Source organism: Epilithonimonas sp. JDS (assembly GCF_021261315.1).
Classification (GTDB): Bacteria; Bacteroidota; Bacteroidia; order Flavobacteriales; family Weeksellaceae; genus Epilithonimonas.
In genome coordinates this window covers 57,672-115,342 of sequence record NZ_JAJSAX010000004.1, presented here as the reverse complement: position 1 = coordinate 115,342, position 57,671 = coordinate 57,672, and the positions used below count along the sequence as shown (strand labels likewise).

The 57,671-nt window shown below is 37.5% G+C and carries 51 protein-coding genes (2 of these 51 cut by a window edge); 18 read left to right on the top strand and 33 right to left on the bottom strand.

What is annotated here, in order from left to right:
• Nucleotides 1–1,540, bottom strand: partial view of a SusC/RagA family TonB-linked outer membrane protein gene (locus LUD75_RS12695; RefSeq protein ID WP_232706073.1) — the 5' portion only. The gene continues 1,421 nt to the left of window position 1, outside the view; only the first 1,540 of its 2,961 coding nucleotides appear in the window; its start codon is at nucleotides 1,538–1,540; its stop codon lies off the left edge, out of view.
• A 700-nt stretch (nucleotides 1,541–2,240) separates the two neighbouring features.
• Between LUD75_RS12695 and LUD75_RS12690 the strand changes: the two genes are divergently transcribed.
• Nucleotides 2,241–2,474: a helix-turn-helix transcriptional regulator gene (locus LUD75_RS12690; RefSeq protein ID WP_232706072.1), complete on the top strand. Its 234-nt coding sequence runs from the start codon at nucleotides 2,241–2,243 to the stop codon at nucleotides 2,472–2,474.
• 113 nt (nucleotides 2,475–2,587) lie between these two features.
• On the opposite strand, the gene LUD75_RS12685 is transcribed toward LUD75_RS12690, so the two are convergent.
• Together LUD75_RS12685 and LUD75_RS12680 are read right to left on the bottom strand one after the other, a co-directional pair.
• Nucleotides 2,588–3,559, bottom strand: coding sequence for a hypothetical protein (locus tag LUD75_RS12685; RefSeq protein WP_232706070.1), 972 nt, complete (start codon nucleotides 3,557–3,559; stop codon nucleotides 2,588–2,590).
• Between the two features lies 1 nt (nucleotide 3,560).
• Entirely contained in the window at nucleotides 3,561–4,148 is a 588-nt protein-coding gene (locus tag LUD75_RS12680; protein WP_232706068.1) for a hypothetical protein, read from the bottom strand.
• Nucleotides 4,149–4,195: 47 nt separating this feature from the next.
• On the opposite strand from LUD75_RS12680, the gene LUD75_RS12675 reads away from it, so the two are divergent.
• The 3 genes from LUD75_RS12675 (at nucleotide 4,196) to LUD75_RS12665 (ending at nucleotide 6,184) form a co-directional block, all read left to right on the top strand.
• Nucleotides 4,196–4,747 (top strand): alpha-ketoglutarate-dependent dioxygenase AlkB, encoded by a 552-nt coding sequence (locus LUD75_RS12675; RefSeq protein WP_232706067.1) that lies wholly within the window; start codon nucleotides 4,196–4,198, stop codon nucleotides 4,745–4,747.
• Between the two features lie 104 nt (nucleotides 4,748–4,851).
• A complete protein-coding gene (locus LUD75_RS12670; RefSeq protein WP_232706065.1) occupies nucleotides 4,852–5,091 on the top strand; it encodes a DUF2188 domain-containing protein in 240 nt (79 codons plus the stop codon).
• A gap of 85 nt (nucleotides 5,092–5,176) precedes the next feature.
• Nucleotides 5,177–6,184 (top strand): hypothetical protein, encoded by a 1,008-nt coding sequence (locus LUD75_RS12665; protein ID WP_232706064.1) that lies wholly within the window; start codon nucleotides 5,177–5,179, stop codon nucleotides 6,182–6,184.
• 306 nt (nucleotides 6,185–6,490) lie between these two features.
• On the opposite strand, the gene LUD75_RS12660 is transcribed toward LUD75_RS12665, so the two are convergent.
• Together LUD75_RS12660 and LUD75_RS12655 are read right to left on the bottom strand one after the other, a co-directional pair.
• Nucleotides 6,491–7,036 (bottom strand): hypothetical protein, encoded by a 546-nt coding sequence (locus LUD75_RS12660; RefSeq protein WP_232706063.1) that lies wholly within the window; start codon nucleotides 7,034–7,036, stop codon nucleotides 6,491–6,493.
• A 6-nt stretch (nucleotides 7,037–7,042) separates the two neighbouring features.
• Nucleotides 7,043–8,233, bottom strand: a complete 1,191-nt coding sequence (locus LUD75_RS12655; protein ID WP_232706062.1) for an ImmA/IrrE family metallo-endopeptidase — start codon at nucleotides 8,231–8,233, stop codon at nucleotides 7,043–7,045.
• A gap of 383 nt (nucleotides 8,234–8,616) precedes the next feature.
• Between LUD75_RS12655 and LUD75_RS12650 the strand changes: the two genes are divergently transcribed.
• The 4 genes from LUD75_RS12650 (at nucleotide 8,617) to LUD75_RS12635 (ending at nucleotide 11,869) form a co-directional block, all read left to right on the top strand.
• Complete coding sequence (locus LUD75_RS12650; protein WP_232706061.1) at nucleotides 8,617–9,024, top strand: hypothetical protein; 408 nt, start codon at nucleotides 8,617–8,619, stop codon at nucleotides 9,022–9,024.
• A 391-nt stretch (nucleotides 9,025–9,415) separates the two neighbouring features.
• Nucleotides 9,416–9,847, top strand: coding sequence for a RidA family protein (locus LUD75_RS12645; protein WP_232706060.1), 432 nt, complete (start codon nucleotides 9,416–9,418; stop codon nucleotides 9,845–9,847).
• Between the two features lie 228 nt (nucleotides 9,848–10,075).
• Nucleotides 10,076–11,047, top strand: a complete 972-nt coding sequence (locus tag LUD75_RS12640; protein WP_232706059.1) for an aldo/keto reductase — start codon at nucleotides 10,076–10,078, stop codon at nucleotides 11,045–11,047.
• A complete protein-coding gene (locus LUD75_RS12635) occupies nucleotides 11,048–11,869 on the top strand; it encodes an AraC family transcriptional regulator (RefSeq protein ID WP_232706058.1) in 822 nt (273 codons plus the stop codon).
• Between the two features lie 86 nt (nucleotides 11,870–11,955).
• On the opposite strand, the gene LUD75_RS12630 is transcribed toward LUD75_RS12635, so the two are convergent.
• The 4 genes from LUD75_RS12630 to LUD75_RS12615 all read right to left on the bottom strand — a co-directional run bounded on the left by LUD75_RS12630 (nucleotide 11,956) and on the right by LUD75_RS12615 (nucleotide 17,063).
• Complete coding sequence (locus LUD75_RS12630; protein WP_232706057.1) at nucleotides 11,956–14,079, bottom strand: type IA DNA topoisomerase; 2,124 nt, start codon at nucleotides 14,077–14,079, stop codon at nucleotides 11,956–11,958.
• A 76-nt stretch (nucleotides 14,080–14,155) separates the two neighbouring features.
• On the bottom strand, nucleotides 14,156–15,610 hold the full coding sequence (locus LUD75_RS12625) for a DUF3945 domain-containing protein (RefSeq protein ID WP_232706056.1): 1,455 nt from the start codon (nucleotides 15,608–15,610) through the stop codon (nucleotides 14,156–14,158).
• Nucleotides 15,611–15,708: 98 nt separating this feature from the next.
• Nucleotides 15,709–15,990, bottom strand: coding sequence for a helix-turn-helix domain-containing protein (locus LUD75_RS12620; RefSeq protein WP_232706055.1), 282 nt, complete (start codon nucleotides 15,988–15,990; stop codon nucleotides 15,709–15,711).
• A gap of 257 nt (nucleotides 15,991–16,247) precedes the next feature.
• Nucleotides 16,248–17,063 carry an SDR family oxidoreductase gene (locus LUD75_RS12615; protein WP_232706054.1) on the bottom strand — a complete coding sequence of 272 codons (816 nt, stop codon included), beginning with the start codon at nucleotides 17,061–17,063 and terminating at the stop codon, nucleotides 16,248–16,250.
• Nucleotides 17,064–17,139: 76 nt separating this feature from the next.
• Between LUD75_RS12615 and LUD75_RS12610 the strand changes: the two genes are divergently transcribed.
• Nucleotides 17,140–17,484, top strand: a complete 345-nt coding sequence (locus LUD75_RS12610) for a helix-turn-helix domain-containing protein (RefSeq protein ID WP_232706053.1) — start codon at nucleotides 17,140–17,142, stop codon at nucleotides 17,482–17,484.
• 234 nt (nucleotides 17,485–17,718) lie between these two features.
• Here LUD75_RS12610 and LUD75_RS12605 read toward each other — a convergent pair whose 3' ends face one another.
• Nucleotides 17,719–18,510, bottom strand: a complete 792-nt coding sequence (locus LUD75_RS12605; protein WP_232706051.1) for an alpha/beta fold hydrolase — start codon at nucleotides 18,508–18,510, stop codon at nucleotides 17,719–17,721.
• Nucleotides 18,511–18,608: 98 nt separating this feature from the next.
• On the opposite strand from LUD75_RS12605, the gene LUD75_RS12600 reads away from it, so the two are divergent.
• Both LUD75_RS12600 and LUD75_RS12595 read left to right on the top strand, forming a co-directional pair.
• Entirely contained in the window at nucleotides 18,609–18,995 is a 387-nt protein-coding gene (locus tag LUD75_RS12600; RefSeq protein ID WP_232706050.1) for a helix-turn-helix domain-containing protein, read from the top strand.
• A gap of 484 nt (nucleotides 18,996–19,479) precedes the next feature.
• Entirely contained in the window at nucleotides 19,480–20,193 is a 714-nt protein-coding gene (locus LUD75_RS12595; protein WP_232706049.1) for a transporter, read from the top strand.
• A 733-nt stretch (nucleotides 20,194–20,926) separates the two neighbouring features.
• On the opposite strand, the gene LUD75_RS12590 is transcribed toward LUD75_RS12595, so the two are convergent.
• Nucleotides 20,927–21,097: a lmo0937 family membrane protein gene (locus tag LUD75_RS12590; RefSeq protein WP_232706048.1), complete on the bottom strand. Its 171-nt coding sequence runs from the start codon at nucleotides 21,095–21,097 to the stop codon at nucleotides 20,927–20,929.
• 186 nt (nucleotides 21,098–21,283) lie between these two features.
• Between LUD75_RS12590 and LUD75_RS12585 the strand changes: the two genes are divergently transcribed.
• A complete protein-coding gene (locus LUD75_RS12585) occupies nucleotides 21,284–23,041 on the top strand; it encodes an FAD/NAD(P)-binding protein (protein ID WP_232706047.1) in 1,758 nt (585 codons plus the stop codon).
• Between the two features lie 188 nt (nucleotides 23,042–23,229).
• Here LUD75_RS12585 and LUD75_RS12580 read toward each other — a convergent pair whose 3' ends face one another.
• Entirely contained in the window at nucleotides 23,230–23,595 is a 366-nt protein-coding gene (locus LUD75_RS12580; RefSeq protein WP_232706046.1) for a helix-turn-helix domain-containing protein, read from the bottom strand.
• A gap of 104 nt (nucleotides 23,596–23,699) precedes the next feature.
• Between LUD75_RS12580 and LUD75_RS12575 the strand changes: the two genes are divergently transcribed.
• Nucleotides 23,700–24,329, top strand: coding sequence for a nitroreductase family protein (locus LUD75_RS12575; protein WP_232706045.1), 630 nt, complete (start codon nucleotides 23,700–23,702; stop codon nucleotides 24,327–24,329).
• A 229-nt stretch (nucleotides 24,330–24,558) separates the two neighbouring features.
• On the opposite strand, the gene LUD75_RS12570 is transcribed toward LUD75_RS12575, so the two are convergent.
• Entirely contained in the window at nucleotides 24,559–25,170 is a 612-nt protein-coding gene (locus tag LUD75_RS12570; protein WP_232706044.1) for an alpha-ketoglutarate-dependent dioxygenase AlkB, read from the bottom strand.
• Between the two features lie 59 nt (nucleotides 25,171–25,229).
• Nucleotides 25,230–25,985 (bottom strand): helix-turn-helix domain-containing protein, encoded by a 756-nt coding sequence (locus LUD75_RS12565; protein WP_232706043.1) that lies wholly within the window; start codon nucleotides 25,983–25,985, stop codon nucleotides 25,230–25,232.
• An 82-nt stretch (nucleotides 25,986–26,067) separates the two neighbouring features.
• On the opposite strand from LUD75_RS12565, the gene dinB reads away from it, so the two are divergent.
• Both dinB and dnaE read left to right on the top strand, forming a co-directional pair.
• The gene (dinB, locus tag LUD75_RS12560; RefSeq protein WP_232706041.1) at nucleotides 26,068–27,213 is read left to right on the top strand and encodes a DNA polymerase IV; all 1,146 of its coding nucleotides are present in this window, start codon (nucleotides 26,068–26,070) and stop codon (nucleotides 27,211–27,213) included.
• Nucleotides 27,214–27,225: 12 nt separating this feature from the next.
• Nucleotides 27,226–30,294, top strand: coding sequence for a DNA polymerase III subunit alpha (gene dnaE / locus LUD75_RS12555; protein ID WP_232706039.1), 3,069 nt, complete (start codon nucleotides 27,226–27,228; stop codon nucleotides 30,292–30,294).
• Nucleotides 30,295–30,384: 90 nt separating this feature from the next.
• Here the strand turns inward: dnaE and LUD75_RS12550 are convergent, their stop codons facing one another.
• The 3 genes from LUD75_RS12550 to LUD75_RS12540 form a co-directional block, all read right to left on the bottom strand.
• Nucleotides 30,385–31,278 (bottom strand): AraC family transcriptional regulator, encoded by an 894-nt coding sequence (locus LUD75_RS12550; protein WP_232706038.1) that lies wholly within the window; start codon nucleotides 31,276–31,278, stop codon nucleotides 30,385–30,387.
• Nucleotides 31,279–31,369: 91 nt separating this feature from the next.
• Nucleotides 31,370–32,206 carry an SDR family oxidoreductase gene (locus tag LUD75_RS12545; RefSeq protein ID WP_232706037.1) on the bottom strand — a complete coding sequence of 279 codons (837 nt, stop codon included), beginning with the start codon at nucleotides 32,204–32,206 and terminating at the stop codon, nucleotides 31,370–31,372.
• 294 nt (nucleotides 32,207–32,500) lie between these two features.
• Nucleotides 32,501–32,842 carry a helix-turn-helix domain-containing protein gene (locus LUD75_RS12540; protein WP_074234333.1) on the bottom strand — a complete coding sequence of 114 codons (342 nt, stop codon included), beginning with the start codon at nucleotides 32,840–32,842 and terminating at the stop codon, nucleotides 32,501–32,503.
• Nucleotides 32,843–32,930: 88 nt separating this feature from the next.
• Between LUD75_RS12540 and LUD75_RS12535 the strand changes: the two genes are divergently transcribed.
• Complete coding sequence (locus tag LUD75_RS12535; protein WP_232706036.1) at nucleotides 32,931–33,725, top strand: SDR family oxidoreductase; 795 nt, start codon at nucleotides 32,931–32,933, stop codon at nucleotides 33,723–33,725.
• A gap of 199 nt (nucleotides 33,726–33,924) precedes the next feature.
• Here the strand turns inward: LUD75_RS12535 and LUD75_RS12530 are convergent, their stop codons facing one another.
• Nucleotides 33,925–34,863: an aromatic alcohol reductase gene (locus tag LUD75_RS12530; RefSeq protein WP_232706034.1), complete on the bottom strand. Its 939-nt coding sequence runs from the start codon at nucleotides 34,861–34,863 to the stop codon at nucleotides 33,925–33,927.
• A gap of 271 nt (nucleotides 34,864–35,134) precedes the next feature.
• On the opposite strand from LUD75_RS12530, the gene LUD75_RS12525 reads away from it, so the two are divergent.
• Entirely contained in the window at nucleotides 35,135–35,551 is a 417-nt protein-coding gene (locus LUD75_RS12525) for a helix-turn-helix domain-containing protein (protein ID WP_232706033.1), read from the top strand.
• Nucleotides 35,552–36,076: 525 nt separating this feature from the next.
• Here the strand turns inward: LUD75_RS12525 and LUD75_RS12520 are convergent.
• The 10 genes from LUD75_RS12520 to LUD75_RS12475 form a co-directional block, all read right to left on the bottom strand.
• Nucleotides 36,077–38,668 (bottom strand): T9SS-dependent M36 family metallopeptidase, encoded by a 2,592-nt coding sequence (locus LUD75_RS12520; protein ID WP_262908206.1) that lies wholly within the window; start codon nucleotides 38,666–38,668, stop codon nucleotides 36,077–36,079.
• Between the two features lie 10 nt (nucleotides 38,669–38,678).
• Nucleotides 38,679–39,995 (bottom strand): T9SS type A sorting domain-containing protein, encoded by a 1,317-nt coding sequence (locus LUD75_RS12515; RefSeq protein WP_232706032.1) that lies wholly within the window; start codon nucleotides 39,993–39,995, stop codon nucleotides 38,679–38,681.
• Nucleotides 39,992–41,383 carry an ELWxxDGT repeat protein gene (locus LUD75_RS12510; RefSeq protein ID WP_232706031.1) on the bottom strand — a complete coding sequence of 464 codons (1,392 nt, stop codon included), beginning with the start codon at nucleotides 41,381–41,383 and terminating at the stop codon, nucleotides 39,992–39,994. The genes LUD75_RS12515 and LUD75_RS12510 overlap by 4 nt, the downstream gene beginning before the upstream one ends.
• A gap of 15 nt (nucleotides 41,384–41,398) precedes the next feature.
• Nucleotides 41,399–42,724, bottom strand: coding sequence for an ELWxxDGT repeat protein (locus LUD75_RS12505; RefSeq protein ID WP_232706030.1), 1,326 nt, complete (start codon nucleotides 42,722–42,724; stop codon nucleotides 41,399–41,401).
• Between the two features lie 373 nt (nucleotides 42,725–43,097).
• Nucleotides 43,098–44,171 (bottom strand): hypothetical protein, encoded by a 1,074-nt coding sequence (locus tag LUD75_RS12500; RefSeq protein ID WP_232706029.1) that lies wholly within the window; start codon nucleotides 44,169–44,171, stop codon nucleotides 43,098–43,100.
• Nucleotides 44,168–45,628: a helix-turn-helix domain-containing protein gene (locus LUD75_RS12495; protein WP_232706028.1), complete on the bottom strand. Its 1,461-nt coding sequence runs from the start codon at nucleotides 45,626–45,628 to the stop codon at nucleotides 44,168–44,170. Before LUD75_RS12495 ends, LUD75_RS12500 begins: the two co-directional genes overlap by 4 nt.
• 149 nt (nucleotides 45,629–45,777) lie before the next feature.
• Nucleotides 45,778–47,184, bottom strand: coding sequence for an MFS transporter (locus LUD75_RS12490; protein ID WP_232706027.1), 1,407 nt, complete (start codon nucleotides 47,182–47,184; stop codon nucleotides 45,778–45,780).
• A gap of 37 nt (nucleotides 47,185–47,221) precedes the next feature.
• Nucleotides 47,222–47,866, bottom strand: coding sequence for a hypothetical protein (locus LUD75_RS12485; protein ID WP_232706026.1), 645 nt, complete (start codon nucleotides 47,864–47,866; stop codon nucleotides 47,222–47,224).
• Between the two features lie 11 nt (nucleotides 47,867–47,877).
• The gene (locus tag LUD75_RS12480) at nucleotides 47,878–49,017 is read right to left on the bottom strand and encodes a glycoside hydrolase 100 family protein (RefSeq protein WP_074234355.1); all 1,140 of its coding nucleotides are present in this window, start codon (nucleotides 49,015–49,017) and stop codon (nucleotides 47,878–47,880) included.
• Between the two features lie 167 nt (nucleotides 49,018–49,184).
• A complete protein-coding gene (locus tag LUD75_RS12475; protein ID WP_175565880.1) occupies nucleotides 49,185–51,596 on the bottom strand; it encodes a TonB-dependent receptor in 2,412 nt (803 codons plus the stop codon).
• Nucleotides 51,597–51,851: 255 nt separating this feature from the next.
• On the opposite strand from LUD75_RS12475, the gene LUD75_RS12470 reads away from it, so the two are divergent.
• A complete protein-coding gene (locus LUD75_RS12470; RefSeq protein ID WP_074234357.1) occupies nucleotides 51,852–52,787 on the top strand; it encodes a LacI family DNA-binding transcriptional regulator in 936 nt (311 codons plus the stop codon).
• A 301-nt stretch (nucleotides 52,788–53,088) separates the two neighbouring features.
• Here LUD75_RS12470 and LUD75_RS12465 read toward each other — a convergent pair whose 3' ends face one another.
• The 5 genes from LUD75_RS12465 to LUD75_RS12445 all read right to left on the bottom strand — a co-directional run.
• On the bottom strand, nucleotides 53,089–53,847 hold the full coding sequence (locus LUD75_RS12465; protein ID WP_221408301.1) for a LytTR family DNA-binding domain-containing protein: 759 nt from the start codon (nucleotides 53,845–53,847) through the stop codon (nucleotides 53,089–53,091).
• Nucleotides 53,844–54,935, bottom strand: a complete 1,092-nt coding sequence (locus LUD75_RS12460; RefSeq protein WP_120214046.1) for a histidine kinase — start codon at nucleotides 54,933–54,935, stop codon at nucleotides 53,844–53,846. Before LUD75_RS12460 ends, LUD75_RS12465 begins: the two co-directional genes overlap by 4 nt.
• Nucleotides 54,936–55,051: 116 nt before the next feature.
• Nucleotides 55,052–55,642, bottom strand: a complete 591-nt coding sequence (locus tag LUD75_RS12455) for a cytochrome b (protein ID WP_074234364.1) — start codon at nucleotides 55,640–55,642, stop codon at nucleotides 55,052–55,054.
• Nucleotides 55,643–55,644: 2 nt separating this feature from the next.
• Nucleotides 55,645–56,745, bottom strand: a complete 1,101-nt coding sequence (locus LUD75_RS12450; protein WP_232706025.1) for a catalase family peroxidase — start codon at nucleotides 56,743–56,745, stop codon at nucleotides 55,645–55,647.
• 663 nt (nucleotides 56,746–57,408) lie between these two features.
• A protein-coding gene (locus tag LUD75_RS12445) for a hypothetical protein (protein WP_232706024.1) crosses the window boundary here: on the bottom strand, nucleotides 57,409–57,671 show its 3' portion. It continues 112 nt past the right edge of the window; the window shows 263 of its 375 coding nt (coding positions 113–375); its start codon lies off the right edge, out of view; its stop codon occupies nucleotides 57,409–57,411.

Genomic DNA, 57,671 nt, shown 5'->3' with positions numbered 1-57,671 from the left:
CCAATCGTTTTTCATAATTCAGCTGAGGCTCCAAAATCCAGCTTTGGTTCATCTTCTGTCCTTTTCGTATCGATGAATTACTACTGCCTATATTACTGGATGGATTATAGGTCGTCTTGGGAAAAATCTTCTGGTCATTACTGTTGTAGGTGCTGTATCCGCTATTAAGGTTGATACTAAAGCCGCTTCCAAAATTATAGCTTGAAGTGATGTTGGCATTGAGGCTTTTGGTCTTTACTGAATAGGTCTGTGTTGCAGGTCCTATCGGATTGGTAAAGGTGTTGCTCTCCCAGTTGATCATTCCATTGGGCATATAGAGGTCAGGCGCATTTGGTGCTAGCGAAGCGTACACTAAATTGAAATCAGTTGGCGGCAGAACATTGTTTTGCAGCGCAGCAGTCCCGTTAAATCCAATCTGAAACTTCCGGTCTGCACTGGTGTGGTTTAGGTTGACTCCTAAATTATTTCTTGTATACCTGTAATTTCCGGGGAATACAGTCGTTTCTTCGTTATGACCTCCCGATATTGAGAATTGTGTATTGCCGCTTCCACCGGAGACACCGAGTTGTACATCTGAATACTCTGCTGTATTTCCCACAAAGTATTTTTGCCAGTCGGTGGTTTTTATTGAGCTCCAGACCCCATTGATGTCATAGGCATTGGAGGGGACGGCTACCCCATCATTGGCAAAAGCCAGTTTTCTCACGGCGATATACTCATTAAGAGTCATCATCTTTGGTAAGTTGGTCATCTGCCCAATTCCATAACTTGTTCTCAGATTGACTTCAGTTTTTTCTTTTTTACCTTTCTTGGTGGTAATCAATACAACACCATTGGCTCCCTTACTTCCATAGATCGCAGTTGCATCTGCATCTTTCAGTACTTCCAGAGATTCGATATCATCGGGATTGATGGAGTTTAAAGGATTGGATTCGCTGTACGGCAGTATCGTACTTGCCATCCCCGTGTTGAAATCATTAACTTGAGGTAAAGGAACACCATCGACGATATACAAGGGCTTGTTGCCGTCATAGCCCGTCGTGGCATAAGTTCTTAAACTGTTTCTTCCCCTGATCTGCACATCAAATCCTCCTCCGGGGACACTGGAAGTCTGTGTAATACTGACACCCGGCATACGTCCTTGTAAAGCTGAAAGGACGTTATTGACAGGTTGATTTTCTATTTCTTTTGCTGAAACTCTGGCGATACTACCGGTTCTTTCTCTGTCTTTAACCTTGTAGTAGCCGGCGTTGAGAATAACTTCTTCGATTCCCTTTACTTTTTGTTCTAAGTTGATATTAACGACCGTCTGATTAGTGAGTGTGACTTTTTTTTCTGCATAATCAGGATGTCTGAACAATAGGATGGGATTTTCTGCTGAAACCTTTATCGTGTAGGTTCCGTTATTAGCGGTCATGGTTACCTGATCACTACCCTCTTGGGAGATAATGACTCCCGACAATGGTTTATTAGATGAGGTGACGGTACCGGAAATTGTGCGAGTTTGGGCTTTTGATTGAGTGCTGACACCGGTCAGCATAAGGCCAAAGAAAATACCTCCTATATGGTAATAGGAATTTTTCATAGATTTGTAAAGGTTTTTAATTTTCTAAAGATTAATTACTGAACTACGCTCTTTCCTGATGTTTTAGGCGACTGACAGGAAGGGGCTTTTTACATTTTCTGTTTTAAGTTGAGTAGTTTTTTTGATTCTTTTTTTAGTAAAACTTTCCTGATGCCCTTTGGTATGAAAAAGGACTGGTGAGGTTCTGTAAGCAGTGACCATAAGGCACCGGAAAGAATTTAATATGAATGAATCTGTGTCCCGTGTAAGCTTTTTAAAGCCGCAATAGGTTGTACCCTCCTATTGTATCGTGTAGTCTGATACTATGTTTTAGGAAGCGGGCTTAGATTATAATGTTGAGATAAAGCGAACTGCATTGGAAAAAGACGGCATGGGTACTCTACATATCTGATTCGAGGCACTGGTATACCCATCCCAAGATAAGAGAGACCCACGCCTAGGTCGTGAGCCGCTTACTTATTATCTCAGGGATTTAAAAATTACCAGTTTTCGAACCGAGACTCTAAGCAATAGCTTCTGTATTTCTTTGAAGTATCGCAAAGTTACATTACTGTAACCTATTTTACAAATATAACAAAAGTTTTCATTTGTAGGTTAATTCAACTACAAATAATTGTTAAAATCTTTACAAATTGCCTTCTGAATGCTGATTTCAATGGATAGAGTTGAATTTCGAATAGCTTTTGGTAAGCAAGTTGAAAAGTTTAGGACAAAACTAGGCCTAAGCTATCGTGTATTAGCTCAAAAATGTGATGTCGATCATAGCAATATCAGTAAGATTGAAAAAGGAGAAGTTGATATAAGAATGTCCACAATACAAGAACTATCAAAGGGATTAGAAGTTCATCCTCAAGAATTATTTAATTTTAAAATAAATGAAAAATCCTAACTATTAAGTTAGGATTTTATGTTAAATATATTAGCGTGGTTTGAACACGTTAGTATTAATAAATAAAGATCATCCAATAGCTATAAAATCGCAGACCAGAATAAAGATTAATATTATGGCTTGAGAAATTCTAAATGACTACTGAAATATGGGTCTTCGCATCCGAATTTTATAGCTAATTTTCTATGTTTTTCTAAAGTTCTATAATAACCTTTAAAATTTTCATAATGGCTGTAATAAGATATTTTTACGTCTTGGCAATTATTTAAAATGAAATAGCCCTCCTTATCACTACCTATTCTATTACTTCTTTTCAAAGGAGCAATCAGCCAAGATTTTATATTATGATCTGTCAGTTCATTACTTCTTATCCCCATACGACGTAATTTAATAATTATCTCATCCGCTGTTGTAGCTTTATTGCCAAAGCTACTATTTTCATCAAGAATTTGGATTATAGTATTTCTTAAACCAAGAAGATCTCTGACAAAGCCATAATTGTAGTCATTCCTGCTTCCTTTACCAATAATATTTATTTTTTTATCAGATATATCAACACTATCATTACTAACTATAGAAAATCCTAAAGAATTTAGTTTTTCTGTATCTGTTGAAAAAGTATATAAAACTTCATCTTCAACTAAAATATTTTTAGCGTCTTCCCACGGATTAAAATAATTATCCTTATTTTCAAAAAAATTAAATTTTAATGCTAGAAGAGTATCATGTACTGAATTATCAATCATTAGGTTTAATGCTTCACTTCCATTATAAGCATTTCCTAAACTCACTTTAATTCTTTCATATAAGATATCTTCTAAGTTATCAAACTCGTTCAAAATCTCAGAGTCGGTTATAGTGTCTAACTTTTCAAGAATGTACCCTTGTGATTCCCAATACATCTTGTCGGTAAAGTCTATATGCTTATTTGTTAACACACTATTTTCCTCTGCTAATTGAATGGTTGTATCGACAAGTATAGCTAAATGTTTATCAAAATTTTTGGTAAACTTTTTACTTCGGTAATTATCAGTTAAAGTAATTTTCTCAAATTTTTCTCGAGCATTACGAAGAATATTATCCATCTTAATTTATTTTAACTATTTTATACATCTCATTAACAATTGTCGTTTCCGTTACCACTACTTTTCGAAAAGTATGGTTAGTACGATAGTGATGATTTTCATCGATTGTAGTTAAAGGTAGCAATTGTAAGTTATAGTCTAGATTTCCTTCACTTTGTAATTGCGATAACCACTTCTCAGCATTTCTATATTTTGACCATGCATTAGCACTATTTCCTAAAACTAAAATCTCCCCACCATTACGTAAAACTTGTCCTGATTTATTTAAAAATTTTTTACTATTCTCTTTACCTCTAAAACCAAATCCATATGGATTGCAAAAAATTGCTAAGTCAAAATCACGATCTATTTTCAAGTTGTAAAAATCTCCAACAAAATCTAAAAAATGTGAATTTGTTTCATCATAGTCTAATTTTTCATAAAAATGTGGAAATGCTGGCTGTTCCTTATCTGTTAAATAACACGCTGGATAAAATTTTTTTCCAAAACAATTTATACTTGCCCCAACTTCTAAATGGCGAATCTGCTTATTATTAGGAAAGTCGTCGTGATAAATTATTTCATTTTTATTAATATCAAGTACTGGCATCGAATCAATTTGCTACAAATCTATAAAATATGATTATATTTACTATTATGAATTACATCAATGATTACAAAATATTAAATGATGGTATTATCTTAATATCTAATTTCGAGGACAAAGGTGATATTTTATTTACAAAAATCAAAAATCATACTGATTGGGATAATAGTATTAAGTCAAGAAAAACTGCAAGTTTTGGTATGCCTTATAATTACAGTAACTTAAAATATGATTTTTTAGATTTTCCAGATTATATTTTAAAAATTATTGATCGATTGGAAAAAATTATTGATTACAGACCAAATAATTGCCTCATAAACTATTATTACGATAATCTATCAAAAATGGGTTACCATTCGGATCAAATCGATATCCTTGATTCAAATACTGGCATTATAATAATTTCATTAGGAGGTAAAAGAATAATGAGATTTAAAAACAAAATAAATCTCGAGCTTTTTGAAATCGTTTTAGAGCCAAACAGTTTGTTATACATGACTCAAGAAATTCAGGAGAAGTGGATGCATTCAATTCTATCTGAACAGGAAAATGAAGGGGAAAGAATAAGTATTACACTGAGAAAAATAAAATCTGAATTATAAAAAGCATAAGATTAAGATATACTTGGGACATGATTATAGTACTTTTTATATCTGCGTTTCAAACAAAAAAATATCCTTAACTTTATATTATAAAAAAACAAGTTATGGCAGAAAAGAAAGACGTACATGTTGTACCCAATCCAGACGGAGGCTGGGATGCAAAACGAGAAGAAGCGGAACGAGCTTCTAAGCACTTCGACAAAAAAGCTGACGCAGTAGAATATGGAAAAAATCTGGCAAGAAAGGATAAGGTTGAGTTTGTCCCTCATGGTAAGGACGGAAAAATTCAAAATCCCAACAGCTATGGAAGAGATCCTAACCCTCCTAAAGACAAAAAAAAATAGTTTATAAAACCGTCAAAAAAATATGACGGTTTTTTTTGACTTAATACCAAGTTTTATTTTGCCAATTAATATATACCAAAATTTTATGAGAACTGAAAACCCAGAATTAGCAAAGATTTTTACCGACTGTGCAAAAAAAGCAAAAGAACAGACAAATCTATGCATGTATCCTGGTTGTAGTGAGAAAGCAATAAATTCTCATATTATGCAAAAAAATGGAATCCTTTCATCACTATCCAATGATCAACATCTATGGGAATCTGCTGTAGACCATTTCAACGCAGAATATATTGGATTTAAAAGAAAAGGCATTAATAAAATATATACTTTTTTAGGTTTTTGCAATACCCACGATACTTCTGTATTTCAAAAAATAGAATCAAAAGATAAAATTGATTTTAATGATTATGAGTCATGTTTGCTATTTGCATTAAGAACAGCTTGTAATGAATATCGTATTAAAGAAATAGTTATTAAACAGCAAGAATGTACTTTAAATCATCCTGATACAGTTTCAAATGGAATGGTAGAAATTTCAATTGAACAAAGTAAAATTGGCCTACGTGACTTATCTTTTTTAATTAATTCCATGTGGAATGATCTAAAAAACAATACTGAAACATTTGTTTTTGAACATAGAGAGATTGAATTATTTGAATTATGCCTAAATTCAATTTATACTTATGATACATCTCAAGAAATACAGGATCACATAATTAGGTATGGAAAAGATATGGACAGAACTTCAGAAATTTTCATTTCATTATTTCCCTATAGAGGAAAATCAGTTTTGTTAATGGGTTACCATAAAGAAGATCAATTAAAAGTTAAATCTTTTGTAAATTTATTTTTCAAGGAAAATGAAAAGAGGTTAAGAAGAAGACTTTCGAGTCTAATTACTTTTAATTGTGAAACTTGGGTATGCTCTAATAATTTATATAAAAGTAAGTTTGAAGGTTTAGATTCTGAATTTTTTAAAACAATGCTTTTTTCAGGACAAAATGGAAATGAACGCAAAACTTTTAATGTAAATATTTTTGCGAAGGGTTTTAAAGAGGAGTTTAAAAATTTTGTAAAAAAAAACATAGGCTAATATTCTATGTTGCTAGGTTTGCTGAATAACTAACCATTGAAACATCATCATTGAATTTTATTTCTCATTACCACTAGCGATTACCAAAAAAACACAAGTGAACGCCTAATATAAAGTCCAAATTCATTACACATTGCTAATCAATAATTTACATTTCAAATCATCCCTATCAAAGCATTATTATTGTAAATTCTAATGATATTGACCATGTTTTTCAATTAGTTTTCATATATAGTTTATTGACAAGCCAATTTTTTGAAGCTATTCAATTTAAACAATAAAGGGTCCCATTTTTGGGACTCTTTATTATTTTTGAGCTAATTCTAACATTGCATTTGCCACACTTCTTGTTGTCTCATCATACACCTCATGACCATAATTATGTTTTTCATTTAATTCATAAAATGCTCTGTATATATCAAATGGATTTTGAGATTCAGAAACCCACTTGACTATAATATCAAGAATTTCATTCATTACAGGCTGGTAAGTCATTCGTCCATCTGATTTTCTTATTCCTTTATTGTCCGATTTCTTTTTTCCTAAATTTAAGAAGACATTCTTTTCATCATAAATAATGTCTCGAACCTGTTTGAAATCTTTCCCTTTCGGTAAAAAATCCATCAACAATTTTCTAATTCCCTTATAGTAAAGATTATATTTTTCTTCAGGATCTTCAAAATCTTTGCTGATCAAACTGCGTAATTCATCAAATTCTTCAACATTCCCGGTCTCGGAATTGATTGAAAGCTGTCTTCCTACTTTTTGGTTTGCTTCCTGTAGTAATTCTAATCTCTCAATATCAGCTTGAGATAACTCTTCTCTTTGCTGTGTTTTTTTATTATTTTCCATTTGCTATTATTTTAGTTCTAATACTTTTTTAATTTTTTCACTAGCTTCTTTTAAACTGACCTCGTCCCAAGAAATTGGATTCAGCCTCCTAACTGCGACTGAATAGTCTGGGTAAAATTCCTTAAAAGCCGCATGATAGTTTTTCCCGTATAAATCTTTTTGATACCAAGTAAAAAAAGAATATACTATGGCAGGATGAACCTCGATTTCTTCAGAGAATTTATTAACCAAATATGGATTATTTATATATTTTTTTATATAATGAAATCGATCTTCGGACATGAAAAAATTTCGAGCAAAAGTGTCAGCCTTATCCTCTATCAGAAATAAATCAGAATTATCAGATAGATGAAAACTACTCGTTTCAATGGATTCAAAATCAAATAAAACATGGTTCAACTCATGAAGAAGTGTAAACCATAAAGTCGCATAATTTTTATTAAAGTCTGTAATCACTACACACGGTTTTCCTTCCATAATAAATGTAGCACCTCTGACCTGTGTTGTAGACAGATAGCTTTGAAATATTACCGTTACTCCAACATTATAAAGTGCTCTGCAAACAGTTAATAATCCGTTAGAAACATCTTGTGAATATGGCTTAATTTTAACAATGAGTTCCTTCAGTTTATTACGATTATATTGATTCTGATTATTGATAACCTTAAAAGTTTGGTACGCGGATTTTATCCAAAAATCCTTCATTTTATCAGAATGCAACTTTTTAACTCTGCTATAAAGGGGTTCCTCGAGCTGTTCTTCAAACTCAAGAATTGAATCGTATCCAAAATACGTCAAAACTTTTCCAACTAAAATATCTGTATCATCTGATTGCTCAAAAAAACCAAGCTTAGTTAAGGCTTTGACATCAAAATTCTTCACTAGGAATGTTGCTTTTCTGGCTTTTTCAATAGCCCCAACATTTTCTAAACTCTGATTGCTTAATACTATTTTTATGAAATTATTGACATCAAAATCTAAAAACTCAGCAATTTTAATAATATGAATTAAATTTGGTTGCTTCGCCGTCCCGCTAACAATTTCTTCAAAAACATCTTTATCAATATTTAATAGTTTTAATGCTTTTGTTTTGCTCAGATTATATTCTTTTATTTTTTCATCGAAAACAATCCTGATATCTACTACATCTTCATCAAAGATAGATTTAAGTAATAAATTTATATCCGTTTTACTCATATTTAAAGTAATTTACCCTCGCAAATATACATAAATTTAGACATAAAAATAACTTTTGAGGGAAATTACCCTTTTTTTTAAAAAATTAATATTTTGCTTTATCAAAATATTAATTATCTGTGTGCAATTTCCGACTTACGGAGCTTTGAGCTACTTTAGATTCATGTTTGAGAATATTGTACAAAAAGAGAATTAATAAAAATAGAATCCTTTTATTAATTTAACTCCAGCCTTTGATTCAAATCTAAAATTGTAAACATTAAGAATCCAAAGCAATTTTAGTGGGATTTTATTAAAAAACTCATTATAAAATTAGGGTTATGGTTTTCCGTAAAAAATTCTGTAAAAGTAATTTTAAATTTGAAAATTAAAATTTATTTACAATGAAAAAATCGCTACTTTATCTCGTATTACTACTCTCAGTAATTTCCTGTACAAATTATTACACTGTCCTACTACAGGAAGATACACCACTCTACTCAAGCAGTAATACCGAAACTTCTACAACAGTTATTCCCAGAGGTACAGAGGTTTATTTGTCATCAAAACCCAACAGGAAAAATTACAGAAAGATTAAATGGGGAAATTATTACGGCTGGGCAAATAATCCTCAGCATTCAACATACAGCACCTATACCAAGACATCAACCTATACTTCTCCAACAGTCAGCTCAGGTTCCAGCTATAATTCAGGATCAAGTTCCGGAGGATCGGTAAGTGTTAAGGGCTATACCCGAAAGGATGGTACGTATGTTCGACCGCATACCAGAAGTGCTCCGAGAAGAAGGTAATATTGAATCAAGGCTTATTTCCCAGAAAGTTTCTTATTCTATTATTTCAATAATGTCAATACGGTTTTCCGTAATGAATTTATAGAATGGTGTTTTAGTTTTGAAGTTGATATTAATCTGTTTTAATATCAGAAAAAAGTATTAACCAATTCATTTTGCTATGAGCACAATCGAAGCTATCAAGCCGGGACCTAAACCGAAAAAACCAGATGGTGAGCCCGACAGAAGGAGGAGAGTCACTCCTCCCAATCAACCTAAACATCCGAAATTGAAACCTCATGAACATGAGAAAGGTGATTAATTAGGATGGATGGAATTAGCAGCTTTAGGGCTGCTTTTTTTTGTTACATTTTAAACATAGATATGCTTAACTTGTACGGAAATATGAACTATGAGAAATATCCTAATGATTAGCTTTTTTATAGCTTTCTGCAACGTGTTTTCACAAGAAATTAAAATTCAGAAAGAGAAATGGCATTGGAATAATAAAACACAGGACAGCATTGCGGGATACGCTCAGGCTGTTAAAGTGGACAATGTAATCTATATATCTGGTGTGGTAACCAGTAATATAACACCAGAGGGGATTACGTCGGTCTACAATAATTTAAAAGCGGTGCTGGCAAATTATGGAGCCACGTTTGACAACGTGGTCAAAGAAAACCTGTACACTACTGATATTGAGGCAATAAAGAAGTATAATGATGTCCGTAAGAAATTTTACAGCAATGATTTCCCTGCTGCAACATGGGTACAGGTTCAAAGATTATATATGCCGGATTCTAAGTTGGAAGTTGAATTGGTTGCACATTTACCCAAGTAATTTATGTTATGAGATAGATTTTTTTATCTAAAATTAAGATAGCCTAAAAGAATATATTCGTGAAAAGAAACTAAACTCACAGACTGAATAGTGGTTTAAGAATAATTATCATATAAACTCTTTTTTCTATTTTTACTTTGAACCGTACAGGTAAATAAATTGAACCGTAAAGGAAAGTTAGTTGATTGATAAATGGAGATCTTTGTCTTATTATATTAAATCAATTACATGTCAGAAATTACAAAAATTCAGTTGGGTCAAAATGGACCTATGGTATCTAAGCTGGGTCTTGGATGTATGCGGATGTCCTCGATCTGGGGTGGGCCGACACCGGATGAAAAAGAAAGCATTGCAACCATTCATCAGGCTTTGGATAACGGAATCAACTTCCTTAATACAGGAGATTTTTATGGTGCAGGTCATAATGAAATGCTAATTGGAAAAGCGATCAAAGGAAGACGGGATGATGCCTTTATCAGCGTGAAGTTCGGAGCAATCTTCCACAATGGTCAATGGATCGGACTGGATCTTCGTCCGGTAGCAATCAAAAACTTTGTCAATTACTCTCTGACCCGCCTGGGCATTGAAACGATCGACCTGTACCAGCCAAGCAGGATGGACGGAAGTGTTCCGATCGAGGACATTATCGGAACGATCGCAGGCTTGGTGGAAGAAGGAAAAGTACGCCATATTGGTGTATCGGAAATTAATGCTGATCAGCTTCGGAAAGCCAGTAGCGTTTATCCAATCAGTGCATTGGAAATCGGTTACTCTCTAGCAGACCGTCAGATTGAAGCTGAGCTGTTGCCTACTGCCAAAGAATTTGGGATTGGTATCGTAGCATTTGCCAATACGGCGGAAGGTCTTTTGACGGGTGATCTCAAAGCACCTATTGCTGCGGATGACCACCGAAATCACTTTTCCCGTTTTCAAGGTGACAATCTGATCCACAATCTTGAAAAAGTTGAAGTGTTAAAAGAAATGGCTCGAATTAAAAATGTTACCCCGACACAGCTTGCCATTGCCTGGGTCAAAGAGCAAGGCGACCATATTATGCCATTGGTAAGTATGAGCCGTAGGTCAAGACTGCCTGAAAACATTGCTGCGATGGATATTGTATTTTCGTCTGAAGAAATGAACTTATTAAACAGTACATTTGCAATAGGTGCCATAAAAGGCGGCACTTACCTACAAAGATAAATGGAAAGTCCAGCAGAAATTCTTCCGGGTGTTATATTCTATTCCTACCTTTCTTCAGAAAGGAAGGAAAAGGCCTGTGTCTGGAATCACCACACACTGGTATTGCAGGTCTCGGGACAGATGATTCTGGAGACTTCGGAGCAGAATATTAACATCTCTGCGGGCAATGTATTGTTGATCCATAAGAACCAGCTGGGAACACTAACCAAAACACCGGGACCAAATGGGCATTATGAAACCATCGTCATCTCCCTCCAAGAGGATCTGATGCGCCAGATCGCATTGGAAGAAAAACTGGAAGCTGATGGTAAATATACCGAAATGCCGAATCTTACCCTTCCGAATAATGATTTTCTTCAAGGTTATTTTCAGTCGATTGTTCCGTATGCCAGAAGCTCCGGTGCTGAAATGACCGACGAATTGGGACTGTTGAAAGTAAAGGAAGGCATCAAGTTAATGTTGCTTGCCGTTCCTGAGCTGCGAAATTTTCTGTTCGACTTTTCAGAGCATCATAAGATAGATCTTGAGAAATTTATGTTAAGTAACTTTCACTTTAATGTACCGGTTGAGAAGTTGGCTCAATTGACAGGAAGAAGCTTATCAGGATTTAAAAGGGATTTTCAGAAGACATTCGGAATGCCTCCACGCCAATGGCTGCAAGACAAAAGGCTGAATGAGGCAAAACATCTTATAGAAAGTAAAAAGAGAAAACCTTCTTCTTTCTATCTCGATCTTGGTTTCGAAAGCCTGTCACATTTTTCTTATGCCTTTAAGAAGAAATTTGGAAATGCGCCAACCGAGGGCTTGGTAAATAGTGATTAAAAAAAAGTCCGAAGAATAAATGATTCTTCGGACTTTTTTAATGATAGAGCTTATCACGGGTTTTATACTATTTAATTTTATCTATTTTATGGAAATTCAAAGATTGTTTCGCATTTATCTGAGAGAACCAAAAAGGCATCAAACTTTTTCCCACTTTTGGCCTTCATATTTTTGATGAGTGGTGTTTTTCCTGTTTTTATGAGGGAAGTGATATGATCATTGCTGAGCTGTACGCCGCATATCGTTCGGAATAAAATCCATTGGCATTGCTCATCCGGGCATTTAACGATTTTGTCTTTAATGATGGGATTATACTTCTGGCATTTGGGACATTTGATTTCTGGGATGTTTTCTTGGGGAATGTTGAGTGATAGCAGTTCTTGAGTGATTTCATTAGTGTAGTTTTTGATGTCTGTGATGAATTGTTTTGAATCGATTTCTTTTGTTTCAATTTGATGGAGTGTCATCTCCCACTCTGCGGTCATCTGGACATTGGCAATCTTTTGGTCTTTGATGAGATCATAGACCTTTTGGCCTTTATCAGTTGGGATCAGTGTTTTGCTTTTTCTAGTGATGTAGTTTCTTGTGATTAAGGTTTCAATAATGGATGCTCTGGTAGCAGGTGTACCAATACCGATGTTGGCTAAAGCTTTTTGCTGTTCCTTATCGTCAATATGTCTGCCTGCATTTTCCATAGCAGAAAGAAGGTCAGCTTCCGTGTAGAGTTTGGGAGGGTTGGTCAGTTTTTCCTGGAGTTCGGCTGATGAGATTTTAAGTTCATCGCCTTTTTTGAATTCTGGAAGTTCAATGAGTTGTGGTTGTTGTGTCTGGGTATGATCGCTATTGTTCTTGCTGGTATTATCTTGGTTTGGGTACGCTTCATCAGACAATAGACCTTTGATGGCTCGCCATCCTTTGCTGAGTATTTTGGAACCTCTGATAATGAACTCATAATGATGGACTTTGATGGTGATGTGGCTGACTTCTTTGGAGCAGTGTTCTGATAAGGATTCTAGTAGGCGGTAAACGATCATCTCGTAAATTGCTTTTTCACTGGCAGATAAAGCGGATGGAATTTTAGTAGTCGGTAGAAGACCATGATGGTCCGTGACCTTGAGATCATTGACAATGCGTTTATTGAAATTGCCGAACTTGAGTGTAGATATCGCTCGTTTGAATGGATCGGTTTGACTGAGTATTCTTATGCGTTCGGGGATTTCTGACCAAAGGTCTTCGGGAATGTATTTGCTTCCGGTCCTGGGATAGGTGATGAACTTCTTTTCATACAGGCTCTGCGCAGTCTGTAAAACCTCATCCGCAGATAGTCCCAGCTTTCGGTTGGCTTCCTTCTGAAGTTCTGTCAGATCGAACAATAATGGAGACTGTTCCTTTACATTATTAATGGAAACATCTTCTACGGTGGCTCTACCCTCCCGCTCTATGGCTTTTAAGATCTGCTCTGCCTGTTTTTTGTCTTCCCACTGCTGGTTGGAAAGACTGGCGAAATTTAAATAGTCCTTGCGATGTTGTAATTGGATCTGCCAGTATTTCCTTTGTTTAAAATCTTTATTATCTTGAAATCTCTTGCAGATCAATGCTAATGTCGGGGTCTGAACTCTTCCCAGGCTATAGACATCTTCGTTTGCTGCTATGCTTAATGCCTGGGTAGCATTGATACCTACCAGCCAGTCGGCTTCGCTTCTGGCTTTTGCAGCATCATAAAGTCCATCGAAATCTAAACCGGGTTTAAGGTTTTTAAAGCCTTCCTGTATCGCTTTTTCTGTGAGTGAGCTGATCCAGAGTCTTTCAAATGGTTTGCTGCATTGGAGGTGATCATAGATATAGCGGAAGATCAGCTCGCCTTCTCTTCCTGCATCGGTCGCAACGATAATGCTTGCGCATTGACTGAAGACATTTTTAATGATCTTAAGCTGCTTTAAGGCAGAGGGGTCTGGCTTGTAGTTTTTTGAGTTGGCTGCTTTTGTTCTTCTTGGAGTGAGGATGAAAGGATCGGGAAAGATAGGCAGAGAGGCTTTGTCAAAGCCCCTTATGCCATAATCTTCCGGCATTCCTAATGATACTAAATGACCCAATGCCCAGGTCACGCAGTACCCGTTTCCTTCAAAGTAGCCGTCTCTTCTGTTGTTGGCATCGAGTATTTGGGCAATTTCTCTGGCAACACTTGGTTTTTCTGCAATAATGGCTTTCATAGATTTTGGATTTGATGATGGTTATGGTTGATTTATACTTGAGAGATTGAAGATTCTGAATTGAATGGAGTTTACATTACATTTTCCTTCCTCTTGATCTGGCAGGTTTTTTCTGCTGCTCCTGTTGCTGCTTGTTGGCAGGTTCCTGCTGTTTGGACTGAAGCGGTTCTTTGATGTTCTTCGTCGCTTCGTTGGTCTTGCTGTCCGTATTGACCGCCGTCTGGGTTTTATGGGATTCTGATGGCTGGGCTTTTTCCCTGAGCTTGTTAGGATTGGTAAATGAGAAGTCGGTCTTGGCAGTCTCTTTATTGAACGTGATGTAGCCTTGGTATTCTTTGCCTTTACTGTCGGTTAAACCGCTGACATACACCGTCTCACCTGCCTTGAATTTCTCATATTGCTTGTCATCCAGTTCCTTATCCCTGAAAACTCTTGGAGGTTCGCTGTTTTTATTTTGATTTTGGCTTGGTTGATTGCTTTCTTTTTGAGACTGGCTTTGCTGCTGCTTTTGGTTGTTGTCAAATATGAATTCGACATAGCGCTTATCTGCATTGAACTGCACGGTAGCATCGAAGCTGGTTCCCTTAGTAGAGGTCATCCCTTCGAGATAAAGAGGCTTGCCTTCTAGCAGGGTTTGTTTTTGATGCTCGTCTAATTTGATTCCTTTGATTTCGTCAGGGATCTTCATATACTCAGCTCTGTAAGCCACCAGTTCATTGGTCAGGCGGTCACGGCTGATGATGGAAGGAATGATCTCATCGGTCTTAGGGTTGACCAGATCCACTACTCTTCCCATATTGCCACTCTCCATCAGGTTCTTTTTGTCTTCTTCGCTAAACTCGTGTCCCAAGAACTTGAGGTTAAGATTGGGTTCTCTGCGGATGCTGTGAAGCTTAATGCCGATATCCCCTGTATCGCCTTCCTGTAAAGATAGCCTGACGTCCATTTTGCTCACAGCAGCGCCGAGATTAATGGTAATAGGGATCAAAGTATTGGTCTTGTAGCCTCTCAATAGAGGATCCATAGCATTCATCTTTTCAAGCTTCTCCTGGGTAAGCCCGAATTTTTCCATCGTTTTCCAGTCGATCTGCTCCGGCTGGAAACGGTATTCCTGATTTTCTGTGTTGTTTTCCATTGTTTTCTGATTTTTTAATGGGTTGTTATCTTTGGGTAAAATTTCATATTCCTTGAGCTTTTCTTTTTCTTCAGGGGATGCCTGATCGACATAGTTCTGAAGGTCCTTTGCGGTATCGACAGCATCGTACTCCGAAACTTTGAAGAAGTTGAAATGGGTAGGATTTTTAAGCTGCCGGTAAAAATTGGAAAAGAAGTTGGAGAATACATCTCCGTGCTTATCGACCCTGATGAGCTGGTCGTTCTTTTTCCTTTCTTCCGGCGGTACTTTTTGGAGATTTCCTTCTTTATCGATTCCCTTGACCATCTCTATCCTGTTGTTATGGATATTCAGAACCAATAGGGTATCTGAAGCGGGTTTGATTTCATTGTTTATGTTGGGTTGGTTATCTTCCATCGCTGATCATTTTAACAGGATGAAAATAGACCGGCTTATGGTTAACCAATTGAAATAAGAGCGGTGTCGATCGATTTGGCTGTGATTGTCCTTGTTTTTTATTTGTTCAGACTGCTTCTGATGAGCTGGTGCACATCGGACAGCTTATAGTAGAGCTTACCGCTGATGGTATAATAAGGGAGCTTTTTATTGGTTCGGTATCTCTGAAGAGACCTGGAACTTATTTTAAGAAGCTGCAAGACGTCCTGGTTGTCGAGCAGCTGTTCGCCGTCAATCTCGATGTACTTGGATTGTTTTGCTGCGATGTGTTCTTTGAGGAGGTCGAATCGTTCCATGATCCTTTCCATCCATGCGGTAAATTCTGTTCTTTCAATATTCATAACCGTGATTTTTGATGTTAAAATGATATGAACAGCTGATCAGCTCTGTTGGTGTAAAGTTGAATATTGGAGCTGAGATAAAATCACTACTTTTTCGTAGTACCGAAAAGATTTTTTATCATTTTTAAATGTCGTATGATAAAATTTCGGCTGTAGGTGCTTATAAAAATAAAGAGCATTGATTTGACATTCAGTCAAATCAATGCTCTTTTAATCAAAGCTGAAATCTATACCCTTATCAGACTAATTTACAGCCATTAAACAGTAGGTGCTGAACCGCCGTCTACAGAAATATTGGCTCCTGTAATATATTGAGCTTCCGAAGAGGCTAGAAATGCTACGATGCTGGCGACTTCCTCAGGCTCTGCCATCCTTCCTAAGGGCACGCCGACCGTATCAATAATATTTTGAAAAGAATCCTCAAAACTCGATCCTGACTGTTGAGCAATATTTTCAACAAACTCATTCATAAGTGGTGTTCTTACAACACCGGGAGAGACCGTATTAACTCTGATGCCTTTAGGTCCTACTTCATTTGCCAGTGCCTTGCTATATGCATTTAATGCAGCTTTAGCCGATGAATAAGACATTGTCATCTCCCAAATAGGTTGTTTTGCAGCGCCGGTCGAGATATTGATGATCGTACCTTCCTTCTGCTTAAGCATCGCAGGTAAAAGGGCTTTGTTAACCCTTACCACTGACATAAAATTAAGTTCCCAGTCCTTAAGCCAATGTTCATCTTCCAATGTATTAAAGCCTCCTCCCGGGCTTAAATTAGCACCGGCATTATTAACGATAATATCTATTTTACCATACTTTTCCAGAATCTCTTTTGCGATGATTTCTGCACTATCTGCCTGTGTAAGATCAGCAGCAATAAAATGATGTCTGTTGGAATTTTCTTTTCCTTCAGCACGTGCTGTTGTAACAACGATCGCTCCGCTTGCACTCAATTTATCAGCAATAGATTTACCTATTCCTTTTGTACCGCCTGTTACTAAGGCGACTTTTCCTTTTAATGAATCATACATATTGTATTGTATTTTAAAATTAAGTTGCAAATCTATTTCCATTACTTTACTTTTGCAAGTAGTTACACTAATGTATATTAATAACCTGAATGTAACTTTTATTGTAAACCAGATATTTATGGAAAAAGAAAAAATTAAAAAACCTGAAAATAAATGTGAACTTCAAAAGATCTTGGATATTATTGGAGGAAAATGGTCGATGTCGATCATTTATGCACTGATTTTTGATAAAAGGCGTTTTAAGGAATTGGAGAGGATGATACCCGGAATCAGTACCAGGATGCTGGTGAAGGAACTGAAGAATATGGAAGAAAATGGTATTGTCATCCGTAAGGCCTTTGCAACGGTTCCGCCCACCGTGGAATACTCATTGACACCCAAAGGAAGAAAGTTGGAAACCAGCATCAACGAACTTTACAAATGGGGACTGGAATATGGAATTACTGAGAACGGTAAGCAGTAAGATTGAACATTATGAAATTCTTAAAGGCTTTAAAATCCGCTGGTGCACATCCGCTAATGATTAGGCGAACCAATTTCACAGTACCTTTTTTATAAAGTAAAATCTCCTACTCGCCAATCAATCTAAATACTTTAAATTTTTAAATTCTGTTTTGTGAGAAGATTTTCCGATAATAGAACAAAGAAGCCTGGTGTGGGCCTCTTTGTTTCAACATATCATACACTGAAATAACACTTAATCTACGAGGCCGACAAACATCTCAGATAATTTCTCAGGTCCGGTAAGCATCGCATCATGTCCTGTGGCAAGCTCCAAATACTTCCACTTCAATTTCTTATCCGATTTTACTTTTTCACTCATTTCCTTCATAATCGGTAATTGTGGAGATGTACATGCAATATAAACCAGGGGCAGACCATTTCCAAATTTGTGGTTTAAATGTAGTTCTTGTGAAAAAGTCTGAAAAGGTTGTGGTGTAAGTCTTTGCTTTACCCATGATACCATTTTGGGTTCTGTAACTCCAAACAGAGCGACATCGAAAGGATTGAAATTTTCTTTCTTCCTTATATTTTCCATTTGAATCTTCCGAACCGCTTCAGGCTGCATTGATATCGGACTTTGGCCGTTTTCAAAAAGCATAGCATCTAAAAAGATCAATTTGTGCAATCTTTCAGGAATTCTGTCTGCAACACCTTCTATTACTGCTCCTGCATAGCTGTGTCCTACAAGATAAACGTCGTTTAAATCTTCCATTTCGATCAAATTGACAATATCCTGAATATGGGTCTCTATATTTACAGACTCATTTATAAGATGTTTTCTCTCACCCAAACCAGTCAGCGTCGGTGTATATACTTTATAATTCTTTTTTGATAGATCCTGGTCAACTTCCTGCCAACACCACCCACCGTGCCATGCTCCGTGTACAAGAACAAATGTTGCCTTGTAATCTTTTTTCTGAGCTTGTAAAAAGATTAGATTGCTTAATAGAAAAAGCAATGTCCATAACGTTTTTAATTGTTTCATTTTTTCTAATTTTACATTGTTGGATTAACATCGCAAAAGTACCCTCGCTCCCTTAGTCTGACAATAACTCATCCCAAAATGAGCAATAAAGAAATAATATGGCAACACCAAGAAAAGAATTATCGTCCAACACTGAAAACTTACATACACTAGCTGAAGCCTGCGATGTCAATGATGTTTTAGCATCCATATCATTGCGCTGGAAAATGCAAATTCTTTATTCTATCGCCGAAGGGCTATCTCAATTTAGTACGCTGAAAAAAGCATTTCCCAATTTGTCGGATCAGGTTTTAAGTACCCGGTTGAAGGAATTAAAGGATGAATATTTAGTCACTTCGGAAAATATAGAAGACACCACGCCCAAGCAGATCCGTTACACTCCCACAGATAAAGGTGCACAACTTTTGAAAATTATCCTTGACCTGCACCATTGGGGAATAGAATGGAAAATGGCAGGAAAAAATTATTGTACGATCAACAAGTAACAATTAAAGAATCTTAGAACATTGATATTATTCTTTAAGTTGTATTATGATCAGCTGAATCATAAGATTTTACATCACCATACCAAGCGGTTAATCGTGGTTTTAACATCATCTTGTCATACATTTTCTCAGTTCGCTGTAGATGCAGCTTTTAGGAGAATATATTCAAATTCATCAACTTCTTCTCTGTTAATAATGTCCGCTTTTTAACTGAAACATGTTTTGTTCGTCATTGTATAAATATAATAATTATCACTTATATATACTTTCTTGGACTATTAAAAATAAACAGCATATTTAATGAAATGAACAAGTTTTAGTACACATTTTGTACAGCTTTGAGAAAAAAGCTATGAATCGACATTATTATTGGTCTTTATGTATTTTTTCTGCGGTATTTATTTCAAACATATGTTATGGACAGCAGAAATCTCAAAAAAAATTCTCTTTATTTAATCCTGTTCCAAGAGCTGAAATGCGTGACATGGAAACCGATCGGCCGGATGTGACCGAATCTCCTTATACTGTGGACGCGGGACATTTTCAATATGAAACGGATTTAATGAGATCAGTACGAGAAACATCTGAATCACAGAAAACACATACCCTGCTGATCAATCAGGGGAATATCAAGCTCGGAGTAACCGGCTCTACTGCGGTACAGATCGGATTTCAGACCTATGGAATGCAGAAGCAGACTGATTTTACTTCAGGAGAGATTTCTAAATCAAATGGATTTGGAGATATTAATCTAAGAGTTAAACAGAATATCATTGGTAATGCTAAAGGAAATTTTGTTATGGCAATCCTGCCGTATATTAAATTTCCGACTTCTCATTATGATACAGAAAGTAAACTGGAAGGAGGTTTGATTGTACCAATGCTTTACAAGCTGCCGGGTGAATGGAATCTGGGATTTCAGGTAGAAGCAGACCGATTGAAAGATAAGGATCAGCCGTCTATGCATACTGAATTTTTACAGACCTTAACCCTCAGCCATTCTTTGACTAAAAATATTGATGGCATTGCTGAAACCTATTATACCTATGACTTTAAAGCCCACCAATTCTCTAATTATATTAATGCTGCTATTCAGGTGGAAGCTGCGAAAGACCTGAAATTTGATGCAGGAATCAATTACGGCTTACAACATTCTGCGGAAAGACAGTTCTTTGTTGGTGCATCATATAGACATTAAATAACAGCCATTTTAATAAAAACAGCTTTTGATGATATCAGTATAGGCCAAATTGATCCGTATAAAAACAAACAGCTCGGGCGTATGTAAACCTTCTTATAAAAAGAAGGTTTTAAGGTTTTGGTTTAATAATTAAATTAAGCTTTAGCATGATCGCGTAGCGCTTTAATTTTACTGTGAGAAGTTATTAGGTACTGCTTCTGCTGACAAAGCAATACTTTGGTCTTTTATATTAGCGACTTATATAAAAGTTGATGATATTATAAAAAGATGTGTTTACGTAACTATATAAACATGGCTCTTTCAAATCTATGCTGGTAGGCATTCAACCCCGCAATTTTTTCATCATGCGACGTGTAAGTAATTTCTACCGAAAAATAATGGAACTGGTAGGAGACAAAAGTTAAATCCTTTATTTCTCTTTTGTTAGTAATGAGACCATAAGAATCAACTATGGAATATTGATCTTGTAATGAGAGATTTTTAAAATCAAAAAAGGAAATATCAAAGCTCATAATTATAATTTTTATGGTTCAGCAAAATCAAATTCTTTACCAAAAGAATTAATACCCGGCTGTTTTAATAAAATTTATTTTACAGTGATTAATTAATCTCTTTAAACAAAATATCAAAAGCAGGAGTTTCCGCTTTTGATATTTTTATTTCATAAAAGTCAGACAGTAATTATGACTCTAATAACATTACAAATGTTTAGCTAATCTCTTAGATCAATCTAATCGAGTGGTTTTCTGCCCGAAATAATATTATACAGTACAACGATGATGGCAATAACCAAAAGCGTATGGATTAATCCCCCTGTATCCATTCCTGGAATCACACCAGCCATTCCTAATACCCAAGCTATTATACATATAACAGCGACTAACCAAAGTAAATTTTTCATAAGTTTTATTTTTTGATGTTATTACTGGTCTTGCATAAATTATGCCTAATATAGTGAGGAGAGAATAGGTAAATCCAGACTCTCAAAACCTTGTATGATTTCACCATAACTTTAAAATTCTTCTGAAGCATCATACTCTTGACTTTCTGGAATATATTTTGAATTTATAAAGGTAAATTGAACTGAATGCAACATATATACTCTCAATCTATCGCATTGATCGGAGGCGGACCCGCAGCATTGATGATACTGAAACATATCGTTGAAAATAAACAGTATCCGAATACTATCACCATTTTCGAAAAAAATGACAGGCTGGGCGTTGGGATGCCTTACGGAAAGAATGGCTCTAATAAAGAACATGTGGCGAATATTTCTGCCTCAGAACTTCCTGATTTTGAAATCAACTTTGAAGACTATATCACCAAGCATCCGCCCCATGAATTTCCGGATTTTTATTCCAACGGCGTCTTTAACGTTAATCAAGTGATTCCAAGGTTGGTCTTGGGCAACTATCTTGAATTTTTATTTCATTGGTATATCAAAACTGTCCAAAAAGAAGGCTGTACTGTAGTTATAAAGACAAATTGTACGGTGGATGATATAGCGTTTAATAATGATAATCAATATACAATATCAACAAATTCTGAAGATCTTTTTTACGTAGACATCGTTATTCTCTGCACAGGGCATTCATGGCCGAAGAAATATGAAGAACAGGTGAAGGGATGGTTCGATTCCCCCTATCCTCCATCCAAATTTACAGCGGAACTCAATGGTCATGTTGCAATCAGGGGCACCTCACTTACTGCAGTCGATGCCGTGAAAACACTGGCAAGGCTTAACGGAACTTATGTAAGCCATGAAGACGGGAAACTCACCTATGAACTTCATGAGGGATCTGAAAACTTTAAGATCACCTTATTTTCAACAGGAGGTTTTCTGCCCGCACTGCGGTTTCACTCGGATGGAGAAGCCTACTCGAGTTCCTGGCTGATGTCCATGAAAGATATTTATGATTATAAAAGCTGCCACGGTGGTTTTGTTGATCTTGACTATGTATTTGATCTCAATTTTAAGCAACCTTTGAAAGAAAAAGATCCTGACTTCTATGAGAAAATAAAGAATCTCAACATCGAAGATTTTGCAGAACACATGCTGGAGTTAAGAAAAGAAGTTGACAGCTTCGATCTTTTTAAAGCAGAATACAGGGAGGCAGAAAAATCCATTGACCGCCAGCAGCCGATAAGCTGGAAAGAAATGCTTGCCGACTTCAGCTATGCGATGAATTATCCTGCCAAACACTTTTCTGCCGAAGATATGCTGCGGTTGAGAAAAAGCATGATGCCGTTGATCTCCGTAATCATTGCATCACTTCCTCAATCTTCGTACAGAGAGATTATATCACTATACGAAGCAGGATTGATTGATCTGATCCAGGTGGATAAAGACAGCAAAGTTGTTCCGCATGAAGAATCCGGAGCAGTTTATCATTATACCTCCGAAAATCAGCAAATATTAGAAAAACATTATTCCATCTTTATTGATGCCATCGGACAGCAACCTATTAACTATGAAGATTTTCCTTTTGAAGGCATCAAAAAAGATAACTTATTAAGTCAAGCCTATTTAAGCTTTAAGGATAATGAAAATGCAGCTGCATTGTTATCGGAGGGAAACCGACAAGTTTACAAAGGTTACAACGATAATTACTATTTACGGATCCCAGGATTGGAAATCAATGATTATTTCCAGGCTATGAATTCATACGGTGAAATTATCAGCGGACTCTACATTATGGCAGTGCCTCTGATCGGCGGTCTAAATCCTGATTATTCAGGCCTCGATTTCTGTGATACAGCAGCTGAAAGAATTGTATCATCTTTATTTGCAGACCAATTGGAGAAGCCTGATGCAGAGGAACAGGATGAAATAGCGAGCTGATTCTGGCTATATTTTCTATTTTTCATGTGAAAATTATTTCCTGCCGCTAAATGAATGATTTATGAAATGATAAAATCCCAATTTGTCACTGAAATACTTTTTATATATTTTAAATTTAAATTTTCAAAGAAGGCCTGTAAGCCTTCTTTTTGATTGGGGGGAGTAAGGCAATAAATAATTCTTAAAGTTTAACCTAATTTCTTTATTCCGGAAATAATACGCTGTCTGTGATTAAGACCCCAGTCTGCTATTACACTGGTCAATTCTTTAAGTGATTTGCCATATTCGGTAATTTCATATTCTACAGCTACAGGTGTTGTAGATAACACATGGCGTTCAATTAATTCATTAATTTCCAAATCCTTCAGCTCACGACTGAGCATCTTGCCAGAAATTCCTTTAACCTCTTTCAGAAGTTCGGAATACCGCATTGGTTTGTAGCATAGACAAGCAATAATGGACATTTTCCACCTTCCATTTAAAATTTCCATTGTATCATTAATCGCCAATATTTTTTGGCTGCAATCTTTTATTAAATCAAATTCTTGTTTCATACCATTCACTTGGTTACTCGGCTGTCACTATAACTTTTTGTCACTTGGTTACAAAGGTACACAATGAAATTATAACTTTGTCCATCTAAATATATAATATCAAAATGGAACTGATCAACAATTTAAAATGGCGTTATGCTACCAAAAAATATTCAGAGGAAATAATCAGCGAAGACAAAATTGACAAGATTATTGAAGCCATCAATCTCAGTGCATCTTCCTGTGGGATCCAGCCTTATCGTTTGTTTGTTATAACCAATCCTGAAGTGAGACAAAGATTGTCTGAAGGCTCATTCAATGAACAGATCCATGCTTCCTCTCATCTATTAGTATTTGCTGCATTTAATGATATTACAAACGACTATATTACAGAATATATTGAAATGATGGAGCGAGAGCGCGGATTGGAAAAAGGAGAACTTAATATATTGAAAGAAGCTGTTATAAGCCATTTCTCCACCCAAACTCAGGAACAAAACGCCATCTGGTCTAGTAAACAGGCTTATATCGGTGTAGGCACAGCATTGATAGCTGCCGCAGAACTCAAAGTGGATGCAACACCGATGGAAGGCTTTGATCCAAAATTATTTGACGAAGTTTTAGGATTATCGGAAAAGAACCTTCATGCATCGGTTATCGTTTCTCTGGGCTACAGGGATGCTGCAAATGATTATCTATCATCGGCAAAAAAAGTTCGCTTACCAATTAATCAATTTTCAATTAAAATAAAATAATCTTGAAAAGGAAAAATAGTTCTAATTACTTACTTATATTTAAAATTTTCGGATTTTAAATGTTATAATCCTTCGAAAATTAAAAGAATGCAATTATATATTTGAAATGTACTAATCAAATTTATAATTGCATTCTTTATATTAATATTTGCTGGGAATTGCTAGCTTTATTAGTACACAATTCTTTTACTCTTTATCTTTAAGTGTATGAAAAAAATCCAATTCTATATCATAACTCATTAATTAACCTAAATGTCAGGTTAATGCGCTCTTTCATCGGAATATTAGACTTAGCAATTCGATGTTCCCAGTTTTCCTGTAAATCACCCTTCATGATGAGGAGTGAGCCGTGAGGAAGCGGTAAGCTGTATTTGCTTTGATGATGATCTTTCTTTCTGAAATCAAAGTTTCGGGTCTGTCCAAGACTTATAGATGCAATCACTGGTCGTTTTCCATAACGGCTTTCTTTATCTCTATGCCATGCCACCGAATCGTTATTATCACGATACAGGTTTAATAATACACCATTGAACTGATAACCAAATTCTTTTTCTATCCTTTCTTTTAAAGCATAAAGTTCGGGAGTCCAAGCATTAGTACCTGAAACATTTCCATCTAAATCGTAAGAACTATCGTTCCCTCCATACCATGCAGTAAGGCGGGGTGTTATAACTGTTTTATCATACATCTTTTGGGTACGTTGCTCCCAAGGTGCTGTTTTCAGCAATATATCTTTAAGTTTATCAGCATCTTCTTTGCTAACAAAGTTCTCTTTGTATTCCAAAAGGTCTTTTGGAAATTCATAAAATTCTTCTGCTTCAAATAAACTTAGCTGATTCATTGTAGTTTCTGTTAACTATCGAATTTAAATAACTTTTTTTTTCCTTAATTCAAATGAATTCAATCCTTATCACCCATTCTTTCTTTGATCTGTTTGATATCGATCTTGATCTCTGTCATAAAGTTTTGAATATTGCGTTCTGCAAATTCATCAGCTCCATATTCTATAGTATTGATGCTACAGGCAAATTCCCAGATCTCTTTAATGTCAGGTAATGGAATTTTATAAGGCTCGTAGAAACTGTTGTCTGCCTTTACCCAAATGCCGTCAGCTTCGTGAAACTGAAATCTCTTATAACTGATCCCATCATTGGTAGTGATGAAAACGTACGTTCTGTCTGTTTTCAGATCCGAAAGATTTTCAACGTATTTCCCTACGATGTAGGTACCGTTCTTATAGGGCGGCATTGAATCGCCGTCCGCAGGAAATGCCCTGAACTTTCCACCTTTTAGGAAGGGTAAGGAGATCGTTTCAAGACCTTCAATATATTCAGGATCACCATAGCCGTTCAGATAACCCATAGACGCTTTATGTGGAATGATCTCGATCTGATCGTTTCCATTATAATCGACCCTGATAGGCAGAACGATCCGGTTGTCTGGAAGCTCCATAATCTCATCGATAGGATATTTGGTCAGATTAATAGTCAGTAATAAATCGATGCTGACATTATAATATTTTGAGATTTTGATTAAAATCTCATTGGGAGGTGATGCGGCATCATCTTCATATTTACCGTATCTGCCTCTGGTGATTAAGAGATCATCAGCAACCTTCTGTTGTGAAAGATTGAGCTTACCCCTTAAATACCGCATGTTTTCTGACAAAATTGACATTGCTATAAATTATAGCAACAAATATACAATTTTTTGCTACAAATCGTAATAATTTTGTCAAATGGAAAGAGCAATTGCACATATGGATCTGGATACTTTCTTTGTTTCCTGTGAACGGCTAAGAGACTCTGTATTGGAGAATCAGCCTGTGATCATAGGTGGCGGAGATCGTGGTGTGGTGGCGTCCTGCTCTTATGAAGCGAGAAAATTCGGGGTTCGTTCTGCAATGCCGTTAAGAATGGCTCTTCGTTTATGTCCAGAAGCCAAGGTCATCAAGGGAGATATGGAATTCTATTCCAAAATGTCCCACGAGGTGACTGAAATTATCCAGGAAAAAGTTCCGGTTATGGAGAAAGCCAGCGTGGATGAATTTTACCTGGATCTTTCAGGAATGGATCAATTTTTCGGCTGCTATCAATGGACATCAGAAATTGCGAATGCTGTAAAGAAAAATACGGGACTACCGATTAGTTTTGCATTGTCAACCAATAAAACCGTTTCAAAGATCGGAACCGGAGAAGCTAAGCCCGCCGGAAAACTGGAATTAAAACCGCAATTTATACAGCCATTTCTAAATCCTTTATCCGTCCGAAAGATCCCCATGGTGGGCGATGTGACTTTTGAACTGCTGTCGAGGTTGGGCGTAAGAAAGATTGAAACTTTGTCCAAGATGCCTGTGGATGTTCTTCAGGAATTGATTGGCAAGAATGGAACGGAACTCTGGAAAAAAGCCAATGGTATTGATTTAAATCCCGTGATTCAATATTCAGAACGAAAGTCTATATCTACTGAAACTACTTTTGCTGAAGACACCATCGATGTTCAGAATATCAGGAGCATTCTTTCCGGGATGGTGGAACAGCTATGCTACCAGCTGAGACATGAGAAATGGCTGACCTCAACGGTTTCTGTAAGAATCAGGTATGCCAACTTTGATACGGAAACCAAGCAATGCAAAGTTCCGTATACCTCAGCAGACCATACCTTGCTGAAATATGTCCTTGAGCTTTTTAAGAAAGTATATACGAGAAGGATGAGGATTCGTCTTGTCGGAGTCAGGTTTACAGGGCTGGTACACGGAAGCCATCAGATGGATCTTTTTGAAGACACCGAAGAGCTTATCTCATTATATCAGGCAATGGACAAAATGAAAGACCGTTTTGGTGCTAAAAGCCTAGGAAGAGCTTCGGGCTTTTTAACTCAATAGAATAGATACATTATGTTTCTCAACTGTCACACATATCATAGCCTTCGTTATGGGACTATTTCTGTTGAAGATCTGGTCGAAATGGCTTTGGAATATAAGCTGAAAGTTTTGGCATTAACGGATATCAATACGGTAACCGGAATTTACCAGTTTTATAAACTGTGTCAGGATAAAGGTATTAAGCCGATTGTCGGTGTTGATGTCAGGGTTGAAAATGAACCGAATTATATCTGCTTAGCGAAGAATCCTAAAGGGATAGCAGAGGTCAACAAGCTTTTGACTGATTATAATTGTGACGGGATCGAGGTTCCTAAAGTTAATCCTTTATTGGAAAACTGTTTCGTCATCTATTCTTTGCAGAATATCCCTGAAGTATTATCGGAACACGAATTTATAGGTATCAGGCAGGATGAATTGAATTTATTGGTCAAGCCGGAACTCAGATCTTTGATCCACAAAATGGTTATCCTGCATCCGGTAACTTTTAAGACGGATGATGAATTTGAACTTCATAAAGTGCTGCGTGCAATCGATGGCAATACACTCTTTACAAAACTGGCTGAAACGGATTATTGCAGAAACAATGAATCTTTTGTCGATAAGAAAAAGCTTTTGAATCAATTTACAGAATACCCTGAAATCATTGAGAACACCAAATTTATTGTTGATCAATGCAGCTTTGATTTTGATTTTAAAACGCCCAAGAATAAAAAGCATTTTACAAAGAGCAAGGAAAATGATTTTAAATTACTGTCAAAACTGGCTTATGAAGGATTGGCCCGAAGATACCCTGATCGAAACAGGCAGGCTGTTGAACGGGTTGAAAAAGAACTGACCGTAATTGACCAGTTGAATTTCTGTGGTTATTTTTTGATTACCTGGGATATTATCCAATACAGCAACCGTATGGGGTTTATGCACGTTGGAAGAGGAAGCGGAGCCAACAGTATTATTGCCTATTGTTTAGGTATTTCTGATATCTGCCCTTTGGAACTGGATTTGTACTTTGAGCGCTTTTTGAACCTCAACAGGAAAACACCTCCTGACTTTGATATCGACTGGAGCTGGAAGAACCGCGATGCTATTTTGGAATACATTTTTGATAAATACGGCAAAGATCACGTGGCATTTTGCGGAACCAATGTTGAATTTAAAAGAAAATCAAGGTTCAGGGAGCTGGGAAAAGTATTTGGGCTGCCTAAAGATGAACTGGATCAGCTGTCGAAAAAACCTAAAGAATTACATGATCAAAATGCTGTTGTTCAGGAGATCTATAAATATGAACAGATGATGATCGGTTTTCCTAATCAAAGGAGCATGCATTCCTGCGGGATTTTAATTTCTGAAGAACCTATTACCAATTATTCTGCCTTGGAATTTCCGCCAAAGGAATTTCCTATCGTACAGTTCGACATGCATACAGCAGAAGAAATTGGCTTGGAAAAATTTGACATCCTTTCGCAAAGAGGTTTAGGCACCATTAAAGATGCTGTTAACCTGATTGAAGAAAAGAGAGGGATTACGGTCGATATTGAAGATACAACGATTTCAAAGAATGAAGAAAAATGTAATGAGCTTTTGAGTATTGGAAAAACCATCGGTTGTTTTTATATCGAATCACCCGCAATGCGCGGATTATTACGAAGGCTTAAATGTGACAATTACAAAGTATTGGTTGCTGCCTCCTCCATCATTCGTCCGGGTGTAGCACAAAGCGGTATGATGCGTGAATATATTTTTCGCCATAATCATCCCGGTCAATTTGAATATTTTCATGAAGTGTTTGAAAAGGAACTGGGCGAGACTTATGGCATTATGGTATATCAGGAAGATGTGATCAAAATTGCCCTTCATTACGGCGGAGTTTCCGCAGAGAATGGTGATGTTCTGCGTAGGGCGATGAGCGGAAAAGGAAGATCACTGTCAGCTTTGCAACAATTAAAAGATGATTTTTTCGAATCCTGTAAGAAAAAAGGTCACCCTGAGCAGCTCTCTCAGGAGGTCTATCGACAGATCGAATCTTTTGCGGGGTATTCTTTTTGTAAAGCCCATTCAGCTTCCTACGCGGTGGAAAGCTATCAGAGTCTTTATTTAAAAGCGTACTACCCTATTGAGTTTATGGTCTCTGCGATTAATAATGGCGGTGGCTTTTATAGAACAGAAGTCTATGTCCATGAAGCCAAAATGGCTGGTGCTAAAATTCATAATCCTTGTGTAAACCTCAGCGAATTTCAAACTACGGTATATGGAACAGATGTGTACTTAGGGTTGATGCATATTGAGAAGTTGGAAGCTGCCGTTAAACTATTTATTCCTCAGGAACGAAAAGAACATGGTGATTACAAATCGTTAGAAGATTTTGTCAAAAGAGTCAACATCGGTATTGAAACTTTACAGACACTTATTTTTGTCGGGGCTTTCAGATTCACAGGCAAACAGAAACACGAGCTATTGATCGAAGCAAGGTTTCTTTTGTCAAAAAATCAATACAAAACGAAGATCATTTCTTTATTTGAAGAACCTCAAAAAGATTATCAGCTACCTCTTATAGAAAGAGATCCTTTTGAAGATGCGTTCGACGAAATTGAAATATTGGGCTTTCCTGTGTCTTATTCTATTTTCGATTTATTGAAGATCAAATACAGAGGCGATGTAATGGTTAAAGATCTTTTGAAGTACCATAAGAAGCAGGTGAGAATGTTAGCTTATCTGATTTCCAGAAAACACGTTCCGATTAAAAATAAATATGGAAATAGAGACGATATGTATTTCGGAACCTGGATTGATGCCAATGGCGACTATTTTGATACAGCTCATTTTCCGGACAGCCTTTCGAAGTTTCCTTTTAAAGAGGGTGGAATTTATCTTCTATTAGGAACCGTTGAAGTGGATTATCATTTCCCGACTATTACCATAACAAAAATGGCAAAAATGCCACTTATTGCTGATCCCAGATATTCAATGGATGAGGAAAAAGCGAAGGAAGTTGAAAATGGTCTGCGGGAAGATGTGAGCTTGACTTTTCGCGCTCCTTATCCGCAAGAATTTGAGATTGGGTTGCCTAGAAAAAAATTGATCTGAAAATAAAAGTAAGTAAATGATATTGACTGTAAACATTTATTATCCGACAAACTCAGTATATCAAATTACTCGCTATTCTTACTCCTTTATTTAATCCATCGCACGAAACCGCATCGGTGTCATCTGCATATTTTTCTTGAAGAAATTATTAAAATGCGTAGCCTCTTTGAACCCCAGTGAATAGGCAATTTCGGCAACATTCCATTCGGTATGTCTCAATAAAATCTTTGCCTCCTGTAATAAACGCTCAGTAATGATCTCCGAAGTCGTTTTTTCAGTGATCTCTTTAACGGCCCGGTTGAGGTGATTGACATGAACGGAGAGCTGACCGGCGAATTCAGAGGGTGAACGAAAGTTGATCCGCTGTCTCGCATCTTCGATAGGAAACTGACGCTCCAACAGCTCAAGGAACAGATGGGTGATCCGCTGAGAAGCATTAGCCTTTTGTTTTTCAGCTTTTGAGGCCGGTTTCATTTTAAGTGTATAATGGAGTAATTCAAACACCAGGTTTCTCAACAGATCATATTTATGGGCATAATCTGAGGCCAACTCAGTCTGCATCTTCGTGTAAACCTGCTTTATATTTTCCAATTGCTCATCTGTCAGCTCGAAGACCGGTATCACGTCAGGTTTAAAAACTTCATAATCATTCAGGTTTCCGAAATGATGAAAAAAAGAAGGTGTAAACACACAGAAGAATCCTGCCTTCTGACCATCGATCCATTCAAATTTGTAAGGGATCTGCGGATTGGTGAAAAAAATTGCCTGCTTTTGAATATCAATGACCTTGTCAGCATAATGGATCCGGTTTCGGCCGACGATCAGGGTGATCTTAAAATAATCTTTCCGGCTGTAGACCAATGGTTTAGCATTTTTACCGATATACTCATCGATGGTAAAGACATTGAAGTGCCCTACCCCGTTACGGATATTTTCAGGTACCCGGTCAAATTTCGACTGGTAAAATTCTTCCAGTGACTGCATTTTCTCCATGTAATAAATATACAAAAATCAAACAAAAAAAACACTGCCACTTTCGAATGGCAGCGTTATTAATTTAGATTCAGATGGTCATTTAAAAATCGGTAGAAAATGAAATATCCTTATTGATATCCAGTTCCTCTGATAACAAGCCTATCTTGTACTTTGCACGGTTGTAGGCATCGCTTCCCAAATACAAGCGTACCGGCGGATTCGGATTTTCAGCAAGATCGATCAGGACACAGGCCAGCTTGTCGGGATCTCCAGCCTGCGTTCCGTTCATGGCAGCGTATTTTTGGTGTGAAGCTCTAATCGCATTGTATCCTTCAACTTTATTCTCAGCGAAAACGAGAGAGCCTTCTTCCAGAAACTCGGTGCGGAAAGCGCCCGGCGCCACTACCGTTACTTTAACACCGAACTCTTTCACATCTTCTGCCATGACCTCGGACAGTCCCGTTACCGCATATTTTGTTGCGGCGTAAATGGCCCAGCCGATTCCCGGCGCAAATCCTGCAATTGAAGAAATATTGATGATGTTTCCTGACTTCTGTTGCCTGAAGTAAGGCATGACCGACTGCATTGTCTTAATCACAGCCATAACGTTAATGTCAAAACTGTCCCTGATCTCTTTTTGGTTCAATTCTTCCACAGCACCACCGATGCCATAGCCCGCATTATTGACCAAAACGTCTATTTTCCCGAAGTGTCCGACAGTCTTTTCAAATGCCTTGCTGACAGATTCTCCGCTTGTCAGATCTACTTCCAGCGGTAAGAACTGCTGTTTGTCAAATTCTCCGACAGCCTCCATTAAACTCTGCGCTTTTCTGCTTGTTGCAGCGACCCTATAACCGCTTTCGATAAGTTTTCTCACCAGTGAAAGCCCCATTCCTTTGGATGCTCCCGTTACTAACCATACTTTGTCTGTTTCCATATCTTGATCTTATTATGATACAAAATTAGAATGACTGCCGAAGTCTGTTGTAACAGAATTGAAACAATATATTACGAAAATCAAACAAGTTTAGACAGCCTGTTTGATTGTCATTTTTAAGTATACCCTACACAGGAGAAATTTTCAAATGATCAATCCAGAAAAGTATCCGGGATTTTAAGACATACTGTTTATTCACCTCTAACAGATGATCGTCTAGAAATATAACAAAGAGTATTCTGATCAATTTCAGTTGTTGATCAAAACACCTTTGATCACCTATATTCTATATGATTATTTTTCCCTGATCTTCCTCTTGTGATCTCTTCCCCATTTTTCCAGGGGCTTTGCAATTTCCTGTAAGCTTAATCCATAATCCGTCATAGTGTATTCTACCTTGACTGGATAATCGTCTGTGACCTTTCTGTCGATCAATAGATTTTCTTCCAGATGTTTTAATTCCTTAGACAAAACCCGGTTGGTTATCTTCGGTATTGAATTTAAAATTTCATTGAATCTTGTATTGCCTTGATAGATAGAAAGGATAATCGGCATCTTCCATTTGCCACCGATGACAAACATAGTATCCTGGATGGCGTTGATCTTTTCCTGGAAATAATGTTTTTTTTCCGTCATAATAATTTAAGTATACTTTTGTATACAGGTATCAAATGTATATCTTTTTGCCAGTAATTTTGTAAAAGAACATTTAAAATTTTATAAAATGAAGACAATATTCATCACCGGAACCTCATCAGGAATAGGCAAGTCAACCGTTAAATTATTTCAACAAAGAGGCTGGAAGGTCATCGCTACAATGCGCGATCCCGAAAAGGAAACGGAACTTGATCAATTGGACCATGTTATTCTTTTGCCTTTGGATGTTACTGACCTGGAACAGATCAGGTCGACCGTAGAAAAAGCTTTATCGCTAGGACCGATCGACGTGGTCGTGAACAATGCGGGATATGGGCTGATGGGTGCGTTGGAATCCTTTTCCGATGAGAACATCGTGAAACAGGTGGAAACGAATTTTCTGGGAACAGTTCGGGTAACACAAGCTTTTACACCTCACTTCAGAGAAAATAAAAATGGACTGTTCATCAATATAACATCCATCGGCGGACATACCAGCTTCCCGTTCACCAGTATTTACAATGGTACGAAATGGGCGGTTGAAGGCTGGAGCGAATGTCTTTCAATAGAGCTATCGATGTTTGGTATCGGTGTTAAGACCGTTGCTCCGAGCGCCACGAAAACGGAGCTGTTTAACCATAATTCAGATGTCACTGCACTACCGTATTATGATTCAGCGGAAGAAAAAATGCTTAGTATGATCAAACCCGATTCTTCACCTGATGAGATTGCGGAAGTGATCTTTGTAGCAGCAACCGACCAAAAAGACAAGTTGCGTTATTTTGCAGGAACAAAGGCACAGGCTATTTACGATAGACGTCAGCAAATTGGAGCGGAAGCCTCTGTCAAAGAGATCAAAAAGATCTATTTCGACGGGTTGTAAAGAAGTAAACATCCATCAGATCAATATGAGTTATAGGCTTTGTCCTATACCTCATATTGATTGTCTGAGGATGATATAACTCGTGACACATAATCCCGGGATTAAAAAATGACGTTTTTATAACTGTGATCTGCAACAAACTTTGTAATTCAATTTAACGGATAACAATTATAATTTGTTGAATCTCATTATAGTGTTCTTAATACTTATTGTAAGATTTCCAGTCAATATTATCTTTTGCCCATTGTTTGGCAGAGGTTGTCGGGATTCCGTTCTTCCCATTGAAGGTATTCTCTAATGGCCACGAAACACCTTTTCCTGCTCCGAATATCGAACGGTATTTTTTAACGAAATTGGTGGGATCGTTTTTAAGGTCATCTGTGATCTCTCCCATATCGGAAAGTGTACGCTCATACTTCTGGCCTGATAATGATTCTGCAATATCAGCAAGATCTCCGTAGGTTATTGTATCACCCGCAATATAGACAATCTCATTCTCTATCTGCGGTTCTGTAAAGAAGATCTCAGCGGTAAGACGGCCAATATCATCCGGTGTCGTCAATGTAACTGCCGTATCCCATCCGCCAATGGCATTGATCGACTTATTTTCCAGATCTAAAATACCGAAGAAAGGTTCAAAAAGATAACTAGTGAACATGCCTGTGGAGATGATGACCCATCTTGTGGCACTTTGCGATCTCAAAAGCTCTCTTACATCAAGCTGCTCATCAAAAAGGTCCTGCGCACTTCCCCGTCCTATTTCCTCAAAGTCCACGCCGAACTGCCAGGGAAAGTATCTTTTGACACCGGCATCCAGTACGGCATTGGCCAATTTCAGCTGAAAACCTCCTGCGCCTGTTCCATAACCTGTACATGAAACAACAGCGTCGTAATTTCTGAAAATATCGATAAGCTCAGCAGAGGAAGCGGAAAGGTCGCCTGCAAGCAATTCCACCCCTAACTCCCGGATCTCTGTGACATTCCTTTTCTTATCAGGATCTTCAGAATTGATCGTTGTTTCTCTAAGCAGTACGGTGACTGTAACGTTATGGTAGCTTTTAGACTTTTTTGCTATATTTCTGATCACCGGCATTCCTAATTCGCCTGCGCCCAAAATTAAAATTGATTTATTTTTCATTGTAAAAAAATTAAGTATTGGAATTGAAATTCGTTCATTGCTGATCAATTCACTTCCTTTTTCTTCTACAAATTTAAACCGTTAAAACCTGTAAAACAATAAGGTACAATGATGTCAGCTAGTTACCTATATGTTAGTATTTTGATTGATAGCCACATTAATTTCAAATAATTTTCAAATAATAATAGTCTCTAAAATTCTCATTATTCTCAATTTTCTCATCAGAATCATTTATCTTTAAGCAAAATATTTTATTTAAACATAAGAGAATATGGAAAGATTGATGTCAGATGAAGAGATCGTAAAAGCTTGGGACGACATTTGTAAAGTTTTGAATAAAGATCAGGATGAACTTAAACGAGATGTATTGAATCACGTTGGTAACAAATGGTCACTTTTTGTCATACACGCTCTGGGAATAGATGGCAAAATGCGTTTTTCAAATCTACAGAATCATATTAACGGCATCAGTCAAAAAATGTTGACAAAATGCCTTCGCGAATTAGAAAGGGACGGATTGGTGTCGAGAAATATTTATCCCGAAGTGCCACCGAGAGTTGAATATGAACTCACGACTTTAGGCAGAGGATTACTCGTACAGGTAACACCTCTTTGGTTTTGGATTGCCGATAATATCAATGAGTTTAGTGAGGCGAGATCCAATTTTTTTAATAATAGTACTATATAATATCTTTTGTTTAGAAATTATCAAGTATCCTAAAATATCTTTCCTAACCTGATATCCTTTTCCTAAAGCGGGAATCTAGCGATAGAGAGTTGCCATAGATCTTTCGAGACTTTTTGCTATTTTTTAGTCCAGGTCTTCCACGTATCGCGCAGAGTAAAATATCTTCATTGCTTTTTTCGCAGCCAGACTTGTTGTGAGTCTCTATGAAGTTCTATATTTTGATCTATGGTCGATATTCTGCCGTAGTCTATTTTCATACTGAACTTTTGATAAAATTCTTACAATCCAAAAAATAGGCTACATACTCTGAGCTCTCCCATTACAGAATTTTTATAGCAAACTTCCTTTTTAGCAGTTCCGTTATAAGAAATAAAGATCAGAAAATCTTTAAAATTACAAACCTAATTTACAGTTGTATTATGCCACAAAAAAAAGCTGTCTCATTTGAGAGACAGCTTCTCTTCTCCTAATTGTAAACTACAGTCGCATTGATTTTACATACTAATAATTTCTGAGGAAAAACTTTTATTTATTAATAATCAGCTTACTGCTGAATGTAACACCAATACCATCACCGGTCAGAATGTAAGTACCTTTCTGAAGCGCTGAGGTCAGAACCGGTTCATCAGCATTGATCAACTGTTCATCCACCTTTTTCCCGGACATATCATAGATAGAGACCTTGATCTTTCCGGAAATCTGTACGCCATTGGTCTTAATAAAAACTTCCTTGTTGGCCGGATTAGGATAGATAGAAATTTTCTTATTGACTGTAATTTCAGAAGTCCCCAAAGAACACTCTGCCGGCACAGAAAAATCTTCTATCTGGTCAGAGATCGCATTAGGCAACGCTCCTCTTGTAGCGCCGGCGCTGGCATTAGCCCCAAGACCACGTTTGGCAAATGCGCTCCAGATCATACATTTGTTTTGACCGTTGTTCAGGTCAGCATCCGCTGCTATGATTGCATCTCGGCCAGTTACGAAATTCGGATAGCAACCTTGTATTTTCATTGCTTCCATTACCAGTTGAACCACTTTTCCGCTTCCTGAGTTTGGATTGTTTGCGATGTCATTAGAATAACCATACTTATCAGCAAATTTCCAATGAAGGTCCCACAGCATCGTTGCCCAGATAAAACCCACACCGTGAACATCTACGGCAAGGGCACCGCCGCCCGTGTCTATGTATTTCCCGTTTGTATCTCCATAGGTATAATCATTGATGGCAAAATCAGGAGAATACTTAGCAGGTCGGATTCCTGGACCGTCGGCTCCTTGATTCGCCACGAAACTTCCTGTAGACCTTGGCAGCGCAGCTGTGGCATCAGCTTTTCCGGTGACCATTAGTGCCATAAAGTCGGACCAGCCCTCTCCCATCTGCTCATTGGCATAAGCGGCATTGAGACAGCTGTAGCCGTTACCTGTACTTCTTGTAGAGATGCCGTGCGTATATTCGTGTGCTATAACACCGTTATCGAGACTTCCATCTACATCGAAAGTATTGTATTTCAGGTTGACATTTACATTAATGTTCTGGTCTATTTTGCTTTTGATGATTTCTCCTTCCTCATTGTCAATTAAGATTCCGGGGATTGTTACAGTGGTATCAGTACCACTCATATTGATGATCGTTTGACCCGGAGTAGGATTATATATGATAACACCTTTCGCTCCTTTGTCCTGTGCTTTTTTGAATTTGACATCAAAGTTGCAGGTTCCTCTCTGGATAAGTGCAATTTTTCCGTTCAGATTGGTATTGTCCAAGTTCGTACAAGCGTCTGCAGGTGTAGCTATGGCAACATCGCCGGTTAATGGTGAGTTTATTGGAAAGGCACCTCCAAAGTCAGCATTATAGCCTGCAGCAGGTTTTCTGTTCACCAAATCACTTGGTGCATTGTAGCTCAGCAAATAGCCATACCTCCAAAGGTACATCTGCATTCTTGGAGAAAAGCCGTCCGGAGGTGTTGCAAAGTTGGCATTATTAAGAGAAGAGCCGTCTCTGGCCTCTGATAGAACAGGATCGAAATCGGTGTAAGGTTCGCCCTTTCCAAAATTATTTGACTGAAAGTTACGCCCCGCTTCATCAAATCCAAATTTGTAGAATATGTCGTGCATCTTGTTGGACGCGTAGAAAAGATTGGTAATAGAAGCATTGGTATAGGTAGTTACTGGCTGATTCAAATCTAGTGGAAAATCAAAAAGTTTCTGTACCCCTCCATCGGCACTAGGTCCAAATGCATTGGAACCATTGAGGTCTACGTAGGCGTAGGCATTATTTCCTCTCGTGATGTTATAAATTTCGTCACCGTCATTTTGCCAACCTAGTGGAGAAGCATCCAGAAACCACGGGCTGGTTTCCAGCGTGCGCTGACCGAAATTAGGTGATTCGATTGGAAATGCATACACACGGTAAGAGGCATTATCTACAAGTACAGACTTGTGTTCTCCAGTTTGTTGGTCTGTTGGCTTTTCAGAATTATAATGAATACTATCCAACTGATGTTCAGAAGAAAAAGAATGGTCGTGAAACTGGCAAGATACTGTGAGATTGGTTTTCTCAATAATAGCACCTGTTACTGCATCTACAATGATGTCCCAGTAATTGTTGGTTCCTTTTTCATAGAAATTGACAGCATAAGCCAATTGCAGTTGTCCTTTCTCTGTTGGAAAATAAACTAATTTAGATAAAACCGAATTATTTTTTCGTCCCTCGAAGGTATAATCGCCTTTGTCTCCTTTCAGATTAGCTGATGATAAAATGACCGAGAAGTCTTTGGGAACATCCACAGAAGGCTTGGCAGCAGTAATATTATCCGATACGGAAATAAATTTGTCAGACATATATTTCACCGTGTTGCCTCGCATCAACACAGACGAAATGGCACCGTAAACAGGAATACCTCTATAAGTCTGCTGTATATTTACAACTTTACCGTCAGAATCTTTTTTAGCCTCGGAATGAATGATGTCAAAGGTCTGGCTAAAAGTCGTTTTACCTGTTGCCAGATATTGTTCTATGATAGCCTTGTCGCTGTTCTGAGCCTGCATCACGGTGCCCGCAAACAGGGCGACTGCCGCTATCGTAATTTTAAATGTATGTTTATGATTTAGTTTCATTAGACCAAAATTAATTTTTAATGATTTTCTGTGATGATATTTTGCCTGTTGCATCGGTAATATTGACGATGTAATTACCGATTGGAAGATGGCTGATGTCAATCATCGTGGCATTTTGATAGCTCGCCACTTTTTGCCCTGCCATATTAAATACCGTTGCATCTTTGACCTTGTTTTTCAGGAAAAGATAGCCCGATGTAGGATTAGGATAAAAAGATGGTTTCGATGTGCTTGCTACTTCCTGACTGCCCATAATGGCACTGCAATCCGTTGCAAAAACTGCTGTCGAATCTATTTGCCAAAGCGTCTGACTGGAGCTGTACGCTACATCATCCACTTGTATACACTTTAGATTCGGGCTGGTATGTGCAAAAAAACCGATGGCGTTTTTATTGTTCCCGTTTTTCACGTTGATGAATTTCATCTTCTGATTTTCAATCGCATTAACATAGATCAGATCGCCGTTTGTAGATGCATCCACCTCGGTCAGCTGCGAATAATTAGCATAAAAATATTGCAGCATAGAATGACCGGTCAAGTTGACTACGGGTATTTGCGTACCATCCATTATAAATTGCCTTAAGTAAAGTTGCTTGCTGATGTCAATAGATGTGATAGGATTGGCCTGAATCATAAAAGTATCCAGCAAAGGATTGTTCGATACATCAATCTGCTGAAGTTTGTTAAGGCCTACGTTGAGGTAGGTCAGACGCGTATTTTTCGTCACATCAAGCGTCGAGATTTGATTGGCTGCTGTGTTTAGTTCCGCAAGTCTTGGGTTCTTGGTTACATCAATACTGGAGACATTGTTGGACGCAAAGTAAAAATTGGTCAGCATTGGACATCCTGTAACATTCAATGCTTCGATCGCATTGAACATAAGGCTGATAAATGACAATTGAGGATGCGATCCGAAGGTCAATTCTTTCAAGTAAGATGATTTGCTAATGTCTACTGCCAAGAGTTTGGAATTTTGTGAGAGGTTCAGTTTGGTGAGGAGAGAATTGTTGATCCGCACTTGATTGATTTCTTTGTTAGTCGTCACATCTACAACGGCCACTTTGGAACCATTGATAACAAGTGAAGTCAGGTTTTTGAAGTATTTAACCTCCGGAACGTCTTTGATATTTCCGGTAAGAGTAAATCCTCCGGTATAAGCCTCAGCTTCTGTCATCTGTATCTCGCCGTCATTATTGGTATCAATACCGGTATAGAGCAGAATATACTCGAGGAAATTTTCGTCTGCGAAATTGATGTTCTGTGCGTTTGCTGTCGTGAAACTGGCACTAATGAGCATCAATCCTATAGTTGCTAGAGTTTTTTTCATTTTACAATTAATTTAGTGGTGTTAACAGTTCCTTCATTGGTTTTACCTACCAGGATGTAGTTTCCATTAGGAACTGATAAATGCGTTTTGTTACCGTTGATTTTAACATTCTGATTCAGGAGACGCCCGTTCAGGTCGTAGAGGTTATAGCTCACATAGTCTTTTCCGCTGAAGAAAATATCGCCAGTGGTAGGATTAGGATAAACCATTTCGCTTTTTTTATTAATGTCAGAGACTGCAAGAGTTGGAAACTCTATCTTGTAAAGTTCCTGTCCGTTAGCCACGTTAAGTTTCGCTGACAGATAAAGAGCCCCGTTATATGCTTCCATCTTCCCAAGAACAAAATTGGTGTATCCTGGTTTAAGTTCCAAAGTAAGCTTAGTTCCATCCGCTGTTCCATCACTCTCCCAAAGCCTTGCTTCGCCGGAACCATCATTTGCCAGAAAGTAGAGCTTACCGTTCAGTTCGGTCAGACTGCTGGGATTGGATGCCGCAGAACCAGGGTTGATATCTTTAACCAGTTTCGTTCCTTCCCCAGTGCCATCTGTTATCCAAAGTTCCGTACCGTTGGATCCATTATTGGCACTGAAGAAAACCTTGTCACCAACCTGTCGGAAGTTCCCAGGGAAAGAGTTTGAGGTGCCCGGATTAATATTTTTCACCTCTACAGTGCCTTCCGTTGTTCCGTCTGTTTTCCAGAGTTCAAATCCTGATGTACTAGAACCTGCTGAAAAGAATACAGTATTTAATTGGCTGCTGTAAAAGAAATTCTGAGGATTGGAAGTTGTATTAGGATTAATGGTTTTAAGAAGAGAAACCGATGTGCCATCATACATATATATCTGGGCATTGTTAACGCCTGCTGCTGGAGATGCGGCCATTACAATTTTACCGTTGACAGCGCCCATCTGTCCGGTAATGACAATGGGTGTACTGATATCGTGTGTAGCGTTATCAGAAAAGTACCATAGTTTATTATTTAATCTGTAAAAGATCTTTCCATTGCTCTGCAAAAGATTTGCGGCAGTAGAAAGTCCGGAGCTTACAAGATTCGCACCTTCGGTGTTATCATAGGAATAAAGACCTGTCGTACCAATCACTGTTAGAAAATGCAGTTTATTATTGTAATTCATTAAAGAAATCGGTAGAGAACTGGCAGTACCTGGGTTGATATCAAAAGCGAGATTTGTACCTTCCGGGGTACCGTCTGTGGACCAGAGTTCATTACCATAAGTTGGATTGCTGGCATTAAAGTACAGCTTATCGCCGTAATTGAAAAATTCTGCCGGAGTAGATGGATTTGCACCGGGATTGATATCTTTTAATAAAGTAATGCTTTGTGCGCTTAACGCATTGGCTATAAAAAGGGTAAATACTATTTTTTTCATAATGATGTTTTTTGATTATTGAACAATAACTTTGGTCGACGCGTTCATCTTCTTATCATCAGAAGTGACCTTCAGAATGTAGTTTCCTGCTTTTGAATTCAGGTTGATTTTACTATTATTATCAAATTTTCCAGCTTTGATGAGGCGACCAGTCGTATCGAATAACTCAAACGAACCGGAATTGACATTGCTGATCTTAATTTCGCCTTTAGAAGGATTAGGATACACGTTAAGCTTTGATGATGAAGCAGTCGTTACAGCAAGGGTTTCATTAGGAAGATTGACCTTGTAAAATTCCACACCGATCTGGTCTGCAGCATCTACCCTGGCAGAAGCATAAAGATTGTCATTATACACAGCTAGTCCAAATGCCGCAGGAAGTGTTGAAAGCACTTTGGTACCTTCTTCCGTGCCGTCTGATTCCCACAGTTGTCTCACATTGCCAGTGTTGTTCAGAAGGAAATACAGTTTATTTTTGAAAACCGTCAATTTATCAGGAAATGAACTTGTGGAACCAGGCACGATGTCCTTCACCATTTTGGTTCCCTGCTCGGTGCCATCTGTCACCCACAGTTCGCTGCCGCTGGTTGCCCCATCTGATGCAGTAAAATAAACTTTCCCATTGTACTCTGTAAAGTTTGTGGCACTGGAGCCTGCCGTGGCCGTAGTGGTATTGATATCTTTGACCTGAACAGTTCCGTCCGCAGTTCCGTCTGACATCCACAGTTCCGGACCGTTACCTCCGTTTGCAGAGAAAAACGATTTGCCTAATGCGGGACTGTAATAAAAGTTCTGAGGATAAGCAGTAGCTGCAGAATTAATGGTTTTTAAAATATCCAGCGTATTTCCGTTCAAACTAAAAAGCTGATACCAAGTTGGGTTTGTAGACGTTTTGTACTGACCATTGGCGATAATCTGCTGTCCCACATTTCCTAGGAACATCACGGTCACATTATCATCGACCATCACAGGCTGTAAACTATCATCCAAAGTATAAAGACGCTGCGTATTAGGTGATACCGTGCTGTTGGTCGCCTTGAAATAAAGCTTATTGTTGCTGGTTAGAAAAGTGGTTGCAAACTTAGCAGTTGTGGAAACTGTTTTAAGACCTTCAACGCTGTCGTAGGACATCAGGACACCAGAACTACTGACTCCATTCACAGGTAGAGCGGCTGTAAAATAAAGTTTGTAGCCGAAGGTATAAAGATTGGTCGGCGATGACGAAGGTGCACCAGGATTGATATCCGCCACTATTTTTGTACCAGTCTCTGTTCCGTCCGTTTCCCAAAGTTCAGTTCCTGTGGCAGAACCTGTCTGACCATAGGTGGCACTAAAGTACATTTTATTATTAAACACCATAAAATTAGAGGGGGCCGAATTGTTTAGGCCGGGATAAATGTCCTTTATAAGAGTAAAAGTAGTTTGGGCGGATAAAAGTCCGCCTAAAAGAATTGCTAAAAAGTTGATTTTTCTCATATCAATAAATTATCTTTAAATAAATAATGTTTCTAAAAATGATTCAGAAAAATTATCTATCAATTAAATTGATTAAAAGATATTTTATCTCATCATTTTAGATTTCTAAATTATCAATATGAGCTTTAAAAAAATAGAAAAGAGCTTTCATATTTGAGAAAAATACTTGAATATGACAGCACAAAAGACCATCTAAATAATTATAAATGAAAGATTTAAATTTCAACAAGAAACAATATCAATTAAAAGTTTTTTTCATTGAAAAATGGTAGAAAAACGAGGTTAAAACAGTTAAAATGATGACTAAAATCGAAATCGTTATAAAATTCCATATTACGTTTTTATTATTTTTATGGATAAAATTTGCATTATCATTAATTACAAGCCTTTCAATTGTTTCATTCTGAAATTTTGAAATTTTCAATAATACTTGATTATATTTATCAAAATAATAAAGATATAATTTGTAATTTTTTCTTAAATAACTATCCTGAGCCATCAGTCGATAATAAAGAGATGTAAGCTCTGCATCATACTGAACAAAATCATCGACATCAATAGTTTTCAGTAATTGGCCAGCTCTATCCAAATCTTTTCTTTTTAAATAGATATCGACCAGCCCCACAGATGCAAAGTATTTATTATAACCTAATCCATCTTTTTTGCTGTCCAGAACTTCGGCGTAGAGCTTTTCTGCATCTTGGGTCTTCCCAATGGATTCCAAACAGTGAGCTTTCTGGATATCAATCAAAAGCCGGTTTGTAACAACCACATCCTCAGCTGGTAACTGATCATAGACGGTCAGTGCCTTGTCAAAATATTTTATGGCAAACTCACAGTTGAGCTCATTTTTGAAGACAATACCTTTCACATTATAGACATTGCCTTGAATAAATAGAAGGTCTTTGGGCAACGATATTATATTGATTAAATTCTCTGCCTCGTCTAGATTTCTCTTGGCGTCAGCATTCATATTGATTTGCTGATACTGGTTTCCGAGCATCGAGAGAAAACGGACCTGATTGATTTTATCATCATTTTCCTTGGCCATCTTAATGCCCTGATTGCAATTTCTAATGACCTGACTGATGTCTCCCAGAACCATCTGCGCATTGACCAACTTGGAAAGTGCTCTAATTTTTGTAGGATAATCCTTAGCTTCCAGGAGTATTTTCGTAGAAATGCTCACCAATTTTTTTGGATCGGTAAAAATAAGATTCGCGGCTTCGTCCAACTGTTTATCGTTCTCCGTTTTTTGTCCAAATACTGCGAAGGCGAAAAGCATCAATAGTATGTTCAATAATTTTCTCATCCATTTATTTTTTGGAGAAATTCTGTTGGCGAAAGGTTCATCCTGTTTTTAAAAATCGTTGTAAAAAGGCTGTGTGACGAGAATCCGCACTCGTCTGCAAGATAACTTACCTTATATTTCCTGTATTCTGGATTTTCTTTGATCTTATCAACAATATAATCGATTCTGAGATTGTTGATATAGGTATTAAAATTAGAGTTTTTATGTTTGTTAACCACCTCGGACAAATACTTCGGATTGGTATCGAACTGTTGCGCCAGAGTTTTGAGCGACACCGTTTTCCGGATGTATTTCTGATTTTTTTCAAACTCTTCCAGCTTGTTTAGAATCCTTTTTTCCGTTTTATCCGGAATGACGAAATTTTTGACCTCTGTACTAGCAGGCACTTTTTTTGCGAGCCTGGACTTATACTTTACAGACCAATAAATCAATATTATTGCGATGATGAAAATCACAATAATTGCGAGATAGATATACCGGAACATCTTTTGCTGAGCTGCCAGTTTTTCCTCATTCATCTTGTTGATATGGTTCACCAACATTGCTTTGGCAACCGATTTTTTTGATTCGATGTTTTGAATAATGTTGAAATATTTATCATTCGCCGAACCAAGCATATTGAATTCATTGATTCCTGCAGAGGCTTTTGCCAGATTTTTGTAATAATCTGCTTTCAGTCCAATATTAGAAATACCGGAAGCCGAACTCTGGAAATTTTTGAGAAAATCAAATGCAGCCTTTGGGTTACTCTTTTCCAATTCAATTTTAGCTAAAGAGTTGAAAACCAGAATCTCGTAATAAATACCAGATTTATTGATGTTTGCTAGTCCACGGGCATAATTTCTTGCAGACATCGATTCAGCACTATTCTTGTTCAATAATTCCGAAAGCCATATACTACTCTGAATCAAAGCCTTGTTATTACCTGCTTTTTTGTAATTCTCAATGGCAGATTTCAGAATGGCAATTCTTTCGGACGGTGCAAATACTTCAAAACTGGTTTTATCAATCGCCAGATCTGCAAAAATTATTTGTTTTGAAAATTTAAAATTCTGAACATCATTGCTTATGTTTTTCAACTCACTGGTTAGACCTAAAGCCTGGCAAAGTTCTGCGTACAAGTATTGATATTGAAAGAAAATCTCAGACTTTTTATCATTCGTTGCAATTTTTTTTAATGCTGATAAACTGTTCAATGCTTCCTCGTAATTGCCTTTGATTAATAATGACTTAATGCGGAGAATCTGCGCGTCGGCTGGTGAAATTTTGGAATAATACTTCAGCAGCGGTTCCAGCTGTTGACTGTCGTACTGCATCTTGTCCAGGATCTCTTCTCTCAGGATTCCGACATCGTTCGGCGTCTGCGGGGTATAGAATGCAATAATAAATAAGCACAGAAAAACAACAATGCGCTCTGTCAACAGATTTACTGGTATTTTCTTTATTATTGCTATCATACTAACTTACAAAAATAGGAAATAATTATCGCTATCTTATTAACTATATACCACACAATTGTAATTCTCAAAAACCCAACTATCTGCGATAATTTCTAAGTAAGTAAATTTGATATCTAAAAATTAAGTGATCTTCGATTACATAATTACTATTCGTACTTTTTTTCTTCAGGCTTCATCAACATCACACACGCACCAGCAATCAGGAAAAGAAATCCCGTCAGAACAATGACCAACGAAGGGTTGTCATTCAGAAAGGTTTTGTAAATGAATCCGAAAGAAATCGTCTGTATCAGCATCGGTACTACAATCATCATGTTAATGACGCCCATATAGACACCTCTCTTCTCCGGTGGAATTGATGGAGAAACCATTGAATATGGAAGTCCCATCATTGATGCCCAGCCAATCCCCAAAGCCACCATCGGAACTAGGAGAAGATATTCGTTTTTAATGTATGGCAATGCCATTATCCCCAATCCTGTGATACAAAGACAGAAAATATAGGTATTTTTAGAAGTGAATTTTTTAGCAAAAGGTACCAGCAGTAAGGCCGATACCATTGTTATAATATTGTAAGAGCCATTCATTAGTCCGGTCTGTCCCACAGCAACTTCCACCAGATGAAGCACATTTTTTGCCCAGGACATATCTTTTTCTACCACAAAAACTCCGCTTTTTGCCAGCTTGATGATTTTGTCTGCTTTTTGCTCATCGCTTTCAGAAATTCCATATAGCGACAGCTTGAGCATTGGCGTGATGAACTGCCAGTAGCAGAACAGCGCATACCATTGGAAAAGATAGACCAAAGCCAGCTGCCAGAGTAATTTCGGCATATCCCGTATTGCAGAAAAAATTTCTATGAATGGTGTAAAAAATGTACTTCCTTCCTTGAACTTTCTGAGTTCTTCCAGTTCTTGTTCGGATGGCGGAATCTCGGGCGTTTTGTAAACCGACCATACGACCGAGGCTATGGAACAGAAAGATCCAAGGAAAAAAGAATAATATACCCAAACAGGAATACCGTCACCTGAGGCATTGCCCCCGAGATATTTCTGAAAAATAAACAAAGAAAGATTTGCCAGAGTAATCCCCGCTCCCACAAACAGGCTCTGCATTTGGAATCCGAAAGTCTGCTGTTCCTGCGGAAGTTTGTCTGCAATAAAAGCACGATAAGGTTCCATCGCGGTATTATTGGCAGCATCCAGAACCCAAAGCAATCCTACTGCCATCCAAATGGCAGAACTGAAAGGGAACAAAAATAAAGCAATGCTGCAAAAAATAGCCCCCAAAAGAAAAAACGGCTTTCTGCGCCCCCATTTCGGACTCCAGGTTTTGTCACTGATGGCACCAATCAATGGCTGAATCATCAACCCTGTGATGGGGCCGGCAAGGTTCAGAATGGGAAGTTGCTCTGCGTGAGCACCGAGGAAAGTGTATATCGGATTTACCGCCGTCTGTTGCAATCCAAAACTGTATTGTATGCCGAAAAATCCGACATTCATATTCCAGATTTGCCAGAAACCGAGATGTGGAATTATTTTTTTTGTTTTCATAAATTAATTAGATTGTAAAGCACAATTAAACCCATCTTTATTTCAGCAAGAGTTCGTAATTCTTTCCAAGAACCAAATCTGCCTTTGCTTTTAATTGTTTAATAATCTGATGTTCTATCTCCAACACCTGTTCAACAAAATCACTCTTCTCGTCACGGTTTCTATTCATACGATTATCATAGGTGTCTCTATACGTTCTGTCGATGAAAATTTTAAAATCAAAATCGTCAATCTCCAAAATATAAGTACCTTCGACAATAGCAACCGTGTAATCTGCTGCTGCTATTTCTTCACTTGCAATCCTGTTCTCTATGTAATGTACCAAAGGTTTTTCTATTTCCGCTTTTCCGCTTTTGAACTCTGAAATATTCATGGAAAGCTTTGCCAAATCGACTTCAAATATCCCTACGTTTTCTAAGGATTTTATGCGGTTTTCGTGATTGCTCCTGGGTGGAAGTTTAAAATAATCATCCATCTGCCACACAAGGCTTTTAATATTATTTTCGTTTAAAATCTTTTGAACTGCAAAAGCGGTCACGGATTTACCGCTTCCGCTTTCTCCTGCAATTCCTATGGTGAGTTTGTGTTTATTTTTTAATGGCAATTTTGTATTCAGTACTTCAAATATTTCTTTACCTATTGCCAGATGTCTTTCTTTAAGTTCTATATTGTCTCCTATCATTTTATTCTTTCTTAATTTATAATTTCATTTCCCAAGCTCATCATCAGATATCCTGAAGCCGAAAAACATAATTTTTCAGTTCCAAGTGGCAAAAGTTTATCGGTTGAATAATATTCCCGGAAATGTTCGCCTTTTTCCTGCATCTGCTGTTCATATTGCGCCAGTATCTTTTTCGGAATCCGTCTAAGGTCTTTTCGGTTGAGCGCCAGGCAAAGCCATCCTAAAAATATAGGCCAGGAACCACCATTATGAAAATGATGAGGCTGGTTTTTGAAGCTGTAGCTGTAGTTATTCTCCAGAAGTTTCCAGTCGTAATCGCCGGGATAAATCACGGGATAGAATACGGGAAGCATCCAGTGTTCGAATTCTGTATGAAGACCTTCCAAAAATCCGGTAAAAGCTTCGAGATCCAATTCGAAATCCAGGAGAATCGCCAAAGCATTTCCTGCCAGGTCAAATCGGTCATCGTAGCCATTGGCATTAAGCGATGCCCAGAAATAAGGTTTTGCATCGGTTTTGGCGTAAGCTGTTTCGTGGTATTTTGGTTCTGATGAATCGTTCTTATAAAAATTTTCCTGAATCAAATTCCGGATGTTTGTTGCCTGAATTTCCAACTCGGAGTTCTGGTAAATCTCGGCTGCATTTTTCACCGCCCAGTAGCGCAAAACATTATCGTAGAGCGTGTATCCGGAAGTTACATATTCGTCTGCCCAGTTGCCGCCTAACGGACTGTACAAAAGATCTTTCTGATTGTATTCCCAGGTTTTGAGGCAGGACAGTGCTTTCAGTATTTTTTCTTCGAAAGATTGTTTTAGGTCATCTTTTTGATAAATTTTCAAATATTCGCAGGTTACAATAATCCACCAAGTGGTGGCGTCTGTTCTGCCAACGTGTGTTCCGTAGCTTGCTTTTCCGCTCACAACATTGGACGGAATCTGCCCGTTGTCCGCCTGATGTTTGGCAAGCGTGCGGATAGATTGTTCCAAGCCCGCCAGAATCTCTTCATCATTAACCAAAATACCGGCATAACCTGTCATCATAGAATCTCTTGCCCAGACGCGGGCATAGTTGTCCCTTTGCTGCGCCGATGCCAAAATCCCTTCTTCTGTAATCGCCTTCCTGATGATATCTATCGCTTCTTGTTTAAACATATCTAATTTTTACTTTTATATGAAGCCAAAATCTATCAAAATTTGGCTTAAATGTTTTCTGTATTACCTTATCGATTCAAAATAAATTCATATTAATAAAACTAAGTTGAGTATAAGCAGAATAAAATATTTTTAAAAATATCATATTCTGCTCTGTCATCAATTATCTACAAATCAAATTTCACACTCACGCTGTAGCTGGCTCCCGGAAGTGTTCTTGCTCTCACGATTCCGTTTCCGCCGGCAATTGAACCTTCTTCTGCCTCTGTCACCGCAATGGTATTGAATACATTATTAGCATTCAAACTTACGGAAAGGTTTTTGAGCACCTGATAAGAAACATATGGATTTACGATAGCGTAACCCGGCATTAACAATTTGTTGTTATCCTGGGTAAATGCTTTGGTAGCGCCGATCAGGTAGAATCCTACATTGAACTTGTTCGCATTGAAGTTAGGATTCACTGAATACATCAATTTCGGTGTTCTTCTCGGCATATTCCCGATGATAGTAGGGTCTATAGCATTTCTAATTTCTGCGTGGGTGTAGGTAAGACCGGCCTTTACATCTAATCCCTTCGTAATTTTGTAATAACCATCTAATTCTACCCCGAAAGACTGGTATTTGTTATCCGTTTTTCTCTGAGTTGTAGCTTCGTAATTGGCTTCTTTGGTTCCTGCATAGAACAAAGTGGTATTAAGGAAATAGCCTGAACCTCTTAATTTATATCCCGCTTCCACCTGATTAACCTTATTTACTTTCACAGCATCCAAAGCCGGGTCATCATTATTGGTATAATTGTAACCGGAGAACAGGATTCTGTCCGCAGATGCGCTTCCGCCCTGGCTTACTCTTGCGAAAACGGCATTTTTGTTGTTCAAAGCATAGTTTGCACCCACTGAATATCCGAAGATTCCGTATCTGTAATTTACGGGAACATTGATGTTGTCATTGGAACCGACCATTTGTTCAGAAATATCAATCACGCCGTTTCCATTCATATCACGGCTTGTGTAAGTGACTGTAGCTCCGGAGAAATAGCCTGATACTTTTCCGATGTCATATCTTGCGCCTGCATCGATGGTTAATTTGTCTGTTGCATTGATTTCCACCTGAGCGTGAGGAGCGGTGATATCGTATTTGGTATTGTAGTCTCTTTTCAGGTTGCCCCAGTCTTTCATTCCGTAGTTAAGTAAGCCGTTGTCGGTAATGTACTGTCCAGCGGTATTTTTCACATCAATTAATCTTGCATTTTTATCGCTGACTTCCTGCAGATAGTTGTTCCACATCCAGGACATATTGATGTTCTGGGAAGATTTGTACAACCCGGCATTGAATTTCACAACATCCCATTTTTTGCTGATGTTAAAGTCATTCACAAAATTATTGAAGTTATTCAGCTTTACATTGAAAAGAGCGATTTTCATATAGTTCGCATTCATATCAATCGGCGTGTTGGTTCCTGCATAGACTGCGCTTCCGAAATTGGCAAAATTAGCCGTATTGAAGAAGTCGCTACCTCTGCTCACGCTTGCCGGAAAAGGTGCTACAAACTGTCCGCCATTGGCTGCATACCTGATTTTTTCTTCCAATTTCCAGCCTTCGCCAAGATTATAATTGAATTCAGCACCGATAACTTTTGACAAAGAATGCATCCCGTCTGAAACATCAGTATTAAAAATATTACCGTCATTACCCAAAGTTCTGTCGTGCTGCAGGTTGATGGTTTGCAAAGCCCCTGTAAGAATGTTGTAGTTAGGCAGTGAAGACCATTTCGGGTCAGCATCTGTACCTTTAACGCCAACAGGCATCGGCATATAAGCTGCAGTTCTGTCATCCAGAACTTTTGCATAAATCCTGAAGCTTCCTTTTTCAAATTTCTTAAGAAAAGACAGTCTGAACTGGCCGCCGTTGTTGGAATTAAATCCTGTTTTTCTTGGGCCATCCCCTATCCTGTAGAAACCTCCCACTGCCATATAAGTATCATCGCCTATTTTGGTTCCGTAATCGAAATCGGTTCTGTAATTTTTGTAATTAAGTCCCATTTGCTGGGTAATGCTTCCGCCTTCTTTCTCACCGGTCTTAGTAATAAAGTTGATAATTCCGGCCGGAGAGTTGCTCGCAAATGCCGAAGCCGAACCTCCTCTAAGTGCCTCAACTCTTGAAACGAACGAGTCAAATCTTGTAAACTGGTCCTGAGTTCCGAAAGCAATGTCACCAAACTGCATGACCGGAAGACCATCTTCCTGAATCAGCAAATATCTGGAACCACCGGCCGAAACAGGAACCCCTCTCACGGTAATGTTAGAATTACCTTCCCCACCTGAAGATTCTGAACGGATTCCCGGAATGGTACGGAAAATCTCTGCGGTAGTTCTTGGAGCTGCATTTTCTATATCTTTCATTTTTAATGTAGAGATAGACGTACTGGTCTTGATGGATGCTTTAGGATTAGAGTTCCCTGTAATCACCACTTCATCAATTGTTTTATCTCTTGATATTGTGTCATTTACAGTACTCTGCGAAAACATAAAGGCCGCGGTGTTCATCGCACCGAAAATCAGTAATTTAGTGAACATCTTTGATTCCATATCTTTATGAAGTTTTTTTGTTATGGGTTAAAAGTATTTTTTTTAACACATCAAAAATGCGTTTTGAATATTGTATTAACATTGCGTTAATATCAACCGGTTGCGCAAACGGTTGCGGTTGGTAACAAAATTTTATTTTAACGTTTTATTAACTTTGAATATTTCAAATTTAACATATTTTAACAATTAAAACAATGTAAATCATTACTAAATTACCCCAAAAATATACTCCATTAACTCAAAATGAAAAGAATCACTATAAAAGATATTGCAAAAATGCTCAATATAAGTACCTCTACAGTGTCCCGAGCGCTTAAGAATCACCCTGACATCAGTGCAGCTGTAAAACAGCGTGTAAAAGAGGTTGCAGATACCTTCAACTATGTCCCGAATGATTTCGCCATCAATTTCCGAAAGAAATCATCCAAGGTTATCGGACTTATCATCCCGGAAATTTCGATGTTTTTCATTCCTTCCATTATCAAAGGGATTTCCTCCGTGCTACATTCGGAAGGCTATAACTTTTTTGTGCTTTCTTCGGAAGAATCTCTGGGAATGGAAGAGGAAAATCTGCTTACCTGTATCAACTCAAGGGTGGATGGCATCCTGATTTCTCTCAGCAGACAGACAAAGGACCTCACCCATTTCAATAAAATTAAGGAGCTGGAACTTCCTTTGGTCATTTTCGACAAGACCATTCCACAAAATGTCTTTGAAGAGGTGATATTTGACAACAGGCTTTATGCGCAAACTGCCGCCCAAAAGCTCATAGAAGCTGGCTGTAAAAATATTGTTGCTATTTTCGGGGATGAAAACCTGGAAATATCACAAACCCGTAAAAATCATTTTTCAGAGGTTATCGATAAGCACAAAGATGTAAAGTGCAAGATCATCTACTGCAATTCCGCCGATATGGTAAAGGAGAAAATGAGTATCATCTTTGATTATGAAGACTTCGACGGTTACTTTGTAATGAGTGATGAGACTCTTGCCGGACTGCACAGTTCCCTTGTCAATAAAAAAACGGCTTCCCCAAAAGCTAAAGTCGTTGCCATAACGGAGGGAATTCTTCCAAAATATCTGGACGATTCCTATGAATGTATCATTAACGACGGCTATGAAATGGGAAAAACGGCTGCGATGAAACTATTGACAATCATTAAAAAACAGTCTATTTAAAATTTACTCAATTAACTGTACTTGCTTGAACATTTAAAGAACCGATTTTGTTATTGTGCACTTACGCAAACTCAGTTGTATGAAAGTTTTTTTATATCTCGATTTTTCTACATTAAAATTTGTGGCTACCAGAATTTTACAATATAATTTTAATGTATTTTAATTCTAAATGACTACGTGACGAGGAAATATTTTATATACCATACTTTATTTTAACATTTAATTTACAATAAATTAGAATATATTATTAAGCTAAAATCTCAATTGCTATAATATTATTTTCGTAATGACAACCTCTTGATTAGTAACCGATCCAAGATTTAAATTGTGCAGATTTTTCTCGACTTATGATAATTGCTTCATCGCTTTTTTTTAGTTTTACTTTAAGCTTACCCTTAAAATAATTGCTGATCTGTAAAATAGAATTAATGTTTATAATATACTGCCTGTTGGCTCTGAAAAATAATTTGGGATCAAGTTGCTGTTCCAGTTCTTCCAACGTTTCCGGAATTATTTCCTCCTCACCATTAGCCAGCCTGGCTTTCGTCATTTTAAATTCTGAATAAAAGTACATTATATCATCAACGAGTACAGTCTTATAACTATCTCTATATGATATCAGAAAACGATTCCTGTAACCTTGTGGCTTCAGAGAAGTTAAAAGAGTTTCCATTAATGTACGATCAATTTTTACAATCGTCTTTGCTTCGAGTTTTTCTATAGCCATATTCAGTTCATCCTGCTCAATAGGCTTCAAAAGATAAAAAACACTGTTATACCTGAACGCCTTGACTGCATATTCGTCATATGCAGTGGTAAAGATAACGGGGCAAAGGACTTCCGCTTTTTCAAAAATTTCAAAACTTAATCCATCAGACAGCCTGATATCCATCATCACAACATCGGGCTGCTCATTTTCATTAAACCACTCCACACTTTCCGCAACGCTTTCAATAACAGCTACTATCTCTGCATTTGGTCGTACTTTACCAAGCAGACGAACAAGTCTTTCTGCATTGGGAATCTCGTCTTCAATAATTAAAATCCTGCTTGTCATCATAGTTTAAGAAGTGGTATGGTTACTTTGAAACAATTATTGGCTTTACTGATCTCAACCGGCCGTTTTGACAGCAATTGATACCTACGTTTTATATTGGTTAATCCTATACCAAAAGAATCTTGAACCTTTGCAATTGGCAGCATATTATTTTCAACTGTCAATGTTTGCGCATTATCAGTACTGATGCGTACGATCAGTGGTTCTTTTCGGTTCGTTTTATTGTGCTTTAACGCATTTTCGACAAGAAGCTGCAAGGTAAGAGGCGGCATATAAAGATTTTTTGATGACTCATCTGCAGAGATATGAAACTGTACCCCATTAGAGAACCGGTGTTCAATAAGAAATCGGTAAGACTCTAAAAATTTAAGCTCCTGTTCCAGCGTAATAATATCTTTTTTAGCATTTAGAAGAAGGTAACGGTATATACGGGAAAAGTTTTCAGCATATGCATATCCCAGCATCTGATCTTTGAGGATGGTCTCAGACAATACACTCAGATTATTGAATACAAAATGTGAATCTATCTGAAGTTTTAATGACTGTAACTCAGCATCCAATGCTACCTGCTTAAGCTCTGAAGCCTTTAATGCCTCGTTTTTCCAATTTGATATCAGGTAATTGCCAATATGAATTCCTACGATAAATAGTGCAATAATAGTACTAACGACAAGCCACTGGATCATCCCTCTTGCCTCTTCTACGGATCCTCCCGGACCAAATCCAAAAGTCAGAGGTTTTCCATTCATCCTCGATTTGAAAAAGTTAATAATCAGCTGTACTGCCAGGATTACAAAAAGATTCAGAAATATTTCAATCGTAAAACGCTTTCCAGGATAATTGGTCCAGGGAACACTTTGGTTAAACCTGTTGCTGATGAGAATGCTCACTTCTGATACAATAAAGCAAAAAATAAAAGAGGTTGCAAGATCCCGGCTTACTTTCGTCCAATCCCTTTTAAAAAAATTGCCCCAGTAAGGAGAGAACGGATCGATGATGAATGAAATGAGGTACATCATTAAAAAGGCAAAACAAACAATCAATATTCGTTTCCAGCGGTTATTCAAAAATGCATTTTGTTCTTTCTTCATAAAATAGATCTCAATTGTTAAGTCGAATTATATTATTAAAATTCATTATAAATTAAAAAATGAGAATTTAAATATACAAAGACTTTTACACCGATAGCATTTTGCCCTTCTTAAGTTTATTGGTCAGAACAGATTTCCTCAGATTTATCAGTTAGCTTTTTTTGCCCTATCATTGATTGCAGAATGTTGTCTCTGTAAATAAACCCGTGAATCAAGGCCGCAGAAAGATGCCCGACTATCATAAAGAAAAACGCCCAAGCCATTATCCGGTGTGAATCGTGCAACAAGGCATAAGAAGTTGGGTTTTGTTCTAATATCGCGGGAAGATGGAAACCCGGGTAAAGCCTCACCGGGAAGCCACCGGCTGACAGCTGTGCCCAGCCGGAAAGAGGCAGTGCAAACATCAGCGCATAAAATACCCAATGCAGTATCGTAGCCATATATTTCTGCCAGCCCGGCATTTCACCGGGAAGCTTTGGAACGGGTCTGGTCAGGCGGTTGATCAAACGGACAATTACCAGCAGCAGTACAGCTACTCCCAACGGTATATGCAAATCCAGCAGCCAAGGCCTTAATGTTAATGATGTCATCATTCCTACTCCCACGAATAACATTGTTAATATCATTGCGGCCATCAGCCAATGTAGGATTCGCGCCGTAATATTAAAAGATGAAGGAGGCATCTGAGTCAGCTTTTTATTATTCATCGTTATTTGTTTTGAGAGTTGTCTTTTATAGGTTTTCCTACAGCATCGGTCGCTTTGCCATAACCGATTTCTCTTACCCTGTCATTGTACGAATGAGAATATATACCTGCCCTTGCTGCTAAAACAGGATCATCAGACAACGCAATTCCCTTCGGCACAAGCGTTGGATCAAAGTTGATATCCCTGCACCCACCTTCTGCCTGATCAAAAACACGGTTAACTTCCAAAGTCCCTGCAATGATTTGTTTACGGTTTGCAGGCCATTGTTGGGAGGGGTCGTTGACAGGGTCTCCGGGTTCAGCGATAGTCAATACCAGATCCCAATAAAGAGGAGCTTTTTCCAGTCGCTTTTTCAATTCATCAAATAAATAGTTTGGGCCAGCCTTTTTTCGTTCTTCTGCGCTCATCGAAACAAAGGGAGCGTGCGGACGCATTGACCAACGAACAGGATGTTCTTTTCCGTTGGAATCTATTAAAAGAAATGCATTGATAACATAATATTCCGAGCCTGCAAAACTTTTAGTCCAGGGTGCCTTGGCATCATATTCCATAGACTTTTTTGCTTCAGGGTATTCTTTAAGAAAAGCTGCAACCTTTTCAGGATTAGGTTTTCCTGTTGTAGGATCGGGCTTAAAAGCTTCAATTTGTTTTAGAAATCCTACGGCATCCCGAGTGCCAAAAAAAGGTTTATTATTCAATTTCATTCGCCACTGTTCGCCATCAGCAGATGTCAGCATCAAAGCCATACTTACTGTACGGCTGGAATTATCCGGCGCGTGCGGATTGCCGGTACCTAAAGAAAATCGACCCACTGCAGGAACATCTTTCTGTCCAAATACCTGTGCTATAGATAATGGCACAGCATTTCCAGAAGCGTGAAAAGTGCCTTCAAAGCAAATACCTTTGCCGTGAGCCCGACGGTATCCTGCCGGAAATGAATCCGGTGTATTCTCTAAAAATGTTCTGGTCGTATTACGTTGCCCAATAAGACCTGCAGACCACGCAAAGGCTGAAACTAGCAGCAATGCAGTAAGGGCAATACCCGCTAATCTGATTCCGGTTTTTCGTTTTTTGGAATCAGCTGGAAAAAAATATTTTTTCATAATATTCTGGTTCAATTATTTATATTTATTAATACAAAGAAATGAACGAGAAGCCGACATCTGACTTTTATCTTTACCGAAACGGAATAATTGGCTACTGAAATGGACTTTGAAATAACTGAAATTTACTACTATTTCAATCCTGATTGTATCAAAGCTTTACGAAACTATCAATTTTGTTTAAAAAAATTATGCTCAAAGGCTATGAAATAAATATATTGAGATTCTCCATTTAGCATTTTCATTGGTCAAATCATCAACGAAAAAGTATAATCGTGGTGCTAAAACTTTAATCCCTTATAATCCCATGCAATGTTTTTTTTATTGCTTTATAGATAAAGTACCAAACCGAATTTGCCCAGCTAAAAAACAGATATTTTTTAGCTTCAATTTTTAATGAATGTAAATTAAACAACATTTAATACATTCAAAATATTATCAATATCTAATATTAATTGGTTTGAATATAGTCCTGTGATGTTCACGAACAGCCAAATGGCGCCCACTGAAGACAGTTGGCACCATTTTAATTACTTAGAATAATTTTTTTAAGTTATTATATATTTAAATATATCTGATAATGTCATTATGTGTAAAAATACACTTTTGTACAGATAAATAATATTTTTTCGATGGTACACTCAAGTATATTGTTGCCTTAATTTATTGAATTTTAAATTTTGAATCTGTAAATGCATTTAATAATTCTATTAGTTCAGGTGTCTCATTTAAATATATTATACAAAAACTCGCATTGTAGCCGTTTATTATTGCATTGTAAATTATATAATTTTGTGAAACATTATTTCCCAGATCAACTTTTATAAAAGTTTTGTAAAAAGAAGTTTTTCCGATTTCATCTTTAGTTATATTCTTTGTAAATTTTGCATCTGCATTCTTCTTTTTAATCGATTCAATTAGTTCAT

Bases quoted from the DNA above. Each gene is read 5' to 3' on its own strand.
- LUD75_RS12690 (WP_232706072.1), top strand. From the start codon at position 2,241: ATGGATAGAGTTGAATTTCGAATAGCTTTTGGTAAGCAAGTTGAAAAG.
- LUD75_RS12685 (WP_232706070.1), bottom strand. From the start codon at position 3,559: ATGGATAATATTCTTCGTAATGCTCGAGAAAAATTTGAGAAAATTACT.
- LUD75_RS12680 (WP_232706068.1), bottom strand. From the start codon at position 4,148: ATGCCAGTACTTGATATTAATAAAAATGAAATAATTTATCACGACGAC.
- LUD75_RS12675 (WP_232706067.1), top strand. From the start codon at position 4,196: ATGAATTACATCAATGATTACAAAATATTAAATGATGGTATTATCTTA.
- LUD75_RS12670 (WP_232706065.1), top strand. From the start codon at position 4,852: ATGGCAGAAAAGAAAGACGTACATGTTGTACCCAATCCAGACGGAGGC.
- LUD75_RS12665 (WP_232706064.1), top strand. From the start codon at position 5,177: ATGAGAACTGAAAACCCAGAATTAGCAAAGATTTTTACCGACTGTGCA.
- LUD75_RS12660 (WP_232706063.1), bottom strand. From the start codon at position 7,036: ATGGAAAATAATAAAAAAACACAGCAAAGAGAAGAGTTATCTCAAGCT.
- LUD75_RS12655 (WP_232706062.1), bottom strand. From the start codon at position 8,233: ATGAGTAAAACGGATATAAATTTATTACTTAAATCTATCTTTGATGAA.
- LUD75_RS12650 (WP_232706061.1), top strand. From the start codon at position 8,617: ATGAAAAAATCGCTACTTTATCTCGTATTACTACTCTCAGTAATTTCC.
- LUD75_RS12645 (WP_232706060.1), top strand. From the start codon at position 9,416: ATGAGAAATATCCTAATGATTAGCTTTTTTATAGCTTTCTGCAACGTG.
- LUD75_RS12640 (WP_232706059.1), top strand. From the start codon at position 10,076: ATGTCAGAAATTACAAAAATTCAGTTGGGTCAAAATGGACCTATGGTA.
- LUD75_RS12635 (WP_232706058.1), top strand. From the start codon at position 11,048: ATGGAAAGTCCAGCAGAAATTCTTCCGGGTGTTATATTCTATTCCTAC.
- LUD75_RS12630 (WP_232706057.1), bottom strand. From the start codon at position 14,079: ATGAAAGCCATTATTGCAGAAAAACCAAGTGTTGCCAGAGAAATTGCC.
- LUD75_RS12625 (WP_232706056.1), bottom strand. From the start codon at position 15,610: ATGGAAGATAACCAACCCAACATAAACAATGAAATCAAACCCGCTTCA.
- LUD75_RS12620 (WP_232706055.1), bottom strand. From the start codon at position 15,990: ATGAATATTGAAAGAACAGAATTTACCGCATGGATGGAAAGGATCATG.
- LUD75_RS12615 (WP_232706054.1), bottom strand. From the start codon at position 17,063: ATGGAAATAGATTTGCAACTTAATTTTAAAATACAATACAATATGTAT.
- LUD75_RS12610 (WP_232706053.1), top strand. From the start codon at position 17,140: ATGGAAAAAGAAAAAATTAAAAAACCTGAAAATAAATGTGAACTTCAA.
- LUD75_RS12605 (WP_232706051.1), bottom strand. From the start codon at position 18,510: ATGAAACAATTAAAAACGTTATGGACATTGCTTTTTCTATTAAGCAAT.
- LUD75_RS12600 (WP_232706050.1), top strand. From the start codon at position 18,609: ATGGCAACACCAAGAAAAGAATTATCGTCCAACACTGAAAACTTACAT.
- LUD75_RS12595 (WP_232706049.1), top strand. From the start codon at position 19,480: ATGGAAACCGATCGGCCGGATGTGACCGAATCTCCTTATACTGTGGAC.
- LUD75_RS12590 (WP_232706048.1), bottom strand. From the start codon at position 21,097: ATGAAAAATTTACTTTGGTTAGTCGCTGTTATATGTATAATAGCTTGG.
- LUD75_RS12585 (WP_232706047.1), top strand. From the start codon at position 21,284: ATGCAACATATATACTCTCAATCTATCGCATTGATCGGAGGCGGACCC.
- LUD75_RS12580 (WP_232706046.1), bottom strand. From the start codon at position 23,595: ATGAAACAAGAATTTGATTTAATAAAAGATTGCAGCCAAAAAATATTG.
- LUD75_RS12575 (WP_232706045.1), top strand. From the start codon at position 23,700: ATGGAACTGATCAACAATTTAAAATGGCGTTATGCTACCAAAAAATAT.
- LUD75_RS12570 (WP_232706044.1), bottom strand. From the start codon at position 25,170: ATGAATCAGCTAAGTTTATTTGAAGCAGAAGAATTTTATGAATTTCCA.
- LUD75_RS12565 (WP_232706043.1), bottom strand. From the start codon at position 25,985: ATGCGGTATTTAAGGGGTAAGCTCAATCTTTCACAACAGAAGGTTGCT.
- dinB (WP_232706041.1), top strand. From the start codon at position 26,068: ATGGAAAGAGCAATTGCACATATGGATCTGGATACTTTCTTTGTTTCC.
- dnaE (WP_232706039.1), top strand. From the start codon at position 27,226: ATGTTTCTCAACTGTCACACATATCATAGCCTTCGTTATGGGACTATT.
- LUD75_RS12550 (WP_232706038.1), bottom strand. From the start codon at position 31,278: ATGCAGTCACTGGAAGAATTTTACCAGTCGAAATTTGACCGGGTACCT.
- LUD75_RS12545 (WP_232706037.1), bottom strand. From the start codon at position 32,206: ATGGAAACAGACAAAGTATGGTTAGTAACGGGAGCATCCAAAGGAATG.
- LUD75_RS12540 (WP_074234333.1), bottom strand. From the start codon at position 32,842: ATGACGGAAAAAAAACATTATTTCCAGGAAAAGATCAACGCCATCCAG.
- LUD75_RS12535 (WP_232706036.1), top strand. From the start codon at position 32,931: ATGAAGACAATATTCATCACCGGAACCTCATCAGGAATAGGCAAGTCA.
- LUD75_RS12530 (WP_232706034.1), bottom strand. From the start codon at position 34,863: ATGAAAAATAAATCAATTTTAATTTTGGGCGCAGGCGAATTAGGAATG.
- LUD75_RS12525 (WP_232706033.1), top strand. From the start codon at position 35,135: ATGGAAAGATTGATGTCAGATGAAGAGATCGTAAAAGCTTGGGACGAC.
- LUD75_RS12520 (WP_262908206.1), bottom strand. From the start codon at position 38,668: ATGAAACTAAATCATAAACATACATTTAAAATTACGATAGCGGCAGTC.
- LUD75_RS12515 (WP_232706032.1), bottom strand. From the start codon at position 39,995: ATGAAAAAAACTCTAGCAACTATAGGATTGATGCTCATTAGTGCCAGT.
- LUD75_RS12510 (WP_232706031.1), bottom strand. From the start codon at position 41,383: ATGAAAAAAATAGTATTTACCCTTTTTATAGCCAATGCGTTAAGCGCA.
- LUD75_RS12505 (WP_232706030.1), bottom strand. From the start codon at position 42,724: ATGTACTTTAGTGCCACCTATGGTCAGACAGGTTCTGCCACAGGAACT.
- LUD75_RS12500 (WP_232706029.1), bottom strand. From the start codon at position 44,171: ATGAGAAAATTATTGAACATACTATTGATGCTTTTCGCCTTCGCAGTA.
- LUD75_RS12495 (WP_232706028.1), bottom strand. From the start codon at position 45,628: ATGATAGCAATAATAAAGAAAATACCAGTAAATCTGTTGACAGAGCGC.
- LUD75_RS12490 (WP_232706027.1), bottom strand. From the start codon at position 47,184: ATGAAAACAAAAAAAATAATTCCACATCTCGGTTTCTGGCAAATCTGG.
- LUD75_RS12485 (WP_232706026.1), bottom strand. From the start codon at position 47,866: ATGATAGGAGACAATATAGAACTTAAAGAAAGACATCTGGCAATAGGT.
- LUD75_RS12480 (WP_074234355.1), bottom strand. From the start codon at position 49,017: ATGTTTAAACAAGAAGCGATAGATATCATCAGGAAGGCGATTACAGAA.
- LUD75_RS12475 (WP_175565880.1), bottom strand. From the start codon at position 51,596: ATGTTCACTAAATTACTGATTTTCGGTGCGATGAACACCGCGGCCTTT.
- LUD75_RS12470 (WP_074234357.1), top strand. From the start codon at position 51,852: ATGAAAAGAATCACTATAAAAGATATTGCAAAAATGCTCAATATAAGT.
- LUD75_RS12465 (WP_221408301.1), bottom strand. From the start codon at position 53,847: ATGATGACAAGCAGGATTTTAATTATTGAAGACGAGATTCCCAATGCA.
- LUD75_RS12460 (WP_120214046.1), bottom strand. From the start codon at position 54,935: ATGAAGAAAGAACAAAATGCATTTTTGAATAACCGCTGGAAACGAATA.
- LUD75_RS12455 (WP_074234364.1), bottom strand. From the start codon at position 55,642: ATGAATAATAAAAAGCTGACTCAGATGCCTCCTTCATCTTTTAATATT.
- LUD75_RS12450 (WP_232706025.1), bottom strand. From the start codon at position 56,745: ATGAAAAAATATTTTTTTCCAGCTGATTCCAAAAAACGAAAAACCGGA.